Here is a 57671-nt window from a genome sequence, read left to right on the forward strand (position 1 = left end):
CTACTCCCCGCTCTGCTTCATCAGGTAGACGGCGGCCTGCGTGCGGCTCGCCAGGCCGAGCTTCTCCAGAATGCTCGACACGTAGTTCTTCACCGTCTTCTCCGACAACCCCAGCCGCGTGCCGATCTGCCGGTTCGTCAACCCGTCCGCGATCAACTGCAGGATCTCACGCTCCCGCTGGTTCAGCGTCGCCATCGCCGGGTCCTCGTTCGGCCCGTCCCGCAACCGCTCCAACACCCGCCGCGTCACCGACGGCGCCAGCAACGACTGCCCCGACGCCACCGTCCGGATCGCCCCCACCAGATCGTTGCCCCGGATCTCCTTCAACACGTACCCCGCCGCCCCCGCCATGATCGCCGAGAACAACGCCTCGTCATCGTCATAGGACGTCAGAATCAGGCACGCCACGTCCGGCAACGCCGAACGCACCTCCCGACACACGTCGATGCCGCTGCCATCAGGCAGCCGCCCGTCCAGCACCGCCACATGCGGATGCAACGCGGGAATCCGCCGCAACGCCTCCGCGGCCAGCCCGGCCTCACCGACGACCTCGATATCGTCATGCCGGGCGAGCGTCTGACGCAGACCATTACGCACGATCTCGTGGTCATCGAGAACGAACACCCGGATCTTCTCCATGAGCGCGACGATACGGCCTCGAAGTCGCCTCGCCAATCGGCTCTCGCCCGCCAGGACCAACGGGTGCGCCGGCGGCCCACGCGCCCAGCCGGCCATTCACGCCGCGACCGCTGGTCGGGCGACCGGCCGCCGGCCCGGGCCGTCCGTCAGCGGGCGCTGCCCACCGGCTCACCGTGGTGGTGGATCACTTCCTCTACGGCGTACTGGTGGCCATCGGCGTGTCGTCACCGCCGAGGACTCCCCACTGCCCAGACCCGCGGACGCGGCGGCGGTCGTCAACCAGCTGCCGCGCGGCGGCGGGCGTCCCGTTGGTCCCACCGGCCCCGGGACCTTTGGCACCCCGGCCGGCCTACTCGAGAACGCTGTACCCGGAGCATCCCGGGGGCAGGGTTGAGGCATGGGTGCGGCGACGGCAGCGGACACGGTTCTCTCCTCGGCGGCGTCACCGGCGCGCGTCCGGACTGGTCCTGGCGGCCCGCCGGCGTCCCAGTGCACACCGGCGGGGCCGCCGGCGCGGCTGGTCGAGACGCACACGTCCGTGCTGGTCTTCCTGGGCGACCGGGTCTACAAGACCAAGAAGCCGGCCGATCTCGGTTTCCTGGACTTCCGCACCCGGCAGGCCCGCGAGGCCGCCTGCCACGCCGAGGTGGACCTCAACCGGCGGCTGGCGCCGGACGTCTACCTCGGCGTCGCCGACGTGTTCGGCCCCGACGGGAGCGCCTGCGACCACATGGTCGTCATGCGCCGCCTGCCCGCGGGCCGGCGGCTGTCCACCCTGGTGACCGCCGGCGGCGACGTCACCGGCGAGCTGCGGGCCGTGGCCCGCCTCCTCGCGGACTTCCACTCCCGCTGCGCCACCTCCGACCAGATCGCCGACGCCGGCTCCGCCACCACGCTGCGCGGGTTGTGGGAGGAGGGCCTGCGGGGCGTCCAGCCCTATGTGGGCTCCGTCCTCGACGCCGGCACGATCGAGGCCGTCGGCCGGCTCGCCGGACGCTACCTGGACGGCCGCGAGCCCCTGCTGCGCGAGCGGCAGCGTCGCGGGCTCATCCGCGACGGGCACGGCGACCTGCTCGCCGACGACATCTACTGCCTGGACGACGGCCCCCGCGTCCTGGACTGCCTGGAGTTCGACCAGCGCCTGCGCGTCGGCGACGTCCTGGGTGATATCGCCTTCCTCGCGATGGACCTCGAGCGGCTCGGCCGTTCGGATCTCGCCGCGTACTTCCTGGACCGTTACCGCGAGTACTCCGCCGAGACCCATCCGAGGTCGCTGGAGCACCTCTACGTCGCGTACCGGGCGTTCGTGCGCTGCAAGGTCGCCTGCGCCCGGCACGAGCAGGGTGACAGATCAGCCGCCGCGCAGGCCCGGGCCCTGGCCTCGCTGGCGCTCGTGAGCCTGCGTCACGGACGGGTTCGGCTCGTGCTGGTCGGCGGGGCCCGCGGGTCGGGTCGCGGTGAGCTGGCCGCCGACCTCGCCGAGGCGGAGGGCTGGACACTGCTGCGCGCCGAGACCACCGGCGCCGGTCCGGGCCAGGCGACCAGCGGCGTGTCTGACGCCGGGTACTCTGACGCCGGATACGAGGAGCTGCTGCGGCGCGCGCGCATCGCGGCCGAGCGTGGCGAGACGGTCATCCTCGACGCGCCCTGGGCCCGGCGCGGCGAGCGGGAGCGCGCCGCCGCGATCGCCCGCGCCACCGCGGCGGATCTCGTCCAGCTCCGGTGTGCGCATCCCGACCACACCCGGCCCGGTACACGACCGGCCCCGGAACCGCGGCCGGGCACCCGGTCCGACACCGGGCACACCGACGAGCTCGCCGGCGCCGACCCGTGGCCCGAGGCGAGGACCCTGCGCCACACGACGGAGACCGACGCCATCCTGAGGGCGGCGCGACGGGCCACGGGGTGAGGCGACGATCGTGGAACCCGGGCCGCGGCGCTCCCGCCTCGCGTATCGTGCTCGCGTGGCGGCAAGATCCGAATCCCCGGCCCCGTACCGGTCGGGCCAGACACCGGCGGCCGACCCGTCCGACGGGGAGTCCCCGTGGGCGTCGCCGGGCGTACCGGCGTCCACCGAGCCGCCTCCCGGCGACGGCCTGATGTTCCCCACGGTGGCCCGGCTGGAACTCGACGACCTGCTCAGCCAGCTCGTCGAGCGCGCCCAGGACGTCCTCGCCACCCAGGGCCGGCTGCGCGGCCTGCTCCAGGCGAACCGGGTCATCGCCACCGACCTGCGGCTGCCCGTCCTGCTCCGGCACATCGTCGAGGCCGCGACGGATCTGCTCGGTGCCCGCTACGGCGCCCTGGGCGTCGTCGCCCCCGACCGCACCCTCGAGGAGTTCGTCCACGTCGGCATGACCGACGCCGACGTGGAGCGGATCGGCCACCTGCCCACCGGTCACGGCCTGCTCGGCATCCTGATCGACGACCCGCGTCCCCGCCGCGCCGACAACATCTCTCTCGACCCGGCTTCCCAGGGCTTCCCGGCCGGGCATCCACCGATGCGGACCTTCCTGGGCGTCCCGATCACGGTGCGCGGCGAGGTGTTCGGCAATCTCTACCTGACCGACAAACGGGACGGCATCCCGTTCACCGCCGAGGACGAGGAACTCGCCCAGGCTCTGGCCGCCAACGCCGGCGTGGCGATCGCGAACGCGCGGCTCTACCACGAGGCGCAGCAGCGCCACCTGTGGATGACCGCCTCCGCGGAGATCAGCCGCCAGCTGATGATCGGCGCCGACAACACGCTCGCCGCCCTCGCGCACCGCATCCAGGAGGTCGCCGACGCCCCCTTCGTCGCCCTCGCGCTGTGCGCCGGAGACCGTGGCGACCAGGGCGGGGCGCCGGCGGACCGCCGGAACGAGACAGACCACCAGAACGAGACGGACCACCAGAACGGCACGGACCGTGGGAACGACGCCGGGCACGCCCGCATCGCCATCGCCGTCACCGGGGCCGACGACACCGCCGCGCCCGACGGCCGGGTCGGCCGACTGATCCCCCTCGAGCACACCCTGACCGGCCGGGTGATCGCCGAGCAGCAGGCTCTCCGCGTCGACGACGCGGAGCTCGACGCGCTCCCCGCCGAGCGCGCGGCACGCACCGGGCCGCTCATGGTCGTCCCGCTCGTGGCCGGCGGCGACCAGTGCGGCGGGGTGCTGCTCATCGGCCGCGACCGCGGCGCCCGGGCCTTCACCGACGGCGACCTCGACATGGCCACCAGCTTCGGCGGTCACATCGCCGTCGCCCTCGAGCTCGCCCGGGCCAGGGCCGACCAGGAACACCTGCGTGTCCTCGCCGACCGCGGCCGGATCGCCCGCGACCTGCACGACCACGTCATCCAGCGCATGTTCGCCGTGGCGCTCGGCATGCAGGATCTCGCCCAGTACGAGAACCCGTCCAACGCCGACCGGCTCAACGGCTACGTCGAGGACATCGACGCGACCATCAAGGACATCCGCCGCTCCATCTTCGAACTGCGCGGGCAGGGCCCGACCAAGCGCGGCCGCCTGCGCGCCGCCCTCGACAAGATCGCGGAGGATGTGCGGCCCGCCCTCGGGTTCGCTCCCACCATCTCCCTGACCGGCCCGCTCGACACGGTCGTGGACGAGCAGCTCACCGACCATCTGCTCGCGGTCGTCCGCGAGGCCCTCACGAACACCGCCCGCCACGCCCACGCGACCGGCGTCGAGGTGCAGCTGGCCGTGGACGGGGACATGGTCACCCTCGACGCCGTCGACAACGGCGTCGGCCTGGGTGACTCCACCCGCCGCAGCGGCCTGGACAACCTGCGCGCCCGGGCCGAGAGCCTCGGCGGCACCTTCACCGCCACGGCCCGGTCCACCGGCGGCACCCACCTCCGGTGGACCGCGCCCCTCTGATTCCGCCGGCACGTTTCTTCCGTATGCGCACGACCCGTCGGACGAGCGGGCCCGCACGGACGTCCACCGAATTCCGCCCCGTCCGTGGGGCAGCGGTTCTCGGGACCATGGTCCTGAGAACCCGTGGCCCTGGACCGGGCACCGCCAATCAAAAGACGGATGTTCCGTTCCGTCCACGGTGGGACATTCGAACGAGCGGAATTCGGACTGACGGCCCCCGGCCGTCAGCAGAGACGGGCGGTAGGACATGAGCGGCGCGATTCTCGTCGGCGTGGACGGTTCGACGGGTTCGGAGGACGCGCTTCGGTGGGCGTTACGCGAGGCGCGGCTGCGCGGCCGCGCCATCATCGCCCTGCTGGCGTGGGGCGGGGACGGGCTGCAGCGCGAGGTGCACCGCCGCGCCCTGCGGGCCGACCACACCGACCTCGCGACCGCGGCGTCCACCGCGCTGGACCAGGCGGTCGACCGCGCGGGCCTGGCGGAGGCCGAGGTGAGCCGCCTCGTCGTCGACGCCTCGCCGGTGGCCGCGCTGGAGGAGAACTCGGCCGACGTCGAGATGATCGTCGTCGGGTCGCACGGTCACGGTCCGGTTCACCGCGCGCTGGCGGGGTCGGTCGCCCAGGGCGTGGTCAACCACGCGCGCGTCCCGGTCGTCGTCGTCCGGGGAGCGACCGAGGGGCCCCCGGCGCCGCGCCCGGTCATCGTCGGCGTCGACGGTTCGGGGAACTCGGTCGGCGCGCTGCGCTGGGCCGCCGAGGCCGCCGCGCTACGCCGGGCACCGCTGCGGGTCGTCCACGCGCTGGGCCACACCGACGTGCCTTACCCGGAACTGATCATCGCCGGGCAGTCGGATCTGCTCCACCGGGCCCAGGAGACGCTGGACGAGATCGTGGCGAAGGGCCTGGCCGGGGCCGGTGAGATCGTCGTCGACACGGTGGTCACGCCGGAGGCGCCCAGCGCCGTCCTGCTGCGCGAGACCGAGAACGCGCAGCTCCTCGTGGTCGGTCATCGCGGCCGGGGCGGCTTCGCCGAACTGCTGCTCGGCTCGGTCAGCCACCAGAGCATCCTGCACGCGCGCTGCCCGGTGGCCGTCGTGCCGGGCGAGGCCCGGACCACCGGCACGGGATGACCATCTCGGGCTCCGGGTAGCCCTACGGGTACGCAGGCGGGCACCATTCGTGACCGCGAGACGTCCGGTGGGACGGGGGACGCCGGCCCACCGGACGATCCCAGAGGGAACGGCTGCTGCCCCATCAGGTGGAGGCGGTGAGCATGAGCGACATTCGCAGCGCGATCACCAGGCAGCCGGTCGTCGTGGACCGGAGGACCCCGATCCGGGACGCGGCCCGAGAGATGGAGCGCCAGGGGGTGGGCGCGCTCCTCGTCGTGGAGGACGACGACAACCTGGTCGGGATCGTCACCGACCGGGACATCGTCCTGCGCGGTGTCGCGCGCGGTGTCTCCCCGGACGACCCGATCGAGGCGCTGACGACCACCGAGGTGATCACGATTCCCGGTGCCGTCGACATCGAACGCGCCTACCGGGTGTTCCGCGACCACGCCTTCCGCCGGCTCCCGGTGATGGAGGGCCGGCGGGCCGTCGGCCTGCTCTCCCTCGACGACCTGCTCATCCGCAACGAACGCCAGGTCTCCAACCTCGTCCACCCACTGGCCGACGAGGTGCTCACGCCACACCACGAGGCAGGTCCGCCGCGGTCCGCGCCCAGGGCGCCGGCCGGGTCCGCCGCGCCGGCCCCGGTCACCACGCCCGGTGTGCCCGGCGTGCCCGGCACGACCGCGCGTACCTCCGGCGGCAGCGGCGACGGCGACGGCGGTGTGGAGACGGAACCCGGCGCGGTGCCCGAGCTTCCGCCCCGGCGCAGGCAGATGCGCGCCGCCCCCGGCGACACACTGGTCGTGCACAGCGGTGCCACCCGGCAGCCTGACCGGACCGGGGAGATCTTCGAGGTCCGTTCGCCCGCGGGGGACCCGCCGTTCGCGGTGCGCTGGACCGACACCGGTCACGTCAGCTTCATCTATCCCGGGCCCGACGCGGAGGTACGTCACCACGGCGAGCCCGCCCACAGCGCCACCCACTGACAGTCCGTGACGGGCCGGGCCGGACCGCCGCCCACGCGCACGCACGTGACGGGCCAGCGGCCGACCCGTCAACGGAGCGAGTGGTCGGCCCGCCCGCGGGCCGAAGGTCCGGTCGGGCCGCCGACCTTCGCCGGTTCAGACGCCGCTGTCTCTGCCGCACGCTGAGACCAGCCCCTTCGGGCCCACCCGATCGGACGGTCGACAGCCGCAGGAGGCCATCGTGAGCGCCGGAAGCACCCGAACAATCCTTGTTGGAATCGACGGCTCCGCGGGGTCGGAGGCCGCCCTGCGCTGGGCCGTGGAGGCGGCCCGGACCGAGCACCGACCCGTCACCGCCCTGCTGGGCTGGACGGCCGACGGCCTGCCGCGGCCGGTCTACCGGGCCGCGGTCAACGCCGACCACGCGGGCCTCGCGGCGGCCGCCGCCGCGATGCTCGACCGGACGATCGAGCGGGTGCCGCTGCCCGACCCGCCGATCGAGCTGCGCAGGATCGTCGTCGACCAGGATCCGGTGGACGCGCTCGTCGCGGAGGCGAAGAACGCCTCCCTGACCGTGATCGGAGCCCGCGGCCCGGGACTGGCCCACCGCATCCTGGCCGGCTCCGTCGCCCAGCAGCTCCTGCACCACTGCTCCGGGCCGGTGGTCGTCGTCCGCGGCACCGTCACCGGCCCGCGACCCGACCGGCGGCCGATCGTGGTCGGGGTGGACGGCTCAGCGCCGTCGCAGGCCGCGGTTCGCTGGGCCGCGGTCTGGGCCGCCGAGCGCGGCGCCCCGCTGCACCTCGTGCACGGTTTCCGCAGCAACATCACCACGTTCGGCGTGCCTCTGGACGAGTTCTACCCCTCGCTGCGCACGGGCGCCGAGCAGCTCCTCGCCGACGTCGCGACCGCCGACCTCGACGACGACTCCGGTGTCGAGGTCAGCCTGCAGGCGGTCGACGACACCCCGACCCGCGCCCTGCTGAACGCCTCGGCCCACGCGCAGCTCCTGGTGGTCGGCACGCGCGGGCGCGGCGGCTTCACCGAACTGGTGCTCGGCTCCACCGCCCACCAGTGCGTGCTGCACGCCGCCTGCCCCGTGGCCGTCATCCACGGCTGAACGGCCACGCCGACCCGCCCAGCCCGTTCCGGTCACGTCCGACCACCGAAGCCGGACCACGAGCGGCGGTGTCCGGCATGACGACCGAAACAGCGAGCGACGGCTCCCCCGACGGGTTGAGCGGCCGGTAGGCCGCCCGCCGCCTCGTCGCCGGCGGTCCCGACGAACTGCCGCGGCACGGGGGCCGAAGCGGCCACGGAAGTCCCTGGACCGCCACGACCCGCGGGGAGGCCCCGGGCCGTCGGACGCCCCACCGGGCGTGCCGTTCGGGGCACCCGGGACGATGCGGCCATGCGGATCGTGAGCGAGCCCGTGCTCGTGGACCTGCTCGCCGCCCGGCTGGCGGACCGGCCGGACCGGCCGTCTCAGCCGGCCCGGCCGTCTCAGCCGGACCGGTCCGACCGGTCGCCGCTGGTCGTCGCGGCGGGGAACTTCGCCACGCCGACCGTCGCCGTGGACGCGCTCGACCGGGCGGTGCCCGCCTACCGCCTGTTCGTCCTCAACGCCCAGCACGCCGTCCCCGAACGGGCGGGCGTCAGCCCGGTGACGCCGTTCGTCGGGCCCGGGATGCGGGGACACCACGCGCTCGAGTACCTGCCCTGCCGGCTGAGCCTGGTCCCCCGGCTGTTCGCCGGCGCGCACCGCCCCGACGCCGTCATCCTGCACACCAGCCGGCCGGTCGACGGGAAGGTGTCGATGGGCACCGAGGTCAACATCCTGCCGGCCGCCGTCGAGGCCGTCCGGGCGTCCGGTGGCCTGGTCATCGCCCAGACCAACTCCCGGATGCCCTACACCTTCGGCGACGGTGAGCTCTCCTGCGACGACGTGGATCTCGCCGTCGAGGTCGACCTGCCACTGGCCAGCCCAGCCCTGAGGCCCTCCAGCGACATCCAGCACGAGATCGGCGCCCGGGTCGCCGCGCTGGTGCCCGACGGCGCGACCCTGCAGCTGGGCATCGGCGCCGTCCCCGACGCGACTCTCGCGGCGCTCACCGGGCGCCGCGGCCTGCGGGTGTGGACGGAGACGTTCTCCGACGGCGTGCTGGAACTCGACCGCGCGGGTGCCCTCGCCCCGCGGGCTGAGCTGGTCACCAGTTTCGTGTTCGGCTCCGGCGAGCTCTACGCCTGGCTCGACCGCAACCCGCGGGTCCGGCTGCTGCGCACCGAGACCGTCAACGACCCCGGGACCATCGCCCGCCAGCATCGCATGACGTCGATCAACACCGCGCTGCAGATCGACCTGCACGCCCAGGCCAACGCCTCGTTCGTGCGCGGGCGGGTCTGGTCGGGCTTCGGCGGGCAGCCCGACTTCGTCACCGGAGCGCTGCACGCCGACGGCGGACGGGCGATCATCGCCCTGCCGAGCTGGCACGCCAAGACCGGTCAGTCGACGGTCGTCCCGGCGCTGGCCGAGCCGACCACCAGTTTCCAGCACAGCCATGTCATCAGCGAGCACGGCACCGCGCAGCTGTGGGGCAGCGGGCAGGAGGGACAGGCCCGCGACCTCATCGAGCAGGTGGCGCACCCGGCGGCCCGCCCCGGCCTGTGGGAGGCCGGACGGAACTCGTTGCTGCGGAAGTCCGTCGCCCGGTAGATCACCGGCCGGGGCGCGAACGCTCGGGTGATCCGCTCGACGGAGGCGGCCATCCGCTCCACGAACTCCGCGCGCAGCAGGCCCACGCCCACGACGGGCAGCGCCGCGCCCTCGCCGGGTGAGGTGAGGACGCGGACCCGGTCGCCCGCCCGGCCCGGCGCGCCGCCGAGGCCGGTGAGCAGCACGGCGCCGGACGGCTCGGCTCTCCCGGGCCGGGGCGCCTCCGTGACCGGTGCCGTCCCGGCGGTCCCGGCCGTACCGACCGTCCCGCCGGTCGTGACGGGACGGGACTGCACCAGTTGGATCCGGTGCCCCTCGATCACCCACTCGGCCGACGTCACCAGCGCGGGCCTGTGACCTGAGGTCACCGGACTGTTGGGCCGGCCGGGCCCGGTCGTGGTCGCGTCAGGCGGGCGCGGCGATCCGCCACCCGCCTGACGCGACCAGTCCGTCACCCGCCTGACGGCGACCGGGAAGCGCTGTCCGCGGCTACGAGCGGGGCGCCTCAGCCATCGCCATCGCCACCACTGTGGTGGTCCTGTCCCCCGAGTGCGTCTCCAGGGCGAGACCGGGCAGGCCGGCGGCTTGCGCGCACTGGCCGAGCGCGCCGAGCACCTTCGCGTCCGGCAGGTCGGGCGCGTCGCCGGGCAGGTCGGGGCCGCCGGGTGCCGCTTCACCGCCCGCGCCCGATTCACCGCTGATCACCAGGCCACCACGTGCGCCCGGCGCACCGCTGATCACCAGACCGCCGCCGACACCCGGGCCGGGCATCAGGATGGGACCGTCTCCGGCGCCGGGGGCCGGGGCGCTGCCGCTGCCCGTGCCGCTGCCGTCCCCAGCATCGGGGGCCGGGCCCACGGAGAGCGGTTCGTCCGCCGGCGGAAGACCCAGCACCTGGGTGGTTCCGGGAGCGGGGACGGTGACTCCCGCCGCCAGCAGGCACTTCGTCACGGCCGCGTTCTGTTCCGTGGTCAACGGTTGGATCGGGGCCGGGCCGCCGACGGTGCCAGGAGCGGGCACGTACCGCTGGCAGGCGTCCAGCGCCGGTGACTGGTGGGCCGGGTCGATCGTCACCCGCACCGATCGCCGGCCGTCCGCCGACGTCTCGGTGTCCACCTGGGCCCCGTTCGCCACGAGGCACCGGGTGAAGGCGTCGTCCGGTGGGAGGGCGGGAGCGTCGCCCTCCGCGCCGGGCCCGGTCGGGTCGGCGGGCTGGGCGGCCATCGCCAGCGCGGTGCCGCTCGCGCCGACAGCCAGCACGATCGCCGTCCCGAGCAGAACGCGCGCGGACCATCGTCGTCTCATGTGCCACCTCCGGATCGTGGCCGCCGCGGATTCGCCGGCCATGACCAGATCTAGTGAGCGGACGATCCGGGTTCCGTAAGCGTCGCCCCTTACGCTTTCTTTATGGCCCGCCACCGATGATCGACGTGAACGGAGAGGCGGTCGCGTGCGGATCCTGGTCGTCGAGGACGAGGCGATGCTGGCCGAGGCCATCGCGGAGGGCCTGCGCCAGCGGGCCATGGCGGTGGACACCTGCGGTGACGGCGCCAGCGCCCTGGAGCTGGCCGCGCTCCACCCCTACGACGTGATCGTGCTCGACCGGGATCTGCCCGCGGTGCACGGCGACGACGTGTGCCGGGCCGTGGTGGCCGCCGGCGGCGACACCCGGGTCATCATGCTGACCGCCGCCGGGGACATCGCCGACCGGGTGCACGGGTTCGGGGTGGGGGCCGACGACTATCTGACCAAGCCGTTCGCGTTCGCCGAACTGGTCGCCCGGGTGCAGGCACTGGGTCGGCGGGCCCGGGCCGCGGTACCGCCGGTGCTGTCCCGCGCCGGCGTCGAGTTGGACGTGCCGCGGCACCAGGTGTCGCGGGACGGCCGTTTCGTCGCGCTGTCCCGTAAGGAGTTCGCCGTCCTTGAGGTTCTCATGCGGGCCGACGGGTCCGTGGTCAGCGCCGAGGAGCTCCTGGAGAAGGCTTGGGATTCCAACGTCGACCCGTTCACCAACGCCGTGCGGATGGCGGTGATGACGTTGCGTCGCAAGCTGGGGCCGCCCCCGCTGATCGAGACGGTCGCCGGGGTCGGGTACCGGATGACGGGCTGAGGAGACCCCGGCCGGAGGCGCTGTCGGTCAGGATCCGGCTCGCGCTGATGTGCGGTGGCCTGTTCCTCCTCAGTGGCGTGGCGCTGCTGGCCGTCAACTACATCCTGGTCCGCTCCGCGCTGCCGCCGGCCGCCGCGCGTTCCGTCTCGGGAACGATGACGATGCCCGGACAGCCGGGTCCCGGGCCCCCCGATGTCGCCGGGACGGGTTCGGGCCCGGAGACCGGCGTGCTGACCGTGGTCAGCGCCGTCCGCACCTATCGCGGCGATGTGCTGAACACCCTGCTGGTGCAGTCGGGGGTGGCGATCGGGGCCACCCTGATCCTGGCGCTGCTGCTGGGATGGGTGGTGGCAGACCGGATGTTGCGCCCGGTGCAGGCGGTGGTCGCGACGGCCCGCCGGCTCGGGGCGGACAACCTCGACGCGCGGATCCGGTTACCCGGGCCGCGCGACGAACTGACCGAGCTCGCCGACACGTTCGACGAGATGCTCGACCGGCTGGCGGCGTCCTTCGACAGCCAGCGCCGGTTCGTGGCCAACGCGTCGCACGAGCTGCGCACCCCGCTGGCCGCGCAGCGCACCCTCGTCGAGGTCGCGATGGGCCGGCCCGGCGCCGACCCGGCGTCGCGCGAGCTCTGCACCCGGCTGTTGACGATGAACGTGCGTATCGAGGCCCTCATCGAGGGGCTGCTGGTGTTGGCGCGCAGCGACCGTGGGCTCGCGGCCCGCCAGGCGGTGTGCCTCGACGAGGTCGTGGAGACGGTCGTCGACACGCACCGGGCCGTCGCCGTCGAGGCCGGGGTGGACCTGCGCTGGGAACGCTCCGGCCACGGCCGTGCCGCCCGGCCGCCCGAGGTCGTGTGGGGCGACCGGGTGCTGCTGGAACGGATGGTCTCCAACCTGGTCGACAACGCGATCAAGTACAACCGGCGCGGCGGGACGGTGTGGGTGCGCGACGGCGGAGACCCGGTGCTGCGGGTCGCCAACACCGGCCCTCCGGTGCGCTTGTCCCCGGCCGTCGATCTGTTCGAACCGTTCAGCCGGGCAGGACGGGGATCGCGGGGCGCCGGTCCCGGGCCCGGGACCGGCGCGACGCCCGGGGCCGGACTGGGCCTGTCGATCGTCGCCTCGATCGTCCGCGCCCACGGCGGCTCGGTCCGGGCCGTGTCCCGGCCCGAAGGCGGCCTGGAGATGGCCGTCTTCCTGCCGACCCGGGAAAGCGCCCGATCCGGACCGGCCGCGGGCCGGTTCGGGGGGCCGGTCCGGGAACGGACGTACCTCTGACGGACATGGCCGCACCCGTGCGTGCGACACCGGCCCGGGAGGGGCGCGCAAGGTAGTCCTCTGGATGCGTCAGCTCCCGGATCGCCGTCCACGGACAGGCCGGGCTGAGGCCTCGAGAGGACACGAGACGTGACGCATGCCAGCTCGGCCCACGTCCCGGGCCGGCCCGTAGGCCCTCGCCACCGCAGGAAACGGCAGGGATCGCCGTGGGGAGCATGGACGCCGCGGGGATCGCTGGTGGCGCCCGGCGCGCGGACCCTGGGACAGGCGTTCGACCCCCGGCACAACAACCTCAACGCGCTCAGGCTCGTCCTGGCGGCGACCGTCCTGGTGTCGCACTCCTGGGGGTTCGTCCGGGACGAGGACGACCCGCTCGGCCAGCTGACCGGCGGCCCCGAGGCCGGTGAGGTCGCCGTGGACGGATTCTTCCTGCTCAGTGGCTTCCTGATCACCCGCAGCCGGCAACGGGCGCGCTCGACGGGGCGTTTCCTGTGGCATCGCCTGCTGCGGATCCTGCCCGGCTTCTGGGTCTGCCTCGCCGTGAGCGCGGTGATCCTCGGACCGCTGCTGTGGCTGCTCGAACGGGACACCCTCGCCGGCTATCCCTGGACGGGCCCGGACTCGGCGCTGACCTACGTCGCCGCCAACAGCCTGCTGCGGATGCGCCAGTTCAACATCGGTGACCTCAACGGCGGCGGCGCGCTCGACGGCTCGCTGCACACCTTGTTCTTCGAGGCGCTGTGCTACCTGATGATCGGGTTCCTCGGAGCGATGGGGCTGCTGCGCCGGCGCCGGGCGGCCGTCCTCGGCCTGGCCGCCGCCTGCCTGGCTCTCGTCGCCGTGGGTGCCGTCTCCGGGACGGACCGTCTCACCGACACCTATCTGCTCCGCTTCACCTCGATGTTCCTCGTCGGCGCGGCGCTGTTCCTCTACGCCGACCGCGTCCCGCTGAACCGGCCGCTGCTCGGCGCGAGCTGCTGTCTGCTCGCGATCGCCCTCGCCGCTCCCGCCTCCTACCTGCCCCTCGCGCCGGTGCCGCTGGCCTACCTGCTGCTGTGGGTGGGCACCGGACGTCGTCTCATGCGGGTCGGGAGCCGACGGGACCTCTCCTACGGCATGTACGTCTACTCGTGGCCGCTGCAGCTTCTCCTGCTGGAGCTCGGTGTCGGCGACGACAGCGTCGCCGTCAACATCGTCGCCTCGATCGCCCTCTCGGCGGCGGTCGCGGTCGCGAGCTGGCACCTCGTGGAATCGCCCGCGCTCGCCCTCAAGTCGGCGCCGGCGCCGTCCTGGCTGGGGATGCTGCTGCCCCGGCCCACCCCACGCCCCGGGGGACGGCCTACGCGCGCGGCGGGCCCGCCGTCCCAGCCGGGCCCGGCACCGCCGGTGTGGCCAGGGGCGGAAGCGCCGGCACGGCCAGGGACGGAAACGCCGGTGCGGCCGGGGGCGGCGCTTCCGGCACGGCCGCCGGCGTCCGCCCACCGGTGTGGGTCTTCGGCGGGAACCTGCCGTTGAAGACCCGTCGGAGGAGGGGGAACCGGAGAATCACGAGATGGTGGGTGGCGAACGTGGCCGCGTAGGTGGCGACGACCAGCAGCGTCATCCGGGCCGAACCGAGACCTGGATCGAAACCGAGCAGGGTCGCGAACACGTAGATCCAGAAGAAATGCAGCAGGTAGACGGAGTACGAGGCGTCCGCCAGATAGCGCAGGGCGGGACTCGGGCGCGACCCCCACCGGCTGGCGGCGGCGAAGATCATCGCGATCACCGGGATGGCGAACATCGTTTCGGCCAGCACCCGGCCGGTGCCAATCGCCAGCGCGTTCACCCACCCGTGCCATGACGCCAGCAGGACGAGGCCCGACACCGCGAGGAGAACCGGCGCGGGCCGCTGGAACGAGGGCACGAGCCGGCCCCGGTCCAGATACAACAGGAGGCCGAGCAGGAAGAACGGCAGGAACTCCAGAGTGCGGCGGATCAGATCCGCGTGGAATCCTGATCCGGTGCCGGGACGGATGGCCTGCTCCCAGCCGATCCGGCCGGCCGCCATCGTGCCCAGCACGAGAAGCGTGATCGTCGCCATGGCGCGCAGCCGCCCCGCGGTGGCCCGCCGATAGACCCGGGTGGAGACGAGTCTGCCCAGCAGCTTCACCGCCGCGGGGGTGAGGAGCGCGTAGCCAAGAAGTACCAGCAGGAACCACAGATGCAGGTACCAGTTCAACCGGCCTTCGAACGCTGGAGCCAGGCAGGCCCGCACGAAGTCGACGAACGAGATGTCGCTGCGGTTGTGGAAGCGGGAGATCAGCCACAGCGTCGGCGGGTTGAACAGCACGAGCGTCGCCGCCAGCGGCACGCCTACCGCCGCCAGCCTGCGCCGGAGGGCCAGCCCGGACCCGTACTTCGCGGTGAGCATCGCGGAGAGAAAACCCGAGACGACGAAGAAGGTCTCCATCCGGAAGAGACCGGAGGCACGTGCTATCCCGTCGAAGACGGGATCGTCCCCGAGCGTGGCCACGTGAACGAAAACACCTATCAGCATGAGGACGCCGCGCAGCGCGTCCAGATGGTGGTAGCGAACACCTGCGGTGGGTGCTGCCGCGGTGGGTGCCGCCTCCCGCTTGCCCACGAGTCCCTGCTTTCCCGTTTCCGACCGACGGATACACGCCTTCCCGGCGCCGGACGACGTCGGGAAGAAGCGCAAGGGCTCGCGAAACACTACGCTCGGAACGTGCCACCGAATGTCGCGCCGTGCCACTTCCAGGCCGGTCTCTGGATGAGATGCGACACCATCCGAAAATGCGGGTGATCATCAGGACTTACGGGGCGCTGGCTTTCCCCGAAATCAACCCGGGAGCATGGTCTGATGGAATCATTCGAGCAAGGAGACAGGTCCCGGCGGGCCGGGACCTGAGCTACCGTCGAATCCTCGACGAAAGGGCTGGCCGCGACGGCCGGCAGCCCCTGTGCCCGGCGGGGCTACAGGGGCTCCGACCACCGTCCGCACCTGGTTTCGTGCGGCCGCTGCCACAGTACCCGTGCCGCCGACTACGGAGCGGACGGGTTCTCCTTGTGGTAGGTGTCAAATATCAGCCGGTCGTCGGCCGAGAGGTCGTCCTCGATCACGTAGGAGAACTTGAATCCGGGGTTCGAGACGTTGGTCCGGTTGTACAGCTCGTAGTCTGTGCTGGACCACGTCCCGATCGGCTGGCTGTTGGCTGGATTCTGCATCTGGAATATGTCGTCACTGACCCAGCGGTTCACGAGCAACCGGTCGTAGCTGGAGTAGAGTTTACAGGCTCCGGTGGAGTTCCGCCAGTTGAAATACATCGGCTCACCATTGAGACTCGTGATGAGAATCAGGTTTCCGCCGTCCCGGTAGATCCGCCATTCGATGGCTTTGGTCGTGTCCGGAACGTCGGCGTACAGCCAGATGTCCTGGCGGCCGACGTACTGAGCGCAGTCGGCGTTGAACAGACTGCCCCGGAAGGTCTGGCCACTCTCGTACTGCGCACGGGTCAGCCAGGCCCGCGGCAGGGTGGAGTAGAGATCGGCCAGCGCCTGATCCAGCTTTACGTCCTCCTCCCGGGGCTTGGTGGAGGAGTTCTGTAGGTCACGTACCTCGTCGAGTACCGCCTGGCGCCGCTCGGAGGAAACTGTCATTTCGATCTCCTTGTTTCACCATGCACCGGGGCCCACCGCACCACGCCCGGCACAGTTGGCGTGTTTGTCTCCGGGGGCCGTCTGGGGCTACGCGCACCGACACTCGAACAACAACAACGCGGAGCACGGAATACGCGGCGATGTGATGCCCGGAGCACTCGAATCGAAACGTCCGCCGCGTTCTCCAGCCCGCCGACGGACGAGGAACAGGTGGGCGACCGGTGAAACTCCCGACATGTCACGCCGCCCGGAATGTCGTAATCGTCGGGAGTCCCGCCGTGCGACGCGCCGGCGTCGGGGCCCGCGGACGGACTCGGCCGAGGCGGACGGGCGAGCCGCTGAGACGATCCCAGCCATGAGAAGCACCGACGGAATCAGGGCCCCCGAAGCCCTGTCTTTGACCATGGGAGGACAGGGCAGCCCCGGGCACGCCACGAACGCTGGGAAGTGCGCACGCGGCACCGCCGGTCACAGCACCGCCGGTAACGGCGTCTCGTCGCCCGAGGTGACGGTTCCGAAGGCGGCGGACCCGAAGGCGAAGCCGAGGCCGGTCGCACGGCGGCGGCCCTGGGCGCCGAAGGTCGCCGCGTTACTGACCCTGGTGACCGGTCTGATCGACGTGCTCTCCGCCGTCACCCCGGAGTGGCGTTCCCGCCTGGAGCAGCTGCGGGTGATCCTGCCCGCGCCGGCGGCCCGGCAGGCGGCGGCGTTCACCGTGGTGGTCGGCATCCTCCTGGTCCTGCTGGCGGGCGGGCTACGGCGCCGCAAGCGACGGGCCTGGCAGGCGGTCGTGGCCCTGCTGGCCGTCAGCGTCGTGCTGCACCTGGCGAAAGGGCTGGACTACGAGGAGGCGACCGCGTCGGCCGGTCTGCTGATCGTCATGGTGCTGACCCGGGACGAGTTCCGCGCCAAGGGCGACCCGCGGACACGCTGGCAGGCGCTCGGCGTCGGGGTGACACTGGCCCTGTTCTCGCTCGGCGCGGGACTCCTGCTGCTGCACGTCCGGGCGAACCGGATCGTCGGCCCGCACCCGCTGTCGGCCCAGCTCGAGCAGGTCGTCGCCGGGCTCATCGGCATCGCCGGCCCGTTGCGGTTCACCTCCGACCACTTCGAGGATCTGGCGGCGCGGATCCTGCTGGCGCTCGGCCTGCTGATCGTCGTCACCACCGCCTACCTGGCCCTGCGGCCGCCCTCACCGCGGCCGCGGCTGACCGGCGACGACGAGGAGCGGGTACGGGCCCTGCTCCAGCGGCACGGTGCGGCCGACTCCCTCGGCTACTTCGTCCTCCGCCGCGACAAGTCGGTCATCTGGTCACCCAGCGGGAAGGCCTGTGTGGCCTACCGGGTGGTCTCCGGTGTCATGCTGGCCAGCGGTGACCCGGTCGGGGACCAGGAGGCCTGGCCGGGTGCCATCGCCGAGTTCCTGCGCGAGGCCGCCGACCACGCCTGGGTCCCGGCGGTGATCGGCTGCTCGCACCGGGGCGGGACGGCCTGGACCCGGGCCGGCCTCGCCGCGCTCGAGTTCGGTGACGAGGCGGTGGTCGAGGCGGCCACGTTCTCCCTGCACGGCCGGCCGATGCGCGGCGTGCGGCAGGCGGTCGCCCGGGTCGAGCGCGCCGGCTACACCGCCACCGCGCGGCGGATGCGGGACATCCCGCCGCGGGAGGCGGCGCGACTGAAGGCGCAGGCCGCGCAGTGGCGTGGCACCGAGACCGAACGCGGCTTCTCGATGGCGCTCGGCCGGCTCGGGGATCCCGCCGACGGCGACTGCGTGGCCGTCATGGCCTTCGCCCCCGACCCGGCCGACGGCGAGCCCCGCCTGCGCGCCCTGCTGCACTTCGTCCCGTGGGGGCGCGGCGGGCTGTCCCTGAACGCGATGCTGCGGGACCGGACCGCCGACAACGGGCTGAACGAGTTCCTCATCGTCAGCGCGCTCCGCCAGGCCGCTGAGCTCGGCGTCGAGCGGCTCTCGCTGAACTTCGCGTTCTTCCGCTCCGCGCTCGAGCACGGGGAACGCCTCGGCGCCGGGCCGGTGATCCGGGCCTGGCGTGGTCTGCTGATGTTCCTGTCCCGCTGGTTCCAGATCGACAGCCTGTACCGGTTCAACGCCAAGTTCCAGCCCGGCTGGCAGCCCCGGTACGTCTGTTTCCCGAGATCGTCCGACCTGCTCCGGATCTCACTCGCCATCCTGGAGGCGGAGGCGTTTCTCGTCTGGCCCCGCTGGTGGCGTCGCGTTCCCGAGCACATCCGCCGGCCGCGGCGGCGGGTGACATCCGGGTAGACCCGGGTCCCGGGTCGGTTGCCCGGGGCCGGTGGTCTGCCGCACGCTCGGCCGGTCGACTCCCGCGGGTCCGCGCGGCGGGACGGCGCGAACCGTGGAGGTGTCCGATGGCCACGCAGGCGGAGGCGATCTCAGTCGGGTTCGTCGCCGGGGGCGACCTGAAACGGGCCGCCGCCCTGGAGGAACTGCCGATCGACTCGCTGTGGACGGGCGGGCACGTCGCCTCCCGGAACCCGTCGGGTGAGGCCATGATGGGCCTGGCCCGCCTGTCAGCGGTCACCGAGCGGGTGCGCGTCGGGACGTCGATCCTGCTCCTGCCGCTGTATCCGCCGGCGATCGTGGCCAAGCAGGTCGCCGACCTCGACCGGGCCACCGGCGGGCGGCTCGTCCTCGGCGTCGGCATCGGCGGCGAGTACCCGCAGGAGTTCAGCGCCTGCCAGGTCCCGGTCCGGGAGCGCGGTCGGCGCACCGACGAGGCGATCGGCCTGCTCCGGCGGCTCTGGACGGCCCGGACGATCTCCCACGACGGCCCGTTCTACCCGATGGAGGACGTCCGGATCCACCCGGCGCCGGCCCGGCCCGGCGGCCCGCCCATCGTCGTCGCCGGCAGGAAGGAGCCGGCGATGCGCCGCGCCGCCCTGCTCGGTGACGGCTGGATGCCCTACCTCTACTCACCGCGCCGCTACGCCGCCTCGGCACGGACCATCCGCCAGGCCGCGGCCGAAGCCGGACGTGATCTGAGCGGATTCGAGTGGTACGCGTTCGTGTTCGTCAACGTCGACCCGGACGGCGACCGGGCCCGCGAGGCGGCCGCGCGCACGATGGGGGGCAACTACAACCAGGACTTCCGGGCCATGGTCGACAGCGTGGCGGCGGCCGGGACGGCGCGGGAGGTCACGGCCAGGCTCCGCGACTTCGTCGACGCCGGCGCCCGGCACTTCATCTTCATGCCCGCACCCGGCACTGGTGCCGGTGCCGGTGCCGGTGCCGGTGCCGCCGACCGCATCGTCCGCCGCCTGCTCGACGAGGTGATCCCCGCGCTGCGCGAACACGTCTCCCAGCGGGGTGACGCCCCAGCGGCGGGATGAGCGCCGCCAGGTCAGCCGCCGGCCGTCACCCGGGCCGGCGGGTGGTCAGGACCGCGCGGATCATCGGGATCTGCAGCGGCATCCGCGCCCACGCGACAGCGGCCAGCGCGACGTCACCCGGCCGGCCTCCGCCACGCCGGGCCCGGGCCGTGGCGTCCAGGCCATCTGCAGGTTTCCCGGCCAGACTCCGACCAGGAGGGCCGCGCTCGCCCGGCCCGCCCAGGAAGCCTTCGTCAGCAACCCGGCCGCGCAGGCCAGCTCCGCGACGCCGCTGGCATAGACGACCTCGCGGGGCCGTGGGATCGCCCGCGGCACCAGCGGCTCGAAGAGCGACGGCCGCGCCAGGTGCGTCATTCCGCTGAGCAGGAACGCCCCCGTGACAAACCGCGGGCTCGGTCGGACGAACTGCTGACGCGTCACCGGCGTATCGAACCACCAGGACGCCGCCGCCGCCATCAGCGACAGCCGTACCGGGCATGCTGCGCACTCCCACCGACCCCCGCCCGCGGGACCAACGACGGGAACGGCCGAGATGAACGTCCCGATGCGGCCGACGGAATTAGGCAGAAAATAAACGCATTGGATGATCCGTCCACGACGGAACACAACTGGCAGGCAGGCGTCACGATGGCTGTTCTGATTGTCACCGAATCAGTCTTCGGCAACACCCTCACTGTTGCCTGCGCCGTCGCCACGGGTATCGCCCAGGCCGTCGGTGAGGATTCCGTCGCCGTCGTCGGTCCCGCGGACGCACCGGCCCAGCTCCCTGCCGACCTGGGGCTTCTCGTCGTCGGCGCGCCCACCCATGGATTCTCGATGCCAAGGCCGCAGTCCCGGCGCCAGGTCGCCGAGAAGGAGGCCGCGCCCATCACCGAGACGGACAGCGGCGTCCGGGAGTGGATTCAGCGGGCCGTGCCCCGGCCGGACCTGCCCGCGGTGTCGTTCGACACCTCGACGAAGGTCCGGTTCCAGCCGGGAACAGCGTCGAACGCAATCTTCAGGGCGTTGCGGAGGCGCGGTTTCCGCAACGCCGAGAAGGGACCGAGCTTCCACGTCACCGGAACCGAGGGGCCGCTCGCCGACGGCGAGACGGATCGTGCCGAGATGTGGGGCGCGCGGCTCGGAGCAGCCCTCAGCACGCGAACGATGTAGCCGTCGTCCGACCGCAGTGCGGCGCGGTGTGCCTGGACGGTCTGGCAGGAATGCCCGCGGCAGCGGCACGTGGTTCTTGTGGGGCGTGCTGACCGCGTTGAGAACAGACCATCTCCTGGGGAGTCCGTGGCAAGGCCTCAGCTGGCTCCCCGGAATTTCCGACCCGACCTTCTCGCCGCCGCGATGGACGGTCCGCGCCCTGCGCGGGTCGATGAGGTACCTGTCACCCGCTGGCGCACGAAGGCCGACGCCGGCTCCGTTTCAGCCGGCGCACCCTGAGGTTCCCGTAAGGAAGGTCAGCCGGGACCGCCACCCCCACCGGCGCCGGCGAAGCGGCCACCGGGGCCACCGCCGGTGCCCCCCGCGCCGAACGAGCCGCCGCCGGTGCCACCGCCGAAAAGCCCGCCGTTGTCGGCGGAACCGCTCGAACCGCTCGAGGGCAGGTCGGCGTTGATGTCCGCGAGGACGACCTGGTCGCCGGATTCGAGTCCCGAGGTCACCTCGATGCGCTCGGAGCCCACGGCGCCGGTCTCCACCCGGACGGCCGTCGCCCTCCCGTCCCGGAGCACGGTCACCGTGGCCAGCTGGCCGACCCGGTGCACGGCGGACGTCGGCACGGTCAGCACGTCCTTGACCTCCTTCACCGTGATCGACACAGTGGCTCCGGTGCCGTCGAAGAGCCGGGTGCTCGTCGACTTCAGGACGATCCTGACGGGATAGGTCGTGGTCGAGCCGGTGGTGCTGTTCAGCGCGCCGATCGACGAGACGGTGCCGGTCAGTGGCTCCTTGACGCCGTCCACGAGGACCGTCGCCGGGTTCGACACCTTGACGGTGTCGACGGCGGACAGCGGGACGGTGGTGGTGATCTGCCGGTCACCGGCCCCGAGCACCGTGATGGTGCCGCTCGTCGAGAACGCGCCCACGGTGGTGCCGGCGACGAGCGAGATGGCGGCCACCGTCCCGCTGACCGGGCTCGTGAGCGTGGCCCCGTTCAGGTTCTGCTGGGCCACGGCGACCTGGGCGACGGCGGCGTCGATGGCGGCCTGGTCCGCGGCGAGCTGCTCGGCGGTGGCGGGCTGGGCCACGCGGGTCGTCGCCCCGCCGCCCGAGCCGCCGGACACACCACCGCTTGAACCGCCGGCAACACCGCCACCGGAACCGCCCGAAACACCCAGGCCGCTGGAGCCGCTGGAGCCGCCACGGTCCGTGCCCGCGGACGAGCCGTTGCCAGCCGCGTCGCCCGAACCACCCGAACCGGGCCCGGTCGGCGTGGCGGCCGGAGTCGACGGGCTGCCGGACCCGTCCGACGAGCCTTCGCGCGACGTGCCGTGGGCCGCCTGCGGGGTGCCGGTCGCGGTCGGCCGCGGAGAGGGCGCGGTCGTTCCGCCGGCACTGGGGCTGGGGCTGGGGCTGGGGCTGGCGCCGGCGCCGGCGCCGGCGCCGGCGCCGGCGCTGGGCGTCCCGCCGGGCCGCGGGCCGGTCGACGGAGCGACCGGGGCACCTGTCGCCGGGGTCCCGGCACCACGCAGGGCGGCGACCGCCGTGTCGAGGTTGACCTTCGCCGAGGCCAGCCGGGACACCAGGGTCGCCAGGTTCGACTCCCCCGACGCGCCGGAACCGGTGCTGAACCGGGTGACGAGACCACTGATCGCGTTCTGGCACCGCGTGACGTCGATGGTGCCGACCAGCCCGGCCGGCCGGATCGTCACGGTGTACTGGGTGCCGGTGTCCAGACCGCTGAAGGTGTACGGGCCGGTCCGGGTCGCGATCACCACTCCGTTCCTGCTCAGGGTCACCGTGTCCTGGGCCCCGACCGTGCCGCTGATCGTCCCGGCCCGGCCGGAGGAGTCGGTGGGGGTTGGCGTGGCCAGGTAGGAGATGGGCTCGGGCGGCGAGCCGGCGGTCACCGCGCAGCCCCCGCCCTGGGCCGTCAGCGAACCCAGATCGGCGCCGAGGTCGGTCAGGACGCCGTCGAGCGCCGACTGGGCGGCGACGACGTCCTGCTGGGCCGTGGTGACCGCGGTGCCCAGCGCGCCCGGCTTCGCGGATCCGGCGGCGGAGGTGCTGGTGACCGGGATGACGGCGACACCCGCGGACCCGCTCACGGCGGGCACTGACGGGGCGTTCGCGAGCAGGCTGACCGTGAGACCCGAGGAGCCCCCCGCTCTTGACGTCGTGGACGCCAGCGCCGCGGTGGTCCCCTGCCCGCCGCCGGTGGACGTCTGGCCGGACGCGTCGTCGGCCAGGGCGAGCCGTGCGTTCGCCAGGTTCTGGTTCGCCGTGTCGAGTGCGCCGCGCAGCACGGTCGGGTCCAGGTTCGCCAGGACCTGCCCGGCGCTGACCTGGTCCCCGATCTGCACCGGCACTCCGGTCACCGTTCCGCCGACCGGGAAGGACAGCGTCGCCGTGTTGACGGTGCTCAGCGTCCCGACCGAGGTCAGTGTCTGGGTGACCGACGAGGTGGTCGCAGCGGCGAGCCGGTAGGACGGACCGTCGTCGGCGGTGACCGCGACGCCCGTGCCGACACCCGTCCCGACGAGCACCACGGCCGCGACCGCGCCGACGGCGGCCTTGCGTGGCCTTCGCGGCCGGCGCCGTGCCGGCCGCGAACCGTCGCCGGCCCGCGGGGTCGTGTCAACCGCCTGTGCCGTACCGGCCCCCGGCGTCGCGTCAGCCATTCGCGGTGCCTGTTCCGCCGGATCCGCTGCCGCCCGAGCCGGAGCCCCGGCCGCCGAAGCCGGTGGCGCAGGCGCCGTTCGTCGCCGCGCTCAGCGCGATCCGGGTGGCCGTGACGGTGCCGGTCTCGTCGGTGGTGCCGTTCGCGACCGCGCACTTCCCGGCGGCCAGCGCGGCGGACGTCGCCGCGGCCGACTGGGTGTACCTGGTGTCCGCGCCGACGAGCACCGTGTAGGTGACAGCCTGGTCAGTGCCGAAGCTGGTCCCCGCGACGGTGATCGTGGAGCCGGACACCGAGGTCACCTTGCCGCTCGCGCGACCACCGAACCCGCCGCCGCCGAAAGCGCCCTGCCTGCCCTGGCCGTTCTGACCGCCCTGGCCGTTCTGACCGCCGGAACCGTTCTGGCCGTCCGGGGCGCCGCTGGGGCGGGGCTGCGGCTGGCCGCTCTGCTGGGGCTGACCGGTGGGCCGGGCCCCGGCGTTCGGTCCGGCGCAGGAACCGTCGGCCGGTTGACTGATCACCACCGTCGTCGCGGTGAAGGAGGTGGGCATGGCGGTGGGCCGTGCCGAGGCCGGCGCGCCGGAGGCCTGGCCGCCGGCCGGCGCGCCCGACGGCTGGGCGCCGCCCGCCGGCACGTCCGCCGCGGTGACGCACACGCCTTCCCTGACGTCGCTCAGCGCCGCGGAGGTGGTCTCGGTGAACGTCGTGGTGTCGCCGTACTTCACCGCGACCTGGCCGGACTGTTGGCTCTGCACCTGGATGGTGCCGGAGTCGACCTCCGCGATGAGCCCGGACGCCGCGGCCCCGCCCGCTCCCGCCCCGCCGCCCTGGCCGGGGGTGGCACCGCCCTGGCCCGCCGGCGCGGCCGACGTCCCGGAGGAACCACCGCAGCCGCCCAGCACGGCTATCAGCACGGCGGCGGAGGCGGCCGCGACGGCCGCGGAACGCCGCGCCGGACGGCCGCCGATCGGCGGCACGGAAAGCGGAACCTGGCCAGTCATGGTGTCCGTCCTCGTCATGGAAGCTGGTCGCTGCGTCATGGGCGCTGTTCGCCGCGGGGCTAGTCGCTGCGGAGCGCGTCGATGGGAGCCAGCCGGGCGGCCCGGCTGGCGGGGTACACACCGAAGGCGACACCGATCGCGACCGCGACGGCCAGCGAGCCGAGCACGGCCCACCAGACGATCGCCACCGGGTTGTCGATGAACCGGGGCAGCGCCAGGGCGCCGCTGATGCCGAGCAGTGCGCCGATCGCTCCTCCGGCGAGGCTGAGCAGCGACGCCTCGATGAGGAACTGCCGCCGGATCGCCGCGGGCGGCGCGCCCAGCGCCTTGCGCAGCCCGATCTCACGGGTGCGCTCGGTCACCGAGACGAGCATGATGTTCATGACACCGATCCCGCCCACCAGCAGGGACAGCGCCGCGATGCCGGCCAGCAGGGCGGTCAGCGTCCGGCTGACGGACGTCGCCGTGTCCAGCAGGGACTCCTGGCTGGTGATCGTGAAGTCCGCGCTGGCCGAGTTCGTGCCGCCGTGCTGGTTCAGCAGCAGGCTCGTCGCCTCCTGGTAGGCCGCCGACAGGGTGGCCGACGACCGTCCCCTGATGTAGATCGACGAGACCGAGGTGCGCGTCGTCCCGCCGAACAGGCGGCTCGCCCCGGTGGACATCGGGACGATCGCCTGGTCGTCGAGGTTGCTCGAACTGTCCGAACCGGCCGAGTCGAGCACTCCGACGACCGTGAACGGGATGTTGTTGATCGTCACGCTCTGGCCGACCGGGCTGCGCCGGCCGAACAGCTCGGTGGCCGTGTCCGCGGCCAGCACGGTGACCGCCGCGGACTGGGCGTCGTCCGTCGTGGTGAGGAAACGGCCCGCGTCGAGGGAGCGGTTGCGGACGGACAGCCAGGCCGGGGTGGTGCCGACCACGGTCGTCGTCCAGTTCGTCGAACCGTTCAGCACCGCCATCGAGCTCTGCTTGACCGGGGCCACCCCGTCGATGTCGGGCGCGGAGGTCTTCGAGGCCAACGCGGTCGCGTCGGCGACGGTGAGCGTCGAGGCGGAGCCGAACCCGCCGCGCACACCGGTGGAGCTGGTCGAACTACCCGGCGAGACGATCAGCAGGTTGCTGCCCAGGGAGCTGATCTGCGATCCGACCTTGTCCTGGGCGCCCACGCCGAGGCCCACCGTGAGTACCACGGCGGCGATTCCGATCAGGATGCCGAGCACCGTCAGGCCGGAACGCAGCCGATGGGTGCGGATCGCGTCCAGTCCGGTGCGGAACGTCTCGAGCCAGCCCATCAGCGGGTCCCCGCCTCAGCCGCTCCGGCCGCCGCGCGGGCCGGGCGGGCCGCGGTGGCTGCCGAGGCCGGGTCGCCCGCCGTGTCGGACTCGATCAGTCCGTCCCGGATCCGCACGACCCGGCGGGCCCGGTCGGCCACCTCCTGCTCGTGAGTGATCAGGACGATCGTCCGGCCCTGCTCGTGCAGTTCGTCGAAGAGGTTGAGCACATCTCTGGTCGCCGTCGAGTCCAGGTTGCCGGTGGGCTCGTCGGCGAGGATGAGGGACGGGTCGCCGACCAGCGCCCGGGCGACCGCGACCCGCTGCTGCTGGCCGCCGGAGAGCTCCCCCGGGCGGTGCTCGATCCGGTCCGCGAGACCGACCCGGTCGAGCGCGGCGACGGCCCGGCGCCGGCGCGACTCCCGGCGCTCACCGCGGTAGACGAGCGGAAGCTCGACGTTGCGCCACGCGGACAGCGACGGCAGCAGGTTGAACTGCTGGAACACGAATCCGATCCGACGGTTGCGGATCTCGGCCAGCTCGGCCTCGGTCATCGTGCCCACGTCCTCACCGGAGAGCCGGTAGGTCCCCGCGGTGAGCACGTCGAGGCAGCCGATGATGTGCATCAACGTCGACTTCCCCGAGCCGGACGGCCCGACGATGGCGACGTACTCGCCTTCGGCGATGCGGGCCGAGACGCCGCGCAGCGCGGCGACGTCCAGCGTTCCGGCGCGGTAGGACTTGCCCACCTGGTCCAGCTCGATGACCGGAGCGACCGCCCGGGCACCGGGTTCGCCGGCCATGTCAGTTACCACCGGTGCCGGTGAACCGGCCGCCGCCCTGGAACCCGCCGCCACCGGCCGGGAACCCGCCACCGCCGGAACCGGCGCCGCCGTAGCCCTGGCCACCGGTCCTGGCGCCCGTGCCCCCGGCGGACCCACCCGGACCGGCCGCGCCGCCCGGCACCTCGACGAGCGCCTGGTCGCCTTCGGACAGACCGGAGACGATCTGGGTGGAGCCGCCGCCGGAGATTCCGGTCGTCACCGTCCGGGTGGTCGTCGTCGTGCCCGACACGACCCGGACGACGGACTTCCCGTCCTGCTGGCTGATGGCCGCCGCCGGGAGGACCAGGACGTCACCGAGCTGCTTGTAGATCAGCGTCGCGGTCGCGGTGTCGCCGGCGTGCAGCCCGCTGGGACTGCCGGTCACCTTGATCACCACCGGGAAGGTCGCCGTCTGCCCGGAACCGGAGGCGATCAGGCCGACCGAGGACACCGTCCCGTAGATCGTGCCGCCGGTGCCGGCCGTACCGGCGGCCCCGTTGGCCCCGGCGGCCCCGCCGGAGCCGTTGGTGCCGCCCGAGCCGTTGGTGCCGCCGGTGCCGCCACCGGTGCCGGTCGAGGTGCCCGAGCCCGGAACGATCGTCGCCTGGTTGCCCTTCGCGATCAGGCCGACGCTGTTGGAGTCGACGCTCGCGTTGACGATCCACGAATCAGTACTGATGACCGTGATCTGCCCACCCGACGACGAGGTGGACGACGTCTCTCCCGAGCCGCCGGACGCCCCGGCCGCGGAACCCGTCCCCCCGGCCGAGACGCCGGACCCGCCGCCGGAGGACCCGGAGCCGCCCGCGCCGGACGATGATCCGGACACCTGCTGGCCCACCACGAGCGAGACGCTCACCACGACTCCGTTGACCGGCGACGTCATGGTCGCCCCGGCCAGCGCCGTCTGCGCCGCGGTGACCCCGTCCGTCGCGGTCGTGACCGACGCCTGGTCGGCGGCGAGCTGCTCGCTGGACACCCCCGCCGTCTGGTCGGCGGCCAGCTTCGCCTGGCTGTTGGCCAACGTCAGCCTGGCCTGGGCGAGGCTCGCCGTCAGCGACGCCGAGTCGATGGTCGCGAGCTGCTGCCCGGTGGTCACCGGGTCGCCCTCGTGCACCAGGACGCCGGTGACCTTGCCCGAAGCCGGGAAGGTCAGGTCAGCCTGAGTGGCCGGCGCGATCGTGCCGCTGGTGGAGATGGACTGCCGGATCGTCCCGATCTGCGCGGTCACGGTCCGGGAGCTCACGGTCGCCGCCGCGTCCGAGGAGCCACCGCGGCCGACCAGGTAGATCGTGATCCCCGCGATGACGGCCACCACCACGATCACGACGACCAGCGCGACCAGTGGCCGACGACGCGCGGTCAGCCGGCCCGCGGACGTCATGGCCGGGCACCTTCGGCCGGTGTCTGATTCTGCACGGTCACGAGCCTTTCGGGGGCACCTGTGCCCAACCCGTGCGGAATCTATGTGTGGGCTATGAATCACCAGACCGATTGTCTACCGCATGGATTTCCATTGATCTGCTCACGCGTATCCGGATGATTCTCGGCCGTTTGGTGTGTCCGCGCGAACGCGGTTGTCGCGCGCAGGCAACGGGTATGCCTCGTCCGCAGTCAGGCCGAGGCTTCCCCGACGGCTCGTATTCAATGCACCGAAGGGAGCAGAGATGGCGCGCCGAAGGATTTCGGGATTTCCGCTGCTGATTGCCGCCACCGCGGTGGGCTCGGTTCTGTTCGCGGTTCCCGCGCAGGCTGTTCCGCCTCGCCACCATGTCACCGGTGCCGCGTACGGGTGCTTCTGGCGTCATGTGGATGGCCACTGGGTCTGGGAGAACGGACAGCGACACTGGGTTCCCCCGCGCTCCATCCGGGTCTGCGGGTAAGGGAGGCCGCCCGGCCCGGCACCGGCGGTGCCGGCCCGGGCGATGTTCGCTCCGAACGTGACCTGCGGCTACTCGTTGCGCCAGAACTTGTCTTCGCCTGATGTCATCCTATGATGACATCAGGCGAAGACCAGACTGGGGGCACGACGTGCGCGCGAAGCGAGGCATCATCCAACCGAGGACGGCCGCCGACGAGATCTCGGGCGGGGTCGAGATCTCGGGCGGGGCCGGGGGCGGCGCCGAGGTCGGGGGCGGTCCTGGGGGGTCGCACCCGCGCCCGAGTCTGTTGCTGGGCGTGCTCGTCTACTGCGGGCTCGTGATCGCCGTCATCGGAACGCTGGGCACACCGCTGATCCCGACGATCGCGGCCGCCCAGCACGTCTCGCTGGGCAACGCCCAGTGGCTGCTCACCCTCACCCTGCTGATCGGAGCCGCGTCCACTCCGCTGATCGGGCGCCTCGGCGACGGGCCGCACCGGCGGACCGTGCTGCTCGCCGGCCTGGGCGCGGTCGCGGTCGGCTCGGTCCTCTCCGCCACCGCGGACGGCTTCGCGCAGCTGCTGGTCGGGCGCGGCCTGATGGGTGTCGGAATGGGCCTGATGCCGCTCGCGCTGGCGCTGGCCCGTGACCTGCTGCCCCCGCACAAGATGGCTCCGGGGGTCGCCGCGCTGTCCATCACGGTCGCGACCGGTGCCGGCCTGGGCTACCCGCTGAGCGGGCTGCTGGCGGACACATTCGACTACCACGCCGGATTCTGGGTGGCCGCCGCGCTGGCTGCGGCCGCGATGGCGGCCGTGCTCGTGGTCGTCCCGGGTCGGGCGAGCGCGCGCACCGCCCGCGGGCGGATCGACCTGCGGGGCGCGGTGCTGTTCGCCGCTGCGCTGACCCCGGTGCTGGTCGCGCTGAGTGAGGGCGAGTCGTGGGGCTGGCTGTCCCCGGCGGTCCTCGCGCTACTGGTGGGTGGAGTCGGCTGCGGGGTCGCCTGGGCCCTGGTCGAGCTGCGGACGGACAACCCGCTGATCGAGTTGAACTACCTGACGGCGCGGCCGGTGCTCATCGCCGACGTGTGCGCGGCGCTGGCCGGCTTCGGCATGTTCAACGCGATGACGTTGATCAACCGGCTGGCGCAGGCGCCGACCTCGACCGGCTACGGCTTCGGCGCCTCACCGGCGGTGCTCGGCCTGGTGATCCTGCCCCTGTCGGTCGGGACGGTGCTGGCCAGCCGGTGGTCACGCTGGCTGGGCCCGCGCACCGGCGGTGGCCGGGGCCTGCTGCTGTCCGGCCTGCTCGCGCTGGCCCTCGCCCTGTTCGGCCTGGCCGTCAGCCACGACTATCTCGTCGAGCTGGGCGCGGCCACCTTCCTGTTCGGGGTGGGTATCGGGCTGGCCTTCGCCGCGATGCCCGCCCTGATCATCGGAGCCGTCCCGCCGCACGAGACGGGCAGCGCGACCAGCTTCAACCAGGTGCTGCGCACCGCCGGCGGCTCGGTGGGCAGCGCGCTCGGCGCGGCGCTGCTCGCCGCCCACACCCCTGTCGGCTCGATCGAACCGACCGGCAGCGGGTACACGACGGCGTTCCTGGTGGCCGGCGGGATCTGCGCGCTGGCCGCGCTCACCGCGCTGGCCCTGCCCGGCACCCCGGCCGCGACGATCCGCCCGATGGGGGCGGCGCGCCGGGCGGAACTGGCGACACTGGAGGAGGAATCGGCGGGCTCGACCGCCGCGGGACTCGTCATGGCGGAGGATGTCCGGTCATGAACACCACTCGGCGGCGCGACGCCGCGCGCAGCCGCCAGGCGCTGCTCGCCGCGGCGGCCGACCTGTTCGCCGAGCGCGGCTACGCGGGGACGGCGATCCGGTCGGTCGGCGACCGGGCCGGCGTCGACCCGGCGCTCATCGCGCGCTACTTCGGCGGCAAGGAGGGCCTCTACCGGGCCGTTCTGGCCGCTGATCCGCTCATCGAGCAGGCCGCTCCGAGCGACGGCGCCCTTCCGGCCACGCCGCACCCGCCGGAACCGCCCGCATCCGGAACCCACGGAATCGGTACTGACGGAACCGGCGCCGGCTGGGCCGCCGGAACCGGCACGGCCACCGGAACCGGCACGGCCACCGGTGCGGGGACGACCGCCGTTCCTTCGGAGGAGGTGACGGCGAGCCCGCTGGCGACGGTGCGCGGGATGGTGGACCGGGCGTTCGACAAGTGGACGTCGACCGGCGTGAGCGCCGCCGCCCAGAACGTCTTCCGCCGGGAGGTCGACGGCGCCGCGCGCCAGGCGACCCGCGAGCGGCTCGACACCGTGCTCGGGCCGCTGCGCGAGACCACCGACAGCCCCGACCCGCAGCTGGCCGCCGAGCTGGCTGTCGCCCTGCTGTTCGGGGTCGGCGTCGCCCGGGACGCCGGGACGCTGACCCGGCTGTCCGCGGTGTCGGCCGACGAGCTGCGCGAGGCCGTGACCGCGGCCCTCGCCGCCGTGCTGGGCCTCGCGGACCGCCAGTAAACCCACCCGGCCCGGCGGCCGGGTCGACGATGAGCGGGGCCAGCGCGGACAGGCCGACGGCACGCGATGGAGGCCATCGGCGTCTTCCATTTTATGGAAAAGTTATTCCGCGATATGAACAGTGCCCGGGGACTGTTGTCCACGCGCCCCGCCGAGCCTCGCCCAGCCCCCGCCCAGCTCAGCCCCGCAGGTCCCCGGCCAGCCGGGACGCCGCCGCCCGCAGCAGCCCAACCGCGCGCTCGACCAGCTCGTCGGTCATCCGTGCCGTCGGCCCGGACACCGAGACCGCCACGCCCGGCGCGCTCGCCGGGTCCAGGGCTATGGCCACGCAGCGCACACCGATCTCCTGCTCCTGCTCGTCGAGCGCGAAGCCCCGCTCGCGGATCCGGCGCAGCTCGGCGCGCAGCGCGGTCTCGGTACCCACGGTGTGCGGTGTGTACCGGGGCAGCCCGCGGCCGCGGGCGAGCCCGAGCGCCTCGTCGTCGTCCAGCTGCGCGAGCAGTGCCTTGCCCACACCGGTCGAGTGCAGGTCGACCCGCCGCCCGACCTCGGTGAACATACGCATCGCGTACCGCGACGGCGCCTGGGCGACGTACTCGGCCTGGGCGCCGGAGAGCACGGCCAGATTGGCCGTCTCGCCCAGTTCGGCGACCAGGTCGCGCAGGACGCCGGCCGCGTTGGCGCCGACCATCGCGTTCGCCTGGGTGCCCAGCGGCACGAGCCGGAAGCCGAGCGCGTAGCTGCGGTCGGGCAGCTGGCGCAGGTAGCCGCGCCCGACCATCGTGCGCAGCAGCCGGTGCACGGTCGGTGTCGGCAGCTGCGCGCGCGCCGCGACCTCGGCCATGGGGAGCCGGCCGCCGGCCGCAGCGAGGATCTCGAGCAGGTCCAGCGCGCGGTGCACCGACTGCACCCCGGGCACGGCCGCGGCCTGTGTCGGGGCGGTCTCTTCTGGCGCGGCCTGCGTTGACACCGTGCGACATCCCTCAGTAGCGTCTCGAACTAGCGGAGAAACTATTTCACCATACGAAATTCGGGATGGGCTAGTGAACTCGGGATGGGCCAGTGCCTGACTACATCGACGTCGTCGGACTGCGCGTCGCCAGCGAGCTGCACCAGTTCGTCGCCGACGAGGCCCTGCCCGGGTCGGGTGTCGACCAGGCAGCGTTCTGGGCGGGCGCCGCGGAGATCATCAACGAGCTGACCCCACGCAACCGGGAGCTGCTCGCGCGGCGGGACGAGCTCCAGCGGGCCGTGGACGACCACCACCGGCGCGCGCCCGGCCGGCCCGAGCGCGGTGACTACGCCGGGTTCCTGACCTCCATCGGCTACCTGGTCGACGAGCCCGCGCCGTTCACCATCGGCACCGACGGCGTGGACGACGAGCTCGCGACCCTGGCCGGCCCGCAGCTGGTCGTGCCGCTGCTCAACGCCCGGTACGCGGTCAACGCCGCCAACGCCCGGTGGGGCTCCCTCTATGACGCCCTCTACGGCAGCGACGTCATCGACGAGGCGGGCGGCCGGGAGCGCGGCGGCGGCTACAACCCGGTCCGCGGCGCGGCGGTCATCGCCCGGGTCCGCGAGATTCTCGACCGGAGCTTCCCGCTGGCCGGCGGCTCGCACGCGGACGCGACCCGATACGCGGTCGACGCCGACGGGCTCGTCGTCACCGTCGACGGGGCCGGCGTCCGGCTGGCCGACCCCACGCAGTTCGTCGGCTTCCGCGGTGCGGGCGGCGAGAGCGGTGCGGCCGGCGAGAGCGGTGCGGCCGGTGCGGGCGGCGAGCCGGCGGCCGTCCTGCTGACCCGGCACGGGCTGCATGTCGAGATCCAGGTCGACCGGAGCCACCCGGTCGGGGCGGGCGACCGCGCCGGCGTCAGCGACGTCGTCGTCGAGGCCGCACTCACCACGATCATGGACCTGGAGGACTCGGTCGCGGCCGTCGACGCCGCGGACAAGGTGCTCGGCTACCGCAACTGGCTACAGCTGATGCGGCGCCGGCTCACCGCCGAGGTGGACAAGGGCGGCCGCTCGTTCACCCGGACCCTCGCCGCCGACCGCGAGTACACGACCACCGGCGGCGGCACCGTCACCCTGCCGGGCCGCTCGGTGCTGCTCATCCGCCAGGTCGGGCTGCTGATGACCACCGACGCGGTGCTCGACGGCGACGGCCGGCCGGTGCCCGAGGGCATCCTCGACGCGCTGGTCACCGGCCTGGGCAGCGTGCACGACCTGCGCGGCGACACCGCCGGCGGCAACTCCCGCACCGGCTCGGCGTACGTGGTCAAGCCCAAGCTGCACGGCCCGGACGAGGTCGCGTTCACCGTCGAGCTGATGGCCCGGGTCGAGCGCCTGCTCCAGCTCCCGCCGGCGACGATCAAGCTCGGCATCATGGACGAGGAGCGCCGTACCTCGGTCAACCTCAGGCGCTGTGTGTACGAGGCCCGGGACCGCGTCGTCTTCATCAACACCGGGTTCCTGGACCGGACCGGCGACGAGATCCACACCTCGATGCTGGCCGGGCCGATGGTCCGCAAGGCCGCCATGCGCGACGAGACCTGGATCCGCGCCTACGAGGACAACAACGTCGATGTCGGTCTCGCTCTCGGCTTCCCCGGGCGGGCCCAGATCGGCAAGGGCATGTGGGCCGCGCCGGACAATCTCGCCGACATGACGGCGCAGAAGATCGGGCATCCGCTGGCCGGCGCGTCCTGCGCCTGGGTGCCGTCGCCGACCGCCGCGGCGCTGCACGCGCTGCACTACCACGAGGTCTCGGTGGCGGACCGGCAGCGCGAGCTGGCCCGACGCCGTCCGGTTGACCGGCTGGAGCTGCTCGCCGTCCCGCTCGCCGAGTCGGCGGACGGCTGGTCGCCCGAGGAGATCGCCGCCGAGGTCGACAACAACGTCCAGGGCGTGCTCGGCTACGTCGTGCGCTGGGTCGAGCTCGGCATCGGCTGTTCGAAGGTGCCCGACCTGGCCGGCACCCCGTTGATGGAGGACCGCGCCACCTGCCGCATCTCCTCCCAGCACGTCGCCAACTGGCTGCGGCACGGCGTCGTCACCCGCGAGCAGGTAGAGGAGTCGCTGCGCCGGATGGCGGCGCTCGTCGACGCGCAGAACACCGGCGAGCCGGGGTACCGGCCGATGGCCCCGGCCTTCGAGGAGCTCGCCTTCGCCGCGGCGCGGGCGCTGCTGTTCGAGGGCGTCGACCAGCCGAACGGCTACACCGAACCCCTGTTGCACGAGCACCGGCGCGCCCAGAAGAAGCGCGACCAGGAGAAGAAGGAGATGGTCCGCTCATGACGGCGCTGCCGCTGGACGTGGCCCGACGGATCGTCGCCGCGGCCCGGGCCGCGGGCCGCGAGCACGGCCTCGGACCGCTCACCGTGGTCGTGCTGGACGCCGGTGGCCATGTCGTCGCCGTCGAGCGCGAGGACGGCGCGTCGACGAAGCGGTTCGAGATCGCCTTCGGCAAGGCGCACGGCGCGGTGGCCCTCGGCCTCGGCAGTCGGGCACTCATGGCACGCGCCGAACAGCAGCCGTACTTCATCGCGGCCGCGACGTCCGCGATCGGCGGTGCCCTGGTGCCGGTGCCCGGCGGGGTGCTCGTGCGTTCCGCCACCGGGGAGCTGGTGGGCGCGGTCGGCGTCTCCGGCGACACGTCGGACAACGACGAGCTGGCCGCCGTCGCCGGCATCGAGGCGGTCGGCCTCAGCCCGCAGACCGGCTGAGGTCCGCCCGGTCAGTCATCTCCCAGTCCGGCCTGCGCATGATGGGGGTCGCCGGTGGTGTGTGGCAGGTCGACGAGGCTGAGCACGTGGTGGGCGGTGCTACCGGCGGGGGCGTACAGCCGCAGCGGATAGTGCCGCCTCTCGCTTCGCGGGTCGGTGCGGTACAGCTCGGCGACCGCGGCGCTGGCGAGGTGGGTGACCGCGGTGAGGTCGACGATCAGCTCGTGGGTGCCGCCGAGGGTGAGCCGGTCGAGCTCCACCCCCAGCTCCCCGGCGTTGCTCGCGTCCAGCGGGCCGTGGATCGCGATCCGGCTGCTGGGCGCGTTCGGCTGATCGAGAATGAGCATCAGCTCGGGTTCGTCCTGCGCGGCGCGGGTGACATCATGGCCGATCCGCTCGGCGGTGAGCAGCCGGGCCGAGCGTGACAACCGACGGTGGATCGTCACTGTCGTGCCACGGTCACCGCGTTCGACATCGAGGTGGTCGGTGAAGGAAGCGGCCATGGCCAGCCCAAAGCCGTGATCGCGGCGATACTCGGCGTCGCCGGGCCGGGCCCGTTCGCACCATCGGCCGTTGTCCGCGACAGTGACCCGTGCCTCGCCGTCGTCGCGCAGCTCGGCGCTGACGGTGACAGTGCCCTCGGCCGTGGCGGGCCGGCCATGTTCGCACGCGTTGGTCACCAGCTCCACGACCGCATGCGTGAGTGCGACCCGGTCCGCCTCACCTGCCTCCTGGATCTCCACCCAGGCCTCCAACGCGGCGCGCATGATATTGATCATCGAGGTCGTCGCCGGCCCGCCCAGTCTCAGCGGTGGCGCTGGATTGTGGCGCTGCGCGGCGAGCAGGGTGATGTCGTCGGTGTGGCCGGTCGGACGGAGCAGCAGCTCCAAGGTCTGCATGCAGGCCCGGTCGACGAGGGACAGGCCGGCGACGTCGAGGTCGAGGCCGCGGCCGGCGACCGCGTCGCTCAGGACCTGGGACAGTTCGGCGGTGGCCGCGGCCGGGGTGCGCCCGGGCCGTTCGATGATGCCGTCGCTGTAAAGCAGCAGCACCTCGTCCGGTTCGAGCCGGTCACGCAGCACCGCGTAGGACGCTCCCGTGCCCAACGGCCCCTGCCCGGACTCGGGAAGAAACCGCGCGGTGTCCGAGCCGGCGATCAGCGGCGGTGGATGACCGGCTGAGCAGCAGATCAGGGTGCCGTCGGCCGGATCGAGCAGAACAACGCACACCGTCGCGGCACGAGCGCCGGGAATCCGCCGAGCCAGCCGATCGGCCGCGGCGACCGCGGCCAGGATGTCGCCGGTGTCCTCGAGTCGGTCCTGCAGCACCGACCGCAGCTGGCCCATCGTGGCCGAGGCCGCCACACCGTGTCCGACCACGTCCCCGACCACCAGCGCGACCCGGCCACCGGACACCGGGACAGCGTCGAACCAGTCGCCACCGGCCGCGTCGTCGGCGTCGGCCAGCAGATAACTCGCCGCGATCCGCACCGACGGAAGCACCGGAAGACCCGCGGGCAGCAGCTGCCGCTGCAACGCGGTGATCACACCACGAGCCTGTTCGTAACGCTGGACCGCCTCGGCTGCGTCCCGCCGCATCCGCTGGTCCTCCAGGGTCCGCTCGGTCGAGTCCACCCCGTGGAAGTTCAGGCCGACCACCGTGCCGTCCGGGCCGAGCCGAGGCGACATGGTGAAGTCGACGAAGATCTCGGTGAGGTGACCCGATTCCGGCTCCAGCTCGAGCTGCAGGCGCCAGCTCCGCGCCACCTGCGGGAGACCGGTCTGGTACACCCAGTCGCACATCTCGGAAATCCGCTGACCGACTATCTCGGGGAACACCTCAACCAACGGCACGCCCACGAACGCGTCCCGGTTCATCGATGTGCGATAGGCCGCATTCGTCGCGACCACCCGATGCTCCGGCCCGTCCAGACCCACCAGCATGACCGACATCGAATCGAAGACCTCCCGCACCACCTCAGGCTTACCCACCAGTATGTCGAGCCGATTATTCTCATTAAGCGTCAAGAAAATCCTCTACCTTAGCCCAGGCACGCCAGAAAGGTCACGCACCGCCAATCATCCCGCAACCCGTCCGCCATTGGGCGGGACATCAGCACGCTTGGAGTCGCGATGGCGTGTGCCCCGCGCGGCCCATTCGGATCTTTGGGTTCGGAATGGGACCAACAGGTCCTCAGAGATCCACGAACTGCAGGTGAACCGCCATCTTGGCCGCCGTATCAGCGAGGACGAGGGCCGGCTCGCGACCGCCGAGGTCCGGCGGGACGGCGATGACGATGCGCGGGTGGTTCCTACTGATCTCCGCCAGCTGCGACTGAAGCCAGTTCAGCTCCACCGCCGTGTGGGCGATGTGCACCGCGCCCACGCTTCCGTCAGCAAGAAGGACCATTCCATGCGGCACGTAGTCACCAGACGACACCGCGTCGGCGTTGTCGAGTCGCCACTGACGCTCACTCACCCACCCGCGCATCGGCCCGGCGCCCAGCGCAGCCTCTTCGATGCGGAGCCGCACGCGACTCGCGAGCGCCCAGTGCACGGCAAGGGCGGATGTCTGAGCCCTCACGTCGGCACCGCCACCATGTTCGGTCATGAGAAGCATGCCGGTGGCGGTGAGGCGCACAAGCCGACCCTGACGGGCAAGCATCGCTTCCGCCTGGACCACGCCCGCCTTCTCCCACCGCCGCACCACCGAGCGGGCCGCATTGATCGATATCGGCAGCTCCGGGCTAAGAAGAACGGGAATGTCTACTTCAAATATTGCCCCCATATCAAAGATCCACTCAATTGCACGAAGGTCACGTTTATTGAGGCGTATGTACCCGAAATCTGATCTTCTGTGCGAGAGTGTGCCGCCCACACCCTTCCTTTCGCCAGGGCCTGATCCGCGGGACACTCGGCCACTTTTGACTTCCTGCACCCCACAACGAAGTGACATGCACTATCTCCCACCGCGTGAGCCACGGGTACGCCATGGAACGAACGGTAGCGACCATGCGACAGGCCCCGAAAACGAAGCCTGCGACGGTGGTGCGGGCGCATCACTTCTTGTCGGCACGCACGACGCGCGGCCTACGGGTAGACCGTCACGCGGATCGCGTCGTCGGCACCACCGAAACGGCCGCCGGCCCGAGGGCGACGCCCCGCGTACGGGTACCGGAGAGCCGAGACGATACAGGATAATTCTAATACTACTTCGTCTTCGTTTTAAGATTTTATGCCCGTAGTTGGGAACTCCCCTGCTCACACTTCGGCATACCGTGCGAGAATGCGCATCGGCGGCTCGCCGCTCGGTAGACACGCCGGAGCACCGAGGTGGCCCAATCAGGCTCGGTCCGAAGGGAATCGCTCATGCCGGACAGGGGCAGCCCCGACAGAAGGGGTAGCCGCGGCGCGACGGGCACCGACAGCCAGGGGCAGGTATCGCGCATCAGCAAGCTCTTCACCCGGGAGGCCGACGAGCACGCGGCCTACCTCGCCTCCCGCTACGACGACCACCAGCGCCGGCTACGGCCCCATACCCAGGGCTCCGAGTTCTTCGCCGAGGTCGCCGAGCTGGACGGGTTGACGTACGCGCGCACTTCCTACACGAAGGCGACGGTGGAGACGATCTGTCCGGCGATGCCGATGATCTTCGTCGGCCACCTGCACGCTGGCCGTTACCACCTCCGGTGGAGGGGCGGCGAGATGTCGATGGTCGGCAAGGGCGTCATGCTGTTCCCACCCGGCGGCTTCACGCACCTCAACGACTGCACCGACAACAGCGTGGTCACCGTGCGCCTGGACGTGGTGTTAAGGGTGGCCGAGGAGAGCAGCGGGCTGAATCGCGACCAGGTGCGCTTCACCGGTGTGACACCGATCTCGGAGAACGCCAGGCGACAGTGGCTGGCGACCGCCGCCTACGCCCGGCACGCCGGGCGATGATCTTCATCGACGCTCACGCCGGCGATCCGATCACGATCAGCGACATCGCCGCCGAGGCCGGGGTCGTCCCACGCATCCTGCAGTACGCGTTCCGCCGCCATCGCGGCACCACTCCGATGGCGTACCTGCGCGGGGTGCGGCTGGCTCGCGCCCGTGAGCAGCTACTGGCCGCCGAGCCGGGCGACGGCACCACCGTCGCCGCGGTGGCGGCCCGTTGGGGGTTCCCCCACCCGCACCGCTTCGCCGCCGTCTACCACCAGGCGTTCGGCCAACCCCCGAGTCAGGAGCTGAAGCAGTGAAACCGCCCGCCGGGACGAGTGCCGGGCCGGCCATCCCCACCGGCGCCGTCCGGCCGGACACACCAGAGGTGGAGTTCGCCACCACCGACCCCGACCGTGCCGAGCGTTATCTGACAGATCTCTACGGCACCGACATCAAAATCAGCAGGTATGACGCCGACTACCATTTCCGGCACAGTTGGCTCGGCCAGGGGCCCTTGCACATCGCCACCATGCACCACCTCGCGACCAGCGAGTACCGGCTGCAGCCCCTCGCCGATCTCGGTATCAGCCGGATACACCGCGGAGTCCGCACCGTCTTCGATCCGGACGACCGCTACGTCACCGGCGACCTGATCCTGCTCGCCCAACCGGGTGAGCCCCACCACTCACGTAGCACGAACGTGACGGCCGCGGCGGCGCTCGTCCCCATGCGGGCCGCCGCCGACGCCGCCCGCAACGGCCCCGACGACCCGCTGCCTCCCCTGCGGTTCGCCTCCCTGGGACCCGCCCGCCCGGCCGACGCCCGCACCTGGCTGCAGGCCTTCGACTACGTCGCCGACAGTTTGCGCGCCAATCCGCAGACCATGGCCCAGCCGCTGCTGGCCGGCGCGGCCAGCCGGCTGCTGGCCGCCGCCCTGCTGACCGCGTTCCCCAACAGCTGGACCCGGGCCCCCGGCCCGCAGCGCCACGACCGTACCGACGCCACCCCCACCACCCTGTCCCGCGCCGTCGTGTTCATCGACGCCAACGCCGACCTGGACATCAGCGCCGTCGACATCGCCCGCGCCGCCCACGTCACCGTCCGCGCGCTCCAACTCGCCTTCCGCCGCCACCTCGACACCACACCCATGGCCCACCTGCGCGCCGTCCGCCTCGACCACGCCCACAAACAACTGCGCGCAGCCAGCCCCGGCGACGGCACCACCATCACCGACGTCGCCGCCCGCTGGGGCTACGCCAACCCCAGCCGTTTCACCGCCCGTTACCGACAGGTCTACGGACACACCCCCAGCCACACCCTCCGCAGCTGAACCCGCCGTTCCGAGGTGAACCTCGAGGTACACAAACGCTATGCCGCCCCGCGGCACTCGCTCCACCACAGCATCAAGGTGATCAATCAAATGACCGTTTTCCAGGTAACCAGCCATGCGGCTCCGCGTAGTTGTCAGCCCGGGATTCGCACCGCGTAGACCTGTTCATGATCCGCGGGCGTCCACATCCAGCCAGCTCCCAGCCCCGAGCCCAGCGTCTGGGCCGCGTTCACCTGGTAGGGCTCTTCGGGGTTGGTCATCCCCCAACGTTGTGCGATCGTGTGCGCGGCGTCGCGGGCGGCGGAGACGGCCTCCCGTTCTTCCGCATACACTCCGATAATCATCAGTGCAGGATCTTCTATTATGCCGCATTCAATGCAGCCCACCTTACAGACGATCCAGCTGACTCTTTCACTCACCGGACTCCCTTTCCGCGGCGCCCGCCGGCACTGGTCACGACAAGATTTCCGGAACAGTTCGCAGCGGCCTCGGCAAAGTGCTCAGCCAGCACCATGAGCCGACTCTAGCAAGGAATCCGATCCGACCGGGGGCGACCGCCCTTTCCCCGTCCGCGGTACCACCCCATGGGCCCACCCGATCGAAGGACCGTGCCGACCAGAACTCGGCGCAAGGAAATCGCGCCAGCAGACCGGGAAAAAATCAGGACAGTCGGCGGCCTGATTACCTGAAAATTACCTTCCGGAAAATTACTTTCAAGACATCCCGACGAGATCCTGAGCCGCGCAGAGCCACGCCGCCCGGTCCCCCAAGGTCACCCGGTCGGCCACCGCCGGTGGGCAGGGGCCGGTCCCGGCCACCGAGAAGGCGTCGCGCAAGGCCGGTCCCGCCATCGGCGACATGGACGCCGTCGAGGTCGACGAGGCGTTCTCGCCGGTGCCCCTGACCTGACAGGCCGAGTTCCCCATCCTGGACGAGCGGTCATCCGCGGTGGGACAGTACTCCGAACGCGTCCTCGACCGCCCGCATCCGGAGGTCCTCGAGCTCGTCGGCCTGCTGCCGGGCCCGGTCGAGCAGGTGATCGAGCAGTTGCGGGCTGAGCCCGTTGTCACCCGCCGCGACGGCCCCCAACGAGTGCCACAGCCGCGACTTGCCGTTCACCCCGAGCCACAGCGACTCCAGCTCGACCACGGAGCTCAACGGCGACCGCCGCAGCAGCCGGTTGTTCAGCTTGAGCCGGCCCACCTTCTCCGCGAGCCGCCCGAGCGCCCTCTTGAGGCGCCGCCGCGGAACTCCCAGATCTTTCATGATCTGTATCAGCGCCGCCCGATCCCGCTCTATCTCGACGGCCGCGTGCGCGAGCGCGGGACCCGAGGGAGTGCCCTGCTGTACCCGCGCGATACGGGACGCGAGAGCGACCCCCGCCTCGGCGCCAGTCAGATGATCATTGAGATAGGTGGCGAGCAGACCCGGGTCCGGTTCGTTGCTCAGGTCTCCCATGTTCTCAGGCTGCCCGCTGGACGGCGACTCAAGCTTCCGGGCCGACGGGCCCGGGGGCTTCCAGGCCGACGGGCCCGGGGAGCGAGAGCCGCAGGACGCGCTTCCACACGCTGGCTGTCTGTCGCAGCAGCCCCCCGGTGGTGTACGGGAGGCCGAAACGTTCGCAGAGGGCGCGCACCCGCGGGGCGAGCTGGGCGTACCGGTTGCTGGGCAGGTCGGGGAAGAGATGGTGCTCGATCTGGAAGCTCAGGTTCCCGCTCAGCAGATGCAGGAGCGCCGGGCCGTCGATGTTGGCCGAGCCCAGCACCTGCCGCACGTACCATCCGCCGCGGCTCTCCCCCTCGATCTGTTCCTCGGTGAAGGCCTCCGCCCCCTCCGGGAAATGACCGCAGAAGATGATCGTGTGCGCCCAGACGTTACGGGTGACGTTCGCGGCGAGGTTGGCGAGCAGGACGGGCAGGAACGCCGGGCCGGCCAGCAGCGGGAAGGCCACGTAGTCCTTGACCGCCTGCCGCCCGGCCTTACGCAGCGACACCTGAAGCTCCGCCCACGTCCGGCCCCATTCCTTCTCCCCCCGCCAGGCCCGTTCGATCTCGGTGTCGTACAGGGCGATCCCCCACTCGAAGACCGCCGCGAGCGCCAGGTTGTAGAACGGCTGGGCGAGGTACGCGGGATGCCAGCGCTGCTCCGGCTGGACGCGCAGCAGGCTGTAACCGATGTCCCGATCCTTGCCGAGGACGTTCGTCCAGGTGTGGTGCACGTAGTTGTGCGAATGTTTCCACTGCGCGGCGGGTGACGCCGAATCCCATTCCCAGGTGGTCGAGTGGATCTCGGGATCACACATCCAGTCCCACTGGCCGTGCAGGACGTTGTGCCCGATCTCCATGTTCTCCAGGATCTTGGCGGTCGCCAGCATCGTCGTGCCCGCCAGCCACGCCGGCGGCAGCAGCGAGGCGAACAGCACCACCCGCCCGCCCATCTCCAGGCCCCGCTGGACGGCGATCACCCTGCGGATGTACCGGGCGTCGTCCTCCCCCCGACCGGCGAGGACCTCCTCCCGGAGCTGGTCGAGTGCACGGCCGAACTCCTCGGCCTCGGCCGCGGTGAGACTCGTCCGCCTGGCCATGTGCCCACCCCTTCAAAGTTCGATCTCGACATCGCCGGCCGCGCCCGACACGCAGGTCTGGACGAGTTCACCCCGCGCACCGTGCTCCCGCCCGGTGCGCAGGTCCCGCACCCGGCCCGAGGTGAGCCTGGCCACGCAGCTGTGGCAGATACCCATGCGACAGCCGCTCGGCATGAGGACGCCGGCGTCCTCACCCACCACCAGCAGCGATGTGTCGCCGACAGCCTGAACCTGCCGGCCGCTCCTGGCGAACCGGACCCGCCCTCCGGTCCCGCCGGCGGACGTCCCGGCGGGATGGAACCGCTCCACCTTCAGGTGGTCCGCGATCCCGGCCCGGCGCCACCAGGCCTCGGCGTCCGCGAGCATCCCCGCGGGCCCGCAGACCCAGGCCGGCCGTTCGGCCCAGTCCGGGCAGATCGTGGGCAGTGCCGCCATGGTGAGACGCCGGGCGGGCCGACCGAGCGCCCTGGTGTGGTGCTCGTGCAGCCGAAGGGTGGGGAACCGGGCGGCCAGCTCCCGTAGCTCGGCGCCGAAAATGACGTCGTCCCGCGTCGGCGCCGAGTGCACGACGACCGCGTCCGGCATCCCGCCCGCTGACGCGAGGCCGCGCAGCATCGACATCACCGGCGTGATGCCGCTGCCAGCGGTCACGAACAGCAGCCGGGGAGGAAGCACCGGCGGCAGCACGAAACGCCCCTGAGGGTTCTCCAGACGCACGACCGTGCCGGGCGGGACCCGCTCCACGAGATACCCGGACAACCGCCCGCCAGGGACCGCCCTGACCGTGATCGAGAAGGCACCGCCGGGATTCCCCGGCGCCGAGGACACCGAGTAGGGACGCCAGTGCCACACGCCGTCGACATTCCCGCCGACCCGGACATACTGGCCGGCACAATGCTCGCTCCAGCCCGCGCCGGGCCGAATCGCCAGTGTCGCGACACCCGCGGCCTCCCGCCACACAGCCTCGACCCGCCCCCGCGGCCCACGCCGCGACCACAGCGGGTCAAGCAGCCCCAGGTAATCATCGGGCAGCAGCGGCGTGGTCAACGGGGCCGCGGCATCCAACAGCATTCTTCCGACGCTCACCCTGTTTCTCCCGCTTGTCGAATTTCAGGCGTGACGCTGGACTTGCCGGGAGCACAGAAGAAGAAAGCTTGTCCGATGTTGTTCCGGACCGGCACCGCACGTCGATGAAGGCGGGCCGGTTCGGCCGGACGTTACACCCACGCCCCGCCGCGCACAGCGGACCGGCGGACCGGTCAGCGTGTCAGGCGCCAGGTGTGCGCGGCGGCGATCACAGCCGCCCGCGGGACGATGTCGGCGGTACAGGGCTGTGTCACCATCCCCCCGCGAGCAGAGGAGCAACCCGATGAGCCGGCACTTCCAGGTCACCTTCGACGCCTACGACCCGCGGGTGCTGTCGTCCTTCTGGCGCGACGCGCTGGGCTACCTCCACCCCGGCCCGCCCGGAGTCGACCTGCCCGAGGGCGCCGACCCGCTGGCCGCGTGGGACGACTTCCTCGCCCGCGTCGGCGTCCCGCCGGAGCAGCGCAACACCCGGTCGGCCATCGAGGACCCGGCGGGTCACGGCCCCCGGCTGTTCTTCCAGCAGGTGCCGGAGGACAAGGTCGCCAAGAACCGCGTCCATCTGGACGTCCGGGCCGCCCCCGGGCTGCGGGGCGACGAGCGGATGGCGGCGCTGGAGGCCGAGAGCGACCGGCTCGTCGCGCTCGGAGCCACCCGGGTGCACCGCCACGAGCCCACTCCCCCAATGGGCGCCGGCCACATCGTGATGACCGACCCCGAGGGCAACGAGTTCTGCCTGGACTGAAAGCGATCCCGCGTGGCCCCGCGTACGGGGGGAGCCCGACGGGCTAACTGGTTCAGGGGGACCCGACACACCATGACCGTAGAGACGACGAGGGCCTGAACACGAGAACGGGGGCCCGAGCGCGACAACGGGAACGGGAACGGGGGGCGACGGTGAGCCCGAGTGTGATGACCGCGGCTGTCGAGGCCGGGCTGGCGCGACTGGTGAACATCCGGGGTTCGATCATCCCGTCGGAGGTGTGGGCGCTGGTGCTGCCCGGCGCGGGGGTGATGGCACCGTTCATCGACCTCGACTCGCTCGAACAATACGTTCACGACCAGGGAATTCCCCCGGACGGGTATGTCGCGCTCCCGTTCGTGGGCCTGGGCCAGATAGCGACCTTGTAAGCCCGGCCCCCTCACCGTCGAGGCCCGGGCTGGTCAGCTACGCCCGCTGGAGCGCGCCGCTGGTGATGAACACGCCGCGTTCGCGAAACGACAGCGGGGATTCGACCGGTGCCCGGGGATGCAGGCCCTTCAGGGCGGTGACGAACCACCAGGGCACCGCCTCCAGCGCCGGATCGCGTACCCACTGTGGCGCAGGCCAGCCGTCGCGACGGGCGAGGTGTTCCCCGAGCGCCGCGAGAGCCGCGTCCACGCGCCTGTCGCCGGACGGCCGCGGGCGGGCGGTCCACATCGCCTGCGCCGCTTCGAGGCCCTGGTGGCGCAGCACGCTGGTGTAGTCGTCGAGCAGCTGGACGACGGCGTGTCGCCAGATCTTTTGGAGACGGGAGTCGGCCGCGACCATGCCGGCCGCGACGGTGGCGGCGTCGCCAACGGTGCGGAAGGCACGCAACGGGTCCACACCCCCACAGTACGCTGTCGATCATGTCCCCGACCTGTAGCCGACGGTTGCGGGCGTGCGCCATGCCGCGTGGTCAGCGCACCAACCGGCCGGAGCCCGCCTCTACGCGAGTTGCCTCAGCGGCACGTGAAGCAACTCAGGCAACACGGCCACCCACGCCCACCATCACAAACCCGACATCAGCTTTCCTGGCTCAGTCGAGCCGGTCGAGTACTCCATCGTGTACGCGGCCGTTGGTGAACACAGCCGAACCCAGCGAGATACTGCGCCCGCCCCGCAGATCGCTGAATCTGCCACCCGCTTCCTCCACGATCGGCACCGCGGCGGCGATGTCCCACGGACCGGCTGTCAGGTGGAGAAAAACATCGATCTCCCCGGCGGCTACCAGCATTGCGCCCTGGCACACTCCGGCCCAGTTCGACAGGGGTCCGCCATCAGCACACTGCCCGATGAGCGCGGTAGCCGTGGCCAGAAGCCGCGAAGGAACCCAGGAGGCAACGGGCCACATGGCCACCGTCGCCCTGCCGAGTTCCTCGGTTTCGGAAACCGCCAGGGCTTCCCAGGAACCCAGGTGCCCCGCGAGGCAGGTGCCTGTCCACGCGCCGACTGATCGTGACGCCCACCAGCGGCGACGGAGGGCAGGGGCCGTGATCATTCCGGTGGCCACCTCGCCGTCCTCCTCGACAGCGATCAGAGTGCTCCACTCAGCCCGCCCGGCCGCGAAATTCGCCGTGCCATCGATCGGGTCGACCACCCATTTCCGCACCGCGTTCGCATGCCCCCCGAATTCTTCTCCGACAAAAGAGTCTCGGGGGCGGAAATTCTGAACCTGACCGCGCAGGGCTCGCTCAACCTCGTGATCGGCGGCTGTGACGGGGCTACCGTCGGTCTTGGTCCGTGCCGACACGTCGCCGGCCGCGAAGTACCGCAGGGAGATGCCGTCAGCGGTGTCGGCCAGTCGGTGAGCGAGAGTCAGGTCGTCGATCGCCACCATGGGGCCCGAAGCCTACAGCGGGTACGGACGGGTCGACAGCGGACCAGACCGCCGCCGGCGGAGCCTGAGTGGACCGGTATCTGACCGGCCCGGGCCGCGGGCACGTCGGCCGTGGTCAGGATGGCGTGAGGCGGAAGATGGGCCAGCCGATCTCGGTGCGCCAGGACCGCGGCGTGGGATTGTCGCGCGGGCCGGTCAGGTAGGTCTCGTGGACGGGGCCGTCGACGGCGAGGGCGTGCTCGACCACCCAGGCGCCCAGCCGGCCGTAGGTGACGTCGATGTCGTCGTGGGCGCCGTGATGGACGGCGGTGGCCAGCTCGACGGCCGGCAGGGTCCGCGGGGTGACGCGGCCCCGCGTCGGTGGGTCGGCGGACGGCCGGTAGACCAGAACCGTCCCACGGCCGGCGGTGAACAGCTCGTTGTCGAAGCGGCCTCCTGGCGGGCCGAGTCGGTCGTGCCCCGCCAGGGCCGCGTCGAGCTCGGTCATCGCCTCGGCGTACCACGTCAGGACATCGTCGTGGTCGACGGTGCCGCTGATCGCGGCCACGGTCCGAGCCGGGACGGAACGCAGCCGTACCGCCAGCTCCGCGACGTCCGGCCGCAGCAGCTGGCGCAGTGAGGCGACGGCGGCCCGGGTGCGGTCGAGCTCGGCCTCCAGCCGTTGGAGATGCCCGGCGACCAGCTCGGCCCGCGCGCCCGGGTCCTCGTTGGCGAGGATCCGGGCGACGTCGGCCAGTGGCATGTCCAGCTCCCGCAGCCGGTGGATCACCTGGGCGGACGGGATCTGCTCGGCGGTGTAGTACCGGTAGCCGCTGTGCGGGTCGATCGACGAGGGCTCCAGCAGGCCGCTGTCGTGGTAGCGGCGCAGCGTCCGCACGCTCAGATGTGTCAGCTGCGCGAACTCGCCGATGGTCAGCCCTGGCCGCATCCCCGCACTGTGCACCTTCGGCGGAGAGCGGGCGCAGGCGGTGGCCGGACGGCCGTCCGGCCACCGCCGGTGGTTTGACCCTCTCCCGGCGGGAGACTCGACGGTGGTCGCATGACGAATCAGATCGGAGCGGCTCAGATCAGGGTGGGCCGCCATGACCATCAGTGACCGACTCGACGGCCGCCGCGCGCTGGTCACCGGAGCCGGCAGAGGCACCGGCGCCGCCATCGCCGACCGGCTGCGCGAGGCCGGCGCGATCGTGCTCGCCACCGCCCGCACCCGCCCGTCCGGTCAGGCCGGGCCGGACCTGTTCATCCCCGCCGACCTCACCACCGCCGAGGGCGTCGCCGCCGTCGTCGACCAGGTGCGGAACCGGCTCGGCACGCTGGACATCGTCGTGCACACCCTCGGCGGATCACAGGCCCCACCCGGGGGTTTCGCCGCCCTCACCGACCAGCACTGGGACCACGAGCTGCGGCTCAACCTGCTCGCCGCCGTCCGGCTGGATCGTGCCCTGCTGCCGGCGATGATCGACGCGGGCGGCGGGGCGGTGGTGCACGTGTCGTCCATCCAACGGCGGATGCCGCTGCACGAGGCGACTCTCGGTTACGCGGCGGCCAAGGCCGCGCTCACCACCTACAGCAAGGGCCTGGCCAACGAGGTCGGTCCGCGTGGCGTTCGGGTGAACGTCGTGTCCCCCGGCTTCATCCAGACCGCCGGTGCCGACGGTCTGATCGATCGCATCGCGGCGAGCCAGGCCATCTCCCGCGGGCAGGCACTGGGGCAGGTCATCGATTCCCTCGGCGGCATCCCACTCGGCCGCCCCGCGCAGCCCACCGAGGTCGCCGAACTCGTCGCCTTCCTCGTGTCCGACCGCGCCGCCGCCATCACCGGCGCCGAGCACACCGTCGACGGCGGCACCGTGCCGACCGTCGGCTGACGATCATCCGCCCGGCCTGGCCCGCGGTACCGGGTACCGGGTGCCGCGGGCCAGGCCGAGGTTCAGGTGATCTGGACGCTGGGTGGATGTCCGTTCCAGGTGACGAAGCACGACGACGTCCGGCCGTCGCGGCTGAAGTCGACCCGCAGCCAGCCCTCGGCCTGCCATGCCTGCACCTTCCAGCCGACGTCCGGCGTCGCGGACACCAGGCGGGCTGAGACGTCGGTGGTCTCGATCACCACTCGTCCGCCGTCAAGCTGGTAGCTCTGCGCCGTGGCCCTGGGGGCAGGGGCGGCGGCCGCGGGCGGCGGCGCCGCCGCGGGACCGGTGGGTGCCGGTTCCGCGGCCGGCACCGCGGCGGCCGGCGCCGCCGGTCGCTCCGGCGGAACAGCGGCCGACTCGGGCAGCGCGGTCGACGACGGAGACGGCGGAGTGGACGACGCCGACGACGGGGGCCCGGGAGGCGGGTCGGCCGGCGGGAGCGACGGGACGTCCGGCGGGTCGATGGCGACGGCCGATGACGGCGTGGCGAGGGTGTCGCCGGCGAGCACCCCGTTCACCGCGAACCAGGACAGGGTGACGGCCAGCGCGGTCGCGACCACCCAGGCGGCCAGGCGGAGCAGAGTCCAAGCCATCGCGGTGCGATATTGCCACATTCGCCACGTTCCGGTATCGACGCGTCATCCGGTACCGACACGTCCCCATGCCGCCCCGGGAGGAACCACGCCGATGACTCCACAGGCGACCCGGTAGCCGGGCGTGGCGACGATCCTGGTCGTCGAGGACGACCCGTACGTGCGGGCCGCGCTGGTGCGGCACCTGTCCGGCGCCGGGCACGCGGTGCGCAGCGTCGGCACGGCGCTCGACGCGCTGCGTGAGGTGACGCAGGTCGGCTGCGACCTCGTCGTGCTCGACCTGGGCCTGCCCGACCTGGACGGCGCGGCCGCGCTGCGGATGCTGCGCGGCGTCAGCGACGTCCCGGTGGTGGTCGCGACGGCCCGCGGTGACGAACCGGCGATGGTCCGGCTGTTGCACGGCGGTGCCGACGACTACCTGGTGAAACCGTTCTCGCCGGAGCATCTCGACGCGCGGGTCACCGCGGTGCTGCGCCGCGCGGGTCCGGCCGCCGCCACCGGACGGGTACCGGCGTTGCGGGTCGGTGCGCTGGTGGTCGACCCCCGCCAGCGCACGGCCGTGCTGGACGGGCGGGACCTCGATCTCACCCGGCGCGAGTTCGACCTGCTGGCCTACCTGGCTGCCCGCCCCGGCGACGTGGTGCCGCGCCGGGAGTTGCTGGCGGCGGTGTGGCGGCAGGCGTACGGCGGCGACCAGACGATCGACGTCCACCTGTCGTGGCTGCGCCGCAAGCTCGGGGAGACCGCCGCCCGGCCGCGGTACCTGCACACGGTGCGCGGTGTCGGGGTCAAGCTCGAGGCGCCTCAGCTGTGAGGTGGGCGCTCGCCAAGGTGTCGATCGCGGTGACGACGATGGTGGCGCTGGCGTTCCTCGTCCCGCTGGCGCTGACGGTCCAGCGGACGGCGCACGACCGGGCGTTCACCGACGCCGAGCGCCAGGCCGCCGAGCTCGGGCCGGCACTGGCGATCACCACCGACCAGGCGGCGCTGCGCCGGGCCCTGGCCAGCACGCGCGGCGGGGCTGACGGGCTGGTCGCGGTGCACGTGCCGGCTCCGGAGCCGGCACGTCCGCCGGCACTGGTCGCCGTCGGGCGGTCCCGGGTCGGGGCGGCGGAGCTGGCCGCCGTGGCGGGTGCCGGCAGTTCCTCGGTGGTGGCGGTGCCCGGGGGGTCCGTCCTGCTGCGGCCGGTCGCGGTGGCCGACGCCCGGATCGCGGTGATCGAGGTGTTCGTGCCCGCGGCCGAGCTCGGCCGGGGGGTGGCACGAGCCTGCCTGGTCCTCGGGGGTGTCGCCGCGGCGCTGGTGCTGGCCTCGGTGCTGGTCGCGGACCGGCTGGGCACCCGCATCGTGCGGTCGGCGCGCGGGCTCGCCGGCGCCGCCCGGGAGCTGGGCTCGGGTGACCTGACCGCCCGCGCCCCGACGTCCGACCGGGCGGCGCCCGCCGAGCTGCACGAGGCTGCCGTCGCCTTCAACGCGATGGCGGACCGGGTGCGGCAGTTGCTCGCGGCCGAGCGGGAACGGGCCGCCGACCTGTCCCATCGGCTGCGCACGCCGCTGACCGTGCTGCGACTCAACACGGCCGCGCTCGGCGGCGGCACTGGCGGCCTCCCCGGCGAGGGCCACGGCCACGGCGGTGACGGCGTTGACGGCGACGCCGCGGCGGCGGAGGCGGCCCGGCACGCGGTGGCGCAGCTCGAGCACGAGGTCGACTACATCATCCGCGCCGCCAGGGCGCTCGGTGACGAGCAGCCGGCGGCGCGGCGTTGCGACGCGGCGGAGGTGGTGCGCGACCGCGCCGACTTCTGGTCCGCGCTGGCCGAGGATCAGGGACGCCGCTGGTCGGTGTCCGGCGTCGACCGGCCGGCGCCGGTCCCGGTCGCGCGCGCCGAGCTGGCGACCGCGCTGGACGCGTTGCTCGGCAACGTCTTCCGGCACACCGCGGAGCGCGTCGCGTTCGCGGTCGAGCTGCGGCGCACCGACCATGCCGTCTGGGTCCGGGTTCTCGACGCCGGCCCGGGGGTGCCCGACCCCGAGGCGGCGCTGCGCCGGGGGAGCGGGGCCGGCGGTGTGGGCTCGACCGGGCTCGGGCTGGACATCGCCCGGCGGGTGGCGGAGTCGACCGGCGGTGACCTGACGATCGGCCGTTCCCAGCTCGGTGGCGCCGAGGCGCGGCTGCGCCTGCGCACCTCGCCCGCCCGCCCGCCGGAGGGCCACGGACGCCGCGTGCGCCACCGCCGCGGCTCCCGGCCGGCCGAGAGCACGGCTTTCCTAAGTGGGCCTTAAGAGCGGTTCTGCGCTGCCTCAGCCGGGCCGGTCGGCGGCGCGCCCGTCACTAGCGTCCTGCCGCAGTTGGCCATTGCGGGAGGTATGTACGTCATGTCGCGTTTGGGAGGTCGGCACCGTCGCCGCCGCCGTCAGATCATCTCGGGCACCGCGGCCCTGCTCACCGTCGGCGGGGCGGTCGGGCTGGCGGTGGTCGTGCCCGGCACCGCGGACGCCGCCGGCCTCGACGCCGCGTACAGCCGCACCAACGACTGGGGCACCGGCTACTCCGCCCAGTATCAGGTGACCAACTCCGCGGACTCGCCGGACGGCTTCACCCTCGAGTTCGACCTGCCCGACGGCGCGACCCTCACCTCGCTGTGGAACGCCACCCACCGGGTGGACGGCCGGCATGTGACCGTCACGCCGCCCGCCTGGCAGACCACACTCGCACCCCGGGAGTCGGTCGACGTCGGCTTCGTCATCGCCGCGCCGGGCGGCGCCACCGACCCCCTCGGATGTCGGATCAACGGCGAGGACTGCGCGCCCGGCTCCGGCGGCACCGACCCGGGCCAGAACCCGGGCCCGGATGCCGAGCCCGAGCCTGAGCCCTCGGCCACCGGGCCGGCCGCGCCGCCGTCCCCACCGCCCGGCGGGTCGCCGACCGACCCGGCCGCACCACCCGGCACGGCCGCACCCCCCGGCACGGCCACACCGACCGATCCGACGACGCCAACCGACCCGGTTACCACGCCCACCACTCCCGCCGCGTCGCCGGCACCGCCGTCGACCGGCCCCGGCGGCCCGACCGGCTCCGGCGGGTTCGCGCCGTACGTCGACACCTCGCTGTACCCGCCGTTCGACCTGGTCGCGGCGGCGCGGACGGCCGGCCTGCGCGACGTCACGCTGGCCTTCGTGGTGGCCGGCGGGGGTGGCTGCACGCCGAGGTGGGGCGGGGTCAGCGACCTCGCCCTGGACGGGGTGCCCGGTCAGATCGGCCGGTTCCGCGAGCTCGGCGGCGACGTCCGGGTGTCGTTCGGCGGGGCGTCCGGCACCGAGCTCGCCAGTGCCTGCGGGAGCGTGGGCGACCTGGTGGCCGCGTACCGCGGGGTGGTCGACGTCTACGGGGTGACCCGGCTCGACTTCGACGTCGAGGGCGGCACGTTGCCGGACGTCGCCGCGAACACCCGGCGCGCCCAGGCGATCGCCCGGCTGCAGCGGGAGGCCGCGGCCGGAGGCCGGCCGTTGGAGGTCTCGTTCACGCTGCCGGTGCTGCCGTCCGGCCTGACCCAGGCCGGCGTGGACCTGCTGGCCAACGCCCGGCAGAACGGCGTGGCGGTGGCCGCGGTCAACATCATGGCGATGGACTACGGCGACGGCGCCGCGCCGAACCCGGCGGGCCGGATGGGCCAGTACGCCATCGACGCCGCCACCGCGACCCAGACCCAGGTGAAGGGCGTGTTCGAGCTGTCCGACGCGCAGGCGTGGGGGCGGGTGGCGATCACCCCGATGATCGGCGTGAACGACGTCGCCAGCGAGGTGTTCACCGTGGCCGACGCGCGGCGGCTGGTGGAGTTCGCGTCCCAGGTCGACCTCGGCTGGCTGTCGCTGTGGTCGCTGACCCGCGACCAGCCCTGCCCCGGCGGGCCGGTGCCGTACGCGCAGCCGACCTGCGGCGGCGTCGAGGCGCAGCCGTTCGAGTTCACCCGCGTCCTCAACGCCGCCCGGTGACACGCCGCCCGGTGACACGCCGCCCGTCGCGGAACCGCTCAGCCAAGGGGACCGTCATGCCGAACCGCCGCACGTTCCTGCTGGCGGCGTCCGCCGCCGTCGCGGGCACCGCCGGAGGCGCCGTATGGGCCGCCACCGGCGGCCGGGAGCACGCCGCGCTCGCCGCCGGCGCGGGCCTGCCACTGACCGTGGTCAACCACACCTACCGGTACGCCAACAACCAGATCTGGCTCTACGTCGTCGGCACCGACCTGATCACCGGCCGGCAGGTGTACGCCCGCCGGGACGGCGGCCTCGCCCAGGTCACGCTCGCCGACAACGGTCCCGACGGTTTCGCCGACCTCTCCATCCCCCTGGTGCCGGACGGCGACACGCTGTTCGTCATCCCGAACGGGATGTCCGGGCGGATCTACGTGTCGACCGGTTCGAAGCTGCGTTTCAAGGTCGTGGTCGACGGCGCGGGCGACGCGGCGCTCCAGCACCCGGCCGGCTGGGTGCGTGCCGACCCGAGCTTCGACGTGGTGCACGACTTCGTCGAGTTCACCCACAACGACGCCGGCATGTTCTGCAACACCACGGCGGTCGACATGTTCAGTGTGCCGATGGCCATCGGTCTACGCGGCAGCGCCGACCAGACGACCGGCCGGCTGGCGACGGGCGGGCGGGCCGCCGTCTTCGACACGCTGCGGGCGCACCCGGTGTTCGCCCCGCTGGTCGTCGACGACGCCGACGGGCGGGGTGTCCGGGTGATCTCGCCGGGCCACGGCCTGGAGGCCGGCCTCTTCCCCGCCACCTACTTCGACGGCTACATCGACGCGGTGTGGAACCAGTACACCTCACGCCAGCTCACGGTGGACGTCGGAACGGGCACCCGGGTCGGCACGGTGACCGGCGGCCTGCTGCGCTTCGACGGCGGGGTCGCGCCGTTCGTCCGGCCGAGCACCCGCGACGTGCTGTTCTGCGACGGCGCGCTCGCGGCGCCGAACGACGGCGTCACCGGGCCGGTCGCCGCCGTGCTGGGGGCCGGTTTCAACCGCTCGACGCTGCTCACCCAGCCGGCCCAGCCGGCGGCCGACCCCGCGGGCTTCTACCGCGACCCGACGACGAACCACTACGCCCGGGTCCTGCACGAACACAGCGAGGACGGCCGGGCGTACGGATTCGCCTTCGACGACGTCGCCGGCTTCGCCTCCTACATCCAGGACACCGCGCCGACGTCCGCCACCCTGTGGCTCACGCCGTTCTGACCGTCCTCGTAACCTGGGTCCGAAATCCGTGGGACCAGTCGACACGACCGGCTCGGCACGGCTGGTTCGCCGCCGCGCCGGTCGGTCGGCCGCGGTTCGGCCGCGGTGCGGGAGGAGGCGGGTGGGAATGGTCGTGCGGGTGCCCGTGATCGCGCTGACCGGCTACCTGGGCGCCGGCAAGACGACCGTGCTCAACCACCTGCTCCAGGCCCCCGGGGCGCGCCTCGGGGTGGTGGTCAACGACTTCGGAGCGATCAACGTCGACGCCGCGCTGGTCTCCGGTCAGGTGGACCAGCCGGCCTCGATCACGGGCGGCTGCCTGTGCTGCCTACCGGACACCGACGGCCTGGACCAGGCGCTGGACAAGCTGAGCCAGCCACGGCTGCGGCTGGACGCGGTGATCGTGGAGGCCAGCGGCGTCGCCGACCCGCCGGCGCTGGCCAGGCTCATCCGGTTCAGCGGCGTGGACCGGGTGCGCCCGGGCGGCCTCGTCGACGTGATCGACGCCGCCGCCTACTTCGACACCGTCGACACCGGCGGGCTGCCGCCGGCCCGGTTCGCGTCCGCCTCGCTCGTCGTCATCAACAAGACCGACCGGATCCCGCCGACGCGGCGGGCCGAGACGCTGGCGCGGATCACCGCGCGGGTGCGCGAGAGCAACCCGCACGCCCACGTCGTCGACACGACGCACGGCCGCGTCGACCCGGTGCTCGTGTTCGACGCCGCGAACCCGTACGACCCGGTCGACGAGCTCCCGCTCGCCGCCCTGGCCCGGCACGAGCACGAGCACGGTCACGACCCGCACCCGCGGGTCGACGCGGTGACCGTTCCCGCCGCCGGCCCGATCGATCCCGGCGCGCTGGTCGACCTGCTGGAGGATCCACCCGCGGACGTCTACCGGCTCAAGGGCACCGTCACCGTGGAGACGGCGCGGGGCCCGCGCGGCTATGTGGTCAACGTCGTCGGCCGGGAGATCAACGTCACGACCAGGCCCGGTGCCGCCAGGCCCGATGACGCCGACGGTCTGGTCGCGATCGGCATGCGGCTCGACCAGGCCACCGTGCGGGCTCGGCTCGAGGCGGCCCTGCGGCCCTGCCCCGGCCGCCCCGCCGCGGACGGGCTCCGCCGCCTCGCCCGCTACCGGCGGCTGAGCGCCTGAAAAGCCGCGCGGCCTGAGCAGCCTGAGCGGCCGCCGTCCCTCAGGACGTCCCGCGACCCCCGGGACGTCCCGGGAGAAGGCCTTCACCTGCGGACGTAGCCTCCGGCCACAGCACCTCCTCGCGGACCGCGACGAACCAGGACTCCCGGACGAGGTCGTCCTCGTTCCCGGCGAGATTCTCGGCGAACCACGCGATCCGCTCGCGCAGGTCGTCCAGATCGTCGAAATAGACCTCGTTGACGGCGTCGTACGGCCAGTCGCCCGCCGCCTTCGGTAGCGGGTGGTTCTGCAGGTAGGCCTGCCCACGGGCCACCTCGGGGATCGGCACCGCCCCGACGAGGCCGGCCCGGTTTCGCCAGCGGTCGAAGAACTCCGCCTGGGTCAGGCCCGCCGCGCGCGTCGCGAGAGCCATGTGTTTCAGGCCCTCGCCGCCGTCCCGCCACCGCCGCTCGAACCAGGGCGCACCGCGCAGCACGTGCTCGCCGGTCACCACGATGTCGGTGGCGTCCCGTTCGACCGCGCGGCCGAACAGTTCGTCGACCGCCGCGCTCGCCGGTGACGCCAGCCACGACTCGTACCGACTCAGGTGCTCCTCGTCGTCGAACCATTCCTGGCCGACGGCGTCATGACGCGGTTCGGGGGTGACCTCGTCCAGCACGATGCCCGCGGTGACCCGGGAGGGCCGGACGTCCGGCGGCGCGGTCACGGCCGCGCCCATCGCGGCGCGCCAGGCGGGCACGAACTCGTCCGGTGCGCATCCCCGGGTGACAAGCAATATCCGCTTGATCATTTCGCTCCGAGTCGCGCCCGAATGCCGGCGAGGAGCTCGTCGACGTCCACGGGCTTGGTGATGTAGTCGGTCGCGCCGGCATCCAGGCACTTCTGCCGGTCGTCGGGCATGGCCTTCGCGGTGACGGCGATGATGGGCAGGTCCGCGATCCGCGGCATGGTGCGGATCGCGGTCATGGTCGTGTAGCCGTCCATCTCGGGCATCATGACGTCCATCAGGACCAGGTCGACGCCCAGATCGGCCTGCAGCATCTCGATGCCCCGCCGGCCGTTCTCGGCGTGGATCACGTTCAGTCCGTACAGCTCCAGAATGCTGGTGATGGCGAAGACGTTGCGCACGTCGTCGTCCACGACGAGCACTGTGCGCCCGGCCAGCTCGGCGGACCGCTCGGCGCCGGGCGGGACGGCGGTGGCGCGCGCGATGGCGGCGGTGGCCGCGGTGGTGGCGGCACGCAGCGCCGTGTTGGCGGGCGGCGGTGCGGCGGCGGGGGTGGGCGGCGCGTCGTTGCCGAGGGCCTGCGTGCGGCGCGGGTGGGGAACCAGCTCGGGCTCGGTGGGCAGCGGCGGCGCCAGCGGCAGCCGCAGGCTGAAGGTGCTGCCCCGGCCGAACTCGCTGCGGGCCTCGATCTCGCCGCCGAGGAGGGCGGCGACCTCGCGGCAGATGGACAGCCCGAGGCCGGTGCCGCCGTAACGGCGGCTGGTGGTGCCGTCACCCTGCTGGAACGCCCCGAAGATGCGTTCGAGGTTCTCCGCGGCGATACCGACGCCGGTGTCGGTGACGTTGAAGGTGACGCTGGGGGCGGCCGGCGGCTGGCCCGCACCCGGGTCGCCCCCGCCCGGTCCGCCGACGATGGAGAGCTCGACGCTGCCGTGCTCGGTGAACTTCACCGCGTTGGAGAGCAGGTTGCGCAGCACCTGCGCGAGACGGTGCTGATCGGTGAGGAGGTCGGCCGGCACGCCGGGGGCGAGATCGACGGTGAACCGCAGGCCCTTCTCCGCGGTGATCGGCGAGAAGGTGCTCTTCAGATCCTCGGCGAGATCGCTCAGCACGACCCGCTCCAGGTGGATGTCCATCTTCCCGGCCTCGACCTTGGAGAGGTCGAGAATGTCGTTGATCAACTGCAGGAGATCCGAGCCGGCGGTGTGGATGACATGGGCGTACTCCACCTGCTTGGCGGTGAGGTTGCGGGTCGGGTTCTGCGCCAGCAGGCGGGCGAGAATCAGCAGGCTGTTCAGGGGTGTGCGTAGCTCGTGCGACATGTTCGCCAGGAACTCGGACTTGTACTTGGAGGCGAGCGCCAGCTGCCGGGCGCGTTCCTCCAGCTCCTGGCGGGCCTGTTCGATCTCGGCGTTCTTGAACTCGATGTCGTGGTTCTGCCGGGCCAGCAGGGTGGCCTTCTCCTCCAGCTCCGCGTTGGAGAGCTGGAGGTCCTCCTGGCGGGACTGCAGCTCCTCGGACCGGGCCTGCAGCTCGCCCGCGAGCCGCTGGGACTCCTCGAGCAGCGCGTCCGTCCGCGAGTTCGCGATGATCGTGTTGACGTTGACGCCGATCGTCTCGGTCAGCTGGTTCAGCAGGTCGAGGTGGACCTGGGTGAACGGGGTGAAGGAGGCGAGTTCGACGACGCCGAGCACCTGGTCCTCGAACAGGATCGGCAGCACGATCAGCGTGACCGGGGTCGCCTCGCCGAGGCTGGAGGTGATCTTCAGGT

At 72.5% G+C, this 57671-nt stretch carries 50 protein-coding genes and 1 pseudogene (1 of these 51 running past the window's edge); 28 read left to right on the forward strand and 23 right to left on the reverse strand.

Features of this window, described 5'->3' with window-relative positions; all coding sequences use genetic code 11:
- Window positions 1-639, reverse strand: coding sequence for a response regulator (locus B056_RS0119635; RefSeq protein ID WP_018505390.1), 639 nt, complete (start codon window positions 637-639; stop codon window positions 1-3).
- A 397-nt stretch (window positions 640-1036) separates the two neighbouring features.
- Between B056_RS0119635 and B056_RS0119640 the strand changes: the two genes are divergently transcribed.
- The 7 genes from B056_RS0119640 to B056_RS44530 all read left to right on the forward strand — a co-directional run bounded on the left by B056_RS0119640 (window position 1037) and on the right by B056_RS44530 (window position 9669).
- Complete coding sequence (locus B056_RS0119640; RefSeq protein WP_018503567.1) at window positions 1037-2548, forward strand: bifunctional aminoglycoside phosphotransferase/ATP-binding protein; 1512 nt, start codon at window positions 1037-1039, stop codon at window positions 2546-2548.
- Window positions 2549-2738: 190 nt separating this feature from the next.
- A complete protein-coding gene (locus B056_RS0119645) occupies window positions 2739-4520 on the forward strand; it encodes a sensor histidine kinase (RefSeq protein ID WP_018503568.1) in 1782 nt (593 codons plus the stop codon).
- A gap of 247 nt (window positions 4521-4767) precedes the next feature.
- A complete protein-coding gene (locus tag B056_RS0119650; RefSeq protein WP_018503569.1) occupies window positions 4768-5649 on the forward strand; it encodes a universal stress protein in 882 nt (293 codons plus the stop codon).
- A gap of 143 nt (window positions 5650-5792) precedes the next feature.
- Entirely contained in the window at window positions 5793-6620 is an 828-nt protein-coding gene (locus tag B056_RS0119655; protein ID WP_035752125.1) for a DUF1918 domain-containing protein, read from the forward strand.
- A 220-nt stretch (window positions 6621-6840) separates the two neighbouring features.
- The gene (locus B056_RS0119660) at window positions 6841-7719 is read left to right on the forward strand and encodes a universal stress protein (RefSeq protein WP_035752117.1); all 879 of its coding nucleotides are present in this window, start codon (window positions 6841-6843) and stop codon (window positions 7717-7719) included.
- 291 nt (window positions 7720-8010) lie between these two features.
- Window positions 8011-9312, forward strand: a complete 1302-nt coding sequence (locus B056_RS0119665) for an acetyl-CoA hydrolase/transferase family protein (protein WP_018503572.1) — start codon at window positions 8011-8013, stop codon at window positions 9310-9312.
- Between the two features lie 174 nt (window positions 9313-9486).
- Complete coding sequence (locus B056_RS44530; RefSeq protein WP_026239902.1) at window positions 9487-9669, forward strand: hypothetical protein; 183 nt, start codon at window positions 9487-9489, stop codon at window positions 9667-9669.
- A gap of 132 nt (window positions 9670-9801) precedes the next feature.
- On the opposite strand, the gene B056_RS0119675 is transcribed toward B056_RS44530, so the two are convergent.
- The gene (locus B056_RS0119675; RefSeq protein WP_154677129.1) at window positions 9802-10617 is read right to left on the reverse strand and encodes a hypothetical protein; all 816 of its coding nucleotides are present in this window, start codon (window positions 10615-10617) and stop codon (window positions 9802-9804) included.
- A 145-nt stretch (window positions 10618-10762) separates the two neighbouring features.
- On the opposite strand from B056_RS0119675, the gene B056_RS0119680 reads away from it, so the two are divergent.
- The 3 genes and pseudogenes from B056_RS0119680 to B056_RS37215 form a co-directional block, all read left to right on the forward strand.
- Window positions 10763-11422, forward strand: a complete 660-nt coding sequence (locus B056_RS0119680) for a response regulator transcription factor (protein WP_018503574.1) — start codon at window positions 10763-10765, stop codon at window positions 11420-11422.
- 47 nt (window positions 11423-11469) lie between these two features.
- Window positions 11470-12705, forward strand: a complete 1236-nt coding sequence (locus tag B056_RS37210; RefSeq protein ID WP_018503575.1) for a sensor histidine kinase — start codon at window positions 11470-11472, stop codon at window positions 12703-12705.
- A 237-nt stretch (window positions 12706-12942) separates the two neighbouring features.
- Window positions 12943-13926: pseudogene (locus tag B056_RS37215) on the forward strand (acyltransferase family protein); the annotation flags it as partial.
- 118 nt (window positions 13927-14044) lie between these two features.
- On the opposite strand, the gene mdoC reads toward B056_RS37215, so the two are convergent.
- Together mdoC and B056_RS0119700 are read right to left on the reverse strand one after the other, a co-directional pair.
- Window positions 14045-15331: a glucans biosynthesis protein MdoC gene (mdoC, locus tag B056_RS40785; RefSeq protein WP_076784731.1), complete on the reverse strand. Its 1287-nt coding sequence runs from the start codon at window positions 15329-15331 to the stop codon at window positions 14045-14047.
- Between the two features lie 419 nt (window positions 15332-15750).
- On the reverse strand, window positions 15751-16365 hold the full coding sequence (locus tag B056_RS0119700) for a hypothetical protein (protein WP_018503578.1): 615 nt from the start codon (window positions 16363-16365) through the stop codon (window positions 15751-15753).
- A 355-nt stretch (window positions 16366-16720) separates the two neighbouring features.
- Between B056_RS0119700 and B056_RS37220 the strand changes: the two genes are divergently transcribed.
- Together B056_RS37220 and B056_RS0119710 are read left to right on the forward strand one after the other, a co-directional pair.
- Window positions 16721-18646, forward strand: a complete 1926-nt coding sequence (locus tag B056_RS37220) for a phosphatidylglycerol lysyltransferase domain-containing protein (RefSeq protein WP_407672397.1) — start codon at window positions 16721-16723, stop codon at window positions 18644-18646.
- 107 nt (window positions 18647-18753) lie between these two features.
- Entirely contained in the window at window positions 18754-19734 is a 981-nt protein-coding gene (locus B056_RS0119710; RefSeq protein ID WP_018503581.1) for an LLM class flavin-dependent oxidoreductase, read from the forward strand.
- A 60-nt stretch (window positions 19735-19794) separates the two neighbouring features.
- Here B056_RS0119710 and B056_RS37225 read toward each other — a convergent pair whose 3' ends face one another.
- A complete protein-coding gene (locus tag B056_RS37225) occupies window positions 19795-20154 on the reverse strand; it encodes a hypothetical protein (RefSeq protein ID WP_230203080.1) in 360 nt (119 codons plus the stop codon).
- 207 nt (window positions 20155-20361) lie between these two features.
- On the opposite strand from B056_RS37225, the gene B056_RS0119720 reads away from it, so the two are divergent.
- A complete protein-coding gene (locus B056_RS0119720) occupies window positions 20362-20886 on the forward strand; it encodes a flavodoxin family protein (protein ID WP_020572595.1) in 525 nt (174 codons plus the stop codon).
- Window positions 20887-21182: 296 nt separating this feature from the next.
- Here the strand turns inward: B056_RS0119720 and B056_RS0119725 are convergent, their stop codons facing one another.
- The 5 genes from B056_RS0119725 to B056_RS0119745 are packed head-to-tail and all read right to left on the reverse strand — an operon-like array spanning window position 21183 to window position 28043.
- On the reverse strand, window positions 21183-23564 hold the full coding sequence (locus tag B056_RS0119725; RefSeq protein ID WP_018503583.1) for an HlyD family efflux transporter periplasmic adaptor subunit: 2382 nt from the start codon (window positions 23562-23564) through the stop codon (window positions 21183-21185).
- On the reverse strand, window positions 23557-24564 hold the full coding sequence (locus tag B056_RS0119730) for a DUF5666 domain-containing protein (RefSeq protein WP_018503584.1): 1008 nt from the start codon (window positions 24562-24564) through the stop codon (window positions 23557-23559). The genes B056_RS0119725 and B056_RS0119730 overlap by 8 nt, the downstream gene beginning before the upstream one ends.
- A 59-nt stretch (window positions 24565-24623) precedes the next feature.
- On the reverse strand, window positions 24624-25856 hold the full coding sequence (locus B056_RS0119735; protein WP_018503585.1) for an ABC transporter permease: 1233 nt from the start codon (window positions 25854-25856) through the stop codon (window positions 24624-24626).
- Window positions 25856-26638, reverse strand: coding sequence for an ABC transporter ATP-binding protein (locus B056_RS0119740; RefSeq protein WP_076784732.1), 783 nt, complete (start codon window positions 26636-26638; stop codon window positions 25856-25858). The genes B056_RS0119735 and B056_RS0119740 overlap by 1 nt, the downstream gene beginning before the upstream one ends.
- A 1-nt stretch (window position 26639) precedes the next feature.
- The gene (locus B056_RS0119745) at window positions 26640-28043 is read right to left on the reverse strand and encodes an efflux RND transporter periplasmic adaptor subunit (RefSeq protein WP_018503587.1); all 1404 of its coding nucleotides are present in this window, start codon (window positions 28041-28043) and stop codon (window positions 26640-26642) included.
- Window positions 28044-28690: 647 nt separating this feature from the next.
- On the opposite strand from B056_RS0119745, the gene B056_RS0119750 reads away from it, so the two are divergent.
- Window positions 28691-30298, forward strand: a complete 1608-nt coding sequence (locus B056_RS0119750; RefSeq protein WP_018503588.1) for an MFS transporter — start codon at window positions 28691-28693, stop codon at window positions 30296-30298.
- Window positions 30295-31038: a helix-turn-helix domain-containing protein gene (locus B056_RS0119755; protein WP_018503589.1), complete on the forward strand. Its 744-nt coding sequence runs from the start codon at window positions 30295-30297 to the stop codon at window positions 31036-31038. Before B056_RS0119750 ends, B056_RS0119755 begins: the two co-directional genes overlap by 4 nt.
- Before the next feature lie 178 nt (window positions 31039-31216).
- Here the strand turns inward: B056_RS0119755 and B056_RS0119760 are convergent, their stop codons facing one another.
- A complete protein-coding gene (locus tag B056_RS0119760) occupies window positions 31217-32008 on the reverse strand; it encodes an IclR family transcriptional regulator (RefSeq protein ID WP_195905930.1) in 792 nt (263 codons plus the stop codon).
- A gap of 92 nt (window positions 32009-32100) precedes the next feature.
- On the opposite strand from B056_RS0119760, the gene B056_RS0119765 reads away from it, so the two are divergent.
- Both B056_RS0119765 and B056_RS0119770 read left to right on the forward strand, forming a co-directional pair.
- Window positions 32101-34338: a malate synthase G gene (locus B056_RS0119765; protein WP_018503591.1), complete on the forward strand. Its 2238-nt coding sequence runs from the start codon at window positions 32101-32103 to the stop codon at window positions 34336-34338.
- Entirely contained in the window at window positions 34335-34766 is a 432-nt protein-coding gene (locus B056_RS0119770) for a GlcG/HbpS family heme-binding protein (protein ID WP_018503592.1), read from the forward strand. Before B056_RS0119765 ends, B056_RS0119770 begins: the two co-directional genes overlap by 4 nt.
- 11 nt (window positions 34767-34777) lie before the next feature.
- On the opposite strand, the gene B056_RS0119775 is transcribed toward B056_RS0119770, so the two are convergent.
- Both B056_RS0119775 and B056_RS37230 read right to left on the reverse strand, forming a co-directional pair.
- Entirely contained in the window at window positions 34778-36757 is a 1980-nt protein-coding gene (locus B056_RS0119775) for a SpoIIE family protein phosphatase (protein ID WP_230203081.1), read from the reverse strand.
- A 202-nt stretch (window positions 36758-36959) separates the two neighbouring features.
- The gene (locus B056_RS37230; RefSeq protein WP_063826643.1) at window positions 36960-37643 is read right to left on the reverse strand and encodes a hypothetical protein; all 684 of its coding nucleotides are present in this window, start codon (window positions 37641-37643) and stop codon (window positions 36960-36962) included.
- A gap of 491 nt (window positions 37644-38134) precedes the next feature.
- Here B056_RS37230 and B056_RS39555 point away from each other — a divergent pair, with 491 nt between their 5' ends.
- Genes B056_RS39555 through B056_RS0119795 form a run of 3 tightly spaced genes read left to right on the forward strand, consistent with a single transcriptional unit; the run spans window position 38135 to window position 40019 of the window.
- On the forward strand, window positions 38135-38707 hold the full coding sequence (locus tag B056_RS39555; protein WP_018503595.1) for a hypothetical protein: 573 nt from the start codon (window positions 38135-38137) through the stop codon (window positions 38705-38707).
- Window positions 38704-39006 (forward strand): helix-turn-helix transcriptional regulator, encoded by a 303-nt coding sequence (locus B056_RS37235; protein ID WP_018503596.1) that lies wholly within the window; start codon window positions 38704-38706, stop codon window positions 39004-39006. The genes B056_RS39555 and B056_RS37235 overlap by 4 nt, the downstream gene beginning before the upstream one ends.
- Complete coding sequence (locus B056_RS0119795) at window positions 39003-40019, forward strand: helix-turn-helix domain-containing protein (RefSeq protein ID WP_018503597.1); 1017 nt, start codon at window positions 39003-39005, stop codon at window positions 40017-40019. Before B056_RS37235 ends, B056_RS0119795 begins: the two co-directional genes overlap by 4 nt.
- A 134-nt stretch (window positions 40020-40153) precedes the next feature.
- On the opposite strand, the gene B056_RS0119800 is transcribed toward B056_RS0119795, so the two are convergent.
- From B056_RS0119800 to B056_RS0119820, 4 genes are all read right to left on the reverse strand, one after another.
- Window positions 40154-40438: a hypothetical protein gene (locus tag B056_RS0119800; protein WP_026239905.1), complete on the reverse strand. Its 285-nt coding sequence runs from the start codon at window positions 40436-40438 to the stop codon at window positions 40154-40156.
- 520 nt (window positions 40439-40958) lie between these two features.
- The gene (locus tag B056_RS0119810) at window positions 40959-41477 is read right to left on the reverse strand and encodes a hypothetical protein (protein WP_018503600.1); all 519 of its coding nucleotides are present in this window, start codon (window positions 41475-41477) and stop codon (window positions 40959-40961) included.
- Between the two features lie 28 nt (window positions 41478-41505).
- Window positions 41506-42603 (reverse strand): fatty acid desaturase family protein, encoded by a 1098-nt coding sequence (locus tag B056_RS0119815; protein WP_018503601.1) that lies wholly within the window; start codon window positions 42601-42603, stop codon window positions 41506-41508.
- Between the two features lie 12 nt (window positions 42604-42615).
- Complete coding sequence (locus B056_RS0119820; protein WP_018503602.1) at window positions 42616-43674, reverse strand: ferredoxin reductase; 1059 nt, start codon at window positions 43672-43674, stop codon at window positions 42616-42618.
- A 298-nt stretch (window positions 43675-43972) separates the two neighbouring features.
- Here B056_RS0119820 and B056_RS0119825 point away from each other — a divergent pair, with 298 nt between their 5' ends.
- Window positions 43973-44434, forward strand: a complete 462-nt coding sequence (locus tag B056_RS0119825; protein ID WP_018503603.1) for a VOC family protein — start codon at window positions 43973-43975, stop codon at window positions 44432-44434.
- Between the two features lie 152 nt (window positions 44435-44586).
- A complete protein-coding gene (locus tag B056_RS0119830) occupies window positions 44587-44820 on the forward strand; it encodes a hypothetical protein (protein ID WP_230203082.1) in 234 nt (77 codons plus the stop codon).
- A gap of 37 nt (window positions 44821-44857) precedes the next feature.
- On the opposite strand, the gene B056_RS0119835 is transcribed toward B056_RS0119830, so the two are convergent.
- From B056_RS0119835 to B056_RS0119845, 3 genes are all read right to left on the reverse strand, one after another.
- Complete coding sequence (locus B056_RS0119835) at window positions 44858-45277, reverse strand: hypothetical protein (RefSeq protein ID WP_018503605.1); 420 nt, start codon at window positions 45275-45277, stop codon at window positions 44858-44860.
- 193 nt (window positions 45278-45470) lie between these two features.
- Window positions 45471-46271 (reverse strand): inositol monophosphatase family protein, encoded by an 801-nt coding sequence (locus B056_RS0119840; protein WP_018503606.1) that lies wholly within the window; start codon window positions 46269-46271, stop codon window positions 45471-45473.
- Window positions 46272-46386: 115 nt separating this feature from the next.
- Window positions 46387-47199 carry a MerR family transcriptional regulator gene (locus B056_RS0119845; protein WP_018503607.1) on the reverse strand — a complete coding sequence of 271 codons (813 nt, stop codon included), beginning with the start codon at window positions 47197-47199 and terminating at the stop codon, window positions 46387-46389.
- A 154-nt stretch (window positions 47200-47353) separates the two neighbouring features.
- Here B056_RS0119845 and B056_RS0119850 point away from each other — a divergent pair, with 154 nt between their 5' ends.
- Entirely contained in the window at window positions 47354-48139 is a 786-nt protein-coding gene (locus B056_RS0119850; protein ID WP_018503608.1) for an SDR family oxidoreductase, read from the forward strand.
- 62 nt (window positions 48140-48201) lie between these two features.
- On the opposite strand, the gene B056_RS0119855 is transcribed toward B056_RS0119850, so the two are convergent.
- On the reverse strand, window positions 48202-48774 hold the full coding sequence (locus B056_RS0119855) for a hypothetical protein (protein WP_026239906.1): 573 nt from the start codon (window positions 48772-48774) through the stop codon (window positions 48202-48204).
- Window positions 48775-48898: 124 nt separating this feature from the next.
- On the opposite strand from B056_RS0119855, the gene B056_RS0119860 reads away from it, so the two are divergent.
- The 5 genes from B056_RS0119860 to B056_RS0119880 all read left to right on the forward strand — a co-directional run bounded on the left by B056_RS0119860 (window position 48899) and on the right by B056_RS0119880 (window position 55173).
- On the forward strand, window positions 48899-49588 hold the full coding sequence (locus tag B056_RS0119860; protein WP_018503610.1) for a response regulator transcription factor: 690 nt from the start codon (window positions 48899-48901) through the stop codon (window positions 49586-49588).
- Entirely contained in the window at window positions 49585-51057 is a 1473-nt protein-coding gene (locus B056_RS0119865; RefSeq protein WP_018503611.1) for a HAMP domain-containing sensor histidine kinase, read from the forward strand. Before B056_RS0119860 ends, B056_RS0119865 begins: the two co-directional genes overlap by 4 nt.
- 93 nt (window positions 51058-51150) lie before the next feature.
- Complete coding sequence (locus tag B056_RS0119870) at window positions 51151-52767, forward strand: glycoside hydrolase family 18 protein (RefSeq protein ID WP_026239907.1); 1617 nt, start codon at window positions 51151-51153, stop codon at window positions 52765-52767.
- Window positions 52768-52823: 56 nt separating this feature from the next.
- Window positions 52824-54014, forward strand: a complete 1191-nt coding sequence (locus tag B056_RS0119875) for a glycoside hydrolase family 64 protein (protein ID WP_018503613.1) — start codon at window positions 52824-52826, stop codon at window positions 54012-54014.
- A gap of 127 nt (window positions 54015-54141) precedes the next feature.
- Window positions 54142-55173: a CobW family GTP-binding protein gene (locus B056_RS0119880; protein WP_018503614.1), complete on the forward strand. Its 1032-nt coding sequence runs from the start codon at window positions 54142-54144 to the stop codon at window positions 55171-55173.
- Window positions 55174-55213: 40 nt separating this feature from the next.
- Here B056_RS0119880 and B056_RS0119885 read toward each other — a convergent pair whose 3' ends face one another.
- Together B056_RS0119885 and B056_RS0119890 are read right to left on the reverse strand one after the other, a co-directional pair.
- Entirely contained in the window at window positions 55214-55963 is a 750-nt protein-coding gene (locus B056_RS0119885) for an EthD domain-containing protein (protein ID WP_051105679.1), read from the reverse strand.
- On the reverse strand, window positions 55960-57671 hold part of the coding region annotated (locus B056_RS0119890) for a hybrid sensor histidine kinase/response regulator (RefSeq protein ID WP_026239908.1) (this coding region is incomplete at its 5' end). Its footprint extends 1198 nt past the window's final position; 1712 of 2910 annotated nt are visible. The genes B056_RS0119885 and B056_RS0119890, both read right to left, overlap by 4 nt.

This window comes from Parafrankia discariae (assembly GCF_000373365.1).
GTDB lineage: Bacteria > Actinomycetota > Actinomycetes > Frankiales > Frankiaceae > Parafrankia > Parafrankia discariae.

What these genes read in the sequence shown, in the direction of transcription:
- B056_RS0119635 (WP_018505390.1), bottom strand. Translation starts at nt 639, where the DNA reads ATGGAGAAGATCCGGGTGTTCGTTCTCGATGACCACGAGATCGTGCGT.
- B056_RS0119640 (WP_018503567.1), top strand. Translation starts at nt 1,037, where the DNA reads ATGGGTGCGGCGACGGCAGCGGACACGGTTCTCTCCTCGGCGGCGTCA.
- B056_RS0119645 (WP_018503568.1), top strand. Translation starts at nt 2,739, where the DNA reads ATGTTCCCCACGGTGGCCCGGCTGGAACTCGACGACCTGCTCAGCCAG.
- B056_RS0119650 (WP_018503569.1), top strand. Translation starts at nt 4,768, where the DNA reads ATGAGCGGCGCGATTCTCGTCGGCGTGGACGGTTCGACGGGTTCGGAG.
- B056_RS0119655 (WP_035752125.1), top strand. Translation starts at nt 5,793, where the DNA reads ATGAGCGACATTCGCAGCGCGATCACCAGGCAGCCGGTCGTCGTGGAC.
- B056_RS0119665 (WP_018503572.1), top strand. Translation starts at nt 8,011, where the DNA reads ATGCGGATCGTGAGCGAGCCCGTGCTCGTGGACCTGCTCGCCGCCCGG.
- B056_RS0119675 (WP_154677129.1), bottom strand. Translation starts at nt 10,617, where the DNA reads ATGAGACGACGATGGTCCGCGCGCGTTCTGCTCGGGACGGCGATCGTG.
- B056_RS37210 (WP_018503575.1), top strand. Translation starts at nt 11,470, where the DNA reads ATGTGCGGTGGCCTGTTCCTCCTCAGTGGCGTGGCGCTGCTGGCCGTC.
- B056_RS0119700 (WP_018503578.1), bottom strand. Translation starts at nt 16,365, where the DNA reads ATGACAGTTTCCTCCGAGCGGCGCCAGGCGGTACTCGACGAGGTACGT.
- B056_RS37220 (WP_407672397.1), top strand. Translation starts at nt 16,721, where the DNA reads ATGAGAAGCACCGACGGAATCAGGGCCCCCGAAGCCCTGTCTTTGACC.
- B056_RS0119710 (WP_018503581.1), top strand. Translation starts at nt 18,754, where the DNA reads ATGGCCACGCAGGCGGAGGCGATCTCAGTCGGGTTCGTCGCCGGGGGC.
- B056_RS0119720 (WP_020572595.1), top strand. Translation starts at nt 20,362, where the DNA reads ATGGCTGTTCTGATTGTCACCGAATCAGTCTTCGGCAACACCCTCACT.
- B056_RS0119725 (WP_018503583.1), bottom strand. Translation starts at nt 23,564, where the DNA reads ATGGCTGACGCGACGCCGGGGGCCGGTACGGCACAGGCGGTTGACACG.
- B056_RS0119730 (WP_018503584.1), bottom strand. Translation starts at nt 24,564, where the DNA reads ATGACTGGCCAGGTTCCGCTTTCCGTGCCGCCGATCGGCGGCCGTCCG.
- B056_RS0119735 (WP_018503585.1), bottom strand. Translation starts at nt 25,856, where the DNA reads ATGGGCTGGCTCGAGACGTTCCGCACCGGACTGGACGCGATCCGCACC.
- B056_RS0119740 (WP_076784732.1), bottom strand. Translation starts at nt 26,638, where the DNA reads ATGGCCGGCGAACCCGGTGCCCGGGCGGTCGCTCCGGTCATCGAGCTG.
- B056_RS0119745 (WP_018503587.1), bottom strand. Translation starts at nt 28,043, where the DNA reads ATGACGTCCGCGGGCCGGCTGACCGCGCGTCGTCGGCCACTGGTCGCG.
- B056_RS0119755 (WP_018503589.1), top strand. Translation starts at nt 30,295, where the DNA reads ATGAACACCACTCGGCGGCGCGACGCCGCGCGCAGCCGCCAGGCGCTG.
- B056_RS0119770 (WP_018503592.1), top strand. Translation starts at nt 34,335, where the DNA reads ATGACGGCGCTGCCGCTGGACGTGGCCCGACGGATCGTCGCCGCGGCC.
- B056_RS39555 (WP_018503595.1), top strand. Translation starts at nt 38,135, where the DNA reads ATGCCGGACAGGGGCAGCCCCGACAGAAGGGGTAGCCGCGGCGCGACG.
- B056_RS37235 (WP_018503596.1), top strand. Translation starts at nt 38,704, where the DNA reads ATGATCTTCATCGACGCTCACGCCGGCGATCCGATCACGATCAGCGAC.
- B056_RS0119810 (WP_018503600.1), bottom strand. Translation starts at nt 41,477, where the DNA reads ATGGGAGACCTGAGCAACGAACCGGACCCGGGTCTGCTCGCCACCTAT.
- B056_RS0119815 (WP_018503601.1), bottom strand. Translation starts at nt 42,603, where the DNA reads ATGGCCAGGCGGACGAGTCTCACCGCGGCCGAGGCCGAGGAGTTCGGC.
- B056_RS0119820 (WP_018503602.1), bottom strand. Translation starts at nt 43,674, where the DNA reads ATGCTGTTGGATGCCGCGGCCCCGTTGACCACGCCGCTGCTGCCCGAT.
- B056_RS0119825 (WP_018503603.1), top strand. Translation starts at nt 43,973, where the DNA reads ATGAGCCGGCACTTCCAGGTCACCTTCGACGCCTACGACCCGCGGGTG.
- B056_RS0119840 (WP_018503606.1), bottom strand. Translation starts at nt 46,271, where the DNA reads ATGGTGGCGATCGACGACCTGACTCTCGCTCACCGACTGGCCGACACC.
- B056_RS0119845 (WP_018503607.1), bottom strand. Translation starts at nt 47,199, where the DNA reads ATGCGGCCAGGGCTGACCATCGGCGAGTTCGCGCAGCTGACACATCTG.
- B056_RS0119850 (WP_018503608.1), top strand. Translation starts at nt 47,354, where the DNA reads ATGACCATCAGTGACCGACTCGACGGCCGCCGCGCGCTGGTCACCGGA.
- B056_RS0119855 (WP_026239906.1), bottom strand. Translation starts at nt 48,774, where the DNA reads ATGGCTTGGACTCTGCTCCGCCTGGCCGCCTGGGTGGTCGCGACCGCG.
- B056_RS0119870 (WP_026239907.1), top strand. Translation starts at nt 51,151, where the DNA reads ATGTCGCGTTTGGGAGGTCGGCACCGTCGCCGCCGCCGTCAGATCATC.
- B056_RS0119875 (WP_018503613.1), top strand. Translation starts at nt 52,824, where the DNA reads ATGCCGAACCGCCGCACGTTCCTGCTGGCGGCGTCCGCCGCCGTCGCG.
- B056_RS0119880 (WP_018503614.1), top strand. Translation starts at nt 54,142, where the DNA reads ATGGTCGTGCGGGTGCCCGTGATCGCGCTGACCGGCTACCTGGGCGCC.
- B056_RS0119885 (WP_051105679.1), bottom strand. Translation starts at nt 55,963, where the DNA reads ATGATCAAGCGGATATTGCTTGTCACCCGGGGATGCGCACCGGACGAG.